The sequence below is a fragment of the Methylophilus sp. Q8 genome (genome assembly GCF_000800115.1).
In the GTDB taxonomy this organism is placed as follows: domain Bacteria; phylum Pseudomonadota; class Gammaproteobacteria; order Burkholderiales; family Methylophilaceae; genus Methylophilus.
The window spans coordinates 228,312-285,013 of the sequence record NZ_JUHE01000001.1 but is presented as its reverse complement, the minus strand read 5'-3'; the positions used below and the strand labels follow the sequence as shown (position 1 = coordinate 285,013).

General features: G+C 51.4%; 58 protein-coding genes (1 of these 58 only partly in view). 41 read left to right on the top strand and 17 right to left on the bottom strand.

Going from position 1 to position 56,702, the window contains the following annotated elements:
- A protein-coding gene (locus GQ52_RS01470) for a LysR family transcriptional regulator (protein ID WP_047514467.1) crosses the window boundary here: on the top strand, positions 1-207 show its final stretch. It extends 675 nt beyond the left edge of the window; 207 of the gene's 882 nt are visible here — the last part of the coding sequence; the start codon falls outside the window, past its left edge; the stop codon is at positions 205-207.
- Between the two features lie 513 nt (positions 208-720).
- Here the strand turns inward: GQ52_RS01470 and GQ52_RS01465 are convergent.
- Both GQ52_RS01465 and GQ52_RS01460 read right to left on the bottom strand, forming a co-directional pair.
- Positions 721-1,170: a hypothetical protein gene (locus GQ52_RS01465; RefSeq protein WP_019881607.1), complete on the bottom strand. Its 450-nt coding sequence runs from the start codon at positions 1,168-1,170 to the stop codon at positions 721-723.
- Between the two features lie 181 nt (positions 1,171-1,351).
- A complete protein-coding gene (locus tag GQ52_RS01460) occupies positions 1,352-1,966 on the bottom strand; it encodes a hypothetical protein (RefSeq protein ID WP_235272897.1) in 615 nt (204 codons plus the stop codon).
- 162 nt (positions 1,967-2,128) lie between these two features.
- On the opposite strand from GQ52_RS01460, the gene GQ52_RS01455 reads away from it, so the two are divergent.
- The 18 genes from GQ52_RS01455 to GQ52_RS01370 all read left to right on the top strand — a co-directional run bounded on the left by GQ52_RS01455 (position 2,129) and on the right by GQ52_RS01370 (position 20,729).
- Positions 2,129-3,304 (top strand): hypothetical protein, encoded by a 1,176-nt coding sequence (locus GQ52_RS01455; RefSeq protein WP_047514462.1) that lies wholly within the window; start codon positions 2,129-2,131, stop codon positions 3,302-3,304.
- 53 nt (positions 3,305-3,357) lie between these two features.
- On the top strand, positions 3,358-4,581 hold the full coding sequence (gene fmdA, locus GQ52_RS01450) for a formamidase (RefSeq protein ID WP_019881610.1): 1,224 nt from the start codon (positions 3,358-3,360) through the stop codon (positions 4,579-4,581).
- Between the two features lie 72 nt (positions 4,582-4,653).
- A complete protein-coding gene (locus tag GQ52_RS01445; RefSeq protein ID WP_019881611.1) occupies positions 4,654-4,992 on the top strand; it encodes an FmdB family zinc ribbon protein in 339 nt (112 codons plus the stop codon).
- A gap of 87 nt (positions 4,993-5,079) precedes the next feature.
- Positions 5,080-6,318: an urea ABC transporter substrate-binding protein gene (urtA, locus tag GQ52_RS01440; RefSeq protein ID WP_024929617.1), complete on the top strand. Its 1,239-nt coding sequence runs from the start codon at positions 5,080-5,082 to the stop codon at positions 6,316-6,318.
- A gap of 107 nt (positions 6,319-6,425) precedes the next feature.
- Positions 6,426-7,343: an urea ABC transporter permease subunit UrtB gene (gene urtB, locus GQ52_RS01435; protein WP_019881613.1), complete on the top strand. Its 918-nt coding sequence runs from the start codon at positions 6,426-6,428 to the stop codon at positions 7,341-7,343.
- Between the two features lie 115 nt (positions 7,344-7,458).
- Complete coding sequence (gene urtC / locus GQ52_RS01430; RefSeq protein ID WP_047514458.1) at positions 7,459-8,745, top strand: urea ABC transporter permease subunit UrtC; 1,287 nt, start codon at positions 7,459-7,461, stop codon at positions 8,743-8,745.
- Positions 8,742-9,485: an urea ABC transporter ATP-binding protein UrtD gene (gene urtD / locus GQ52_RS01425; RefSeq protein ID WP_047514455.1), complete on the top strand. Its 744-nt coding sequence runs from the start codon at positions 8,742-8,744 to the stop codon at positions 9,483-9,485. The genes urtC and urtD overlap by 4 nt, the downstream gene beginning before the upstream one ends.
- A 26-nt stretch (positions 9,486-9,511) precedes the next feature.
- Positions 9,512-10,201 carry an urea ABC transporter ATP-binding subunit UrtE gene (urtE, locus tag GQ52_RS01420; protein ID WP_024929619.1) on the top strand — a complete coding sequence of 230 codons (690 nt, stop codon included), beginning with the start codon at positions 9,512-9,514 and terminating at the stop codon, positions 10,199-10,201.
- 140 nt (positions 10,202-10,341) lie between these two features.
- Positions 10,342-11,211 carry an urease accessory protein UreD gene (locus GQ52_RS01415; RefSeq protein ID WP_047514452.1) on the top strand — a complete coding sequence of 290 codons (870 nt, stop codon included), beginning with the start codon at positions 10,342-10,344 and terminating at the stop codon, positions 11,209-11,211.
- 27 nt (positions 11,212-11,238) lie between these two features.
- Positions 11,239-11,541, top strand: coding sequence for an urease subunit gamma (gene ureA / locus GQ52_RS01410; RefSeq protein ID WP_019881618.1), 303 nt, complete (start codon positions 11,239-11,241; stop codon positions 11,539-11,541).
- Between the two features lie 160 nt (positions 11,542-11,701).
- Positions 11,702-12,025 (top strand): urease subunit beta, encoded by a 324-nt coding sequence (locus GQ52_RS01405; protein ID WP_047514449.1) that lies wholly within the window; start codon positions 11,702-11,704, stop codon positions 12,023-12,025.
- Positions 12,022-13,725, top strand: coding sequence for an urease subunit alpha (gene ureC, locus GQ52_RS01400; RefSeq protein WP_047514446.1), 1,704 nt, complete (start codon positions 12,022-12,024; stop codon positions 13,723-13,725). Before GQ52_RS01405 ends, ureC begins: the two co-directional genes overlap by 4 nt.
- A 2-nt stretch (positions 13,726-13,727) precedes the next feature.
- Positions 13,728-14,219, top strand: coding sequence for an urease accessory protein UreE (ureE, locus tag GQ52_RS01395; protein WP_019881621.1), 492 nt, complete (start codon positions 13,728-13,730; stop codon positions 14,217-14,219).
- Positions 14,212-14,895, top strand: a complete 684-nt coding sequence (locus GQ52_RS01390; RefSeq protein WP_047518454.1) for an urease accessory protein UreF — start codon at positions 14,212-14,214, stop codon at positions 14,893-14,895. Before ureE ends, GQ52_RS01390 begins: the two co-directional genes overlap by 8 nt.
- Positions 14,892-15,545, top strand: a complete 654-nt coding sequence (gene ureG, locus GQ52_RS01385; RefSeq protein ID WP_047514443.1) for an urease accessory protein UreG — start codon at positions 14,892-14,894, stop codon at positions 15,543-15,545. The genes GQ52_RS01390 and ureG overlap by 4 nt, the downstream gene beginning before the upstream one ends.
- 63 nt (positions 15,546-15,608) lie before the next feature.
- The gene (locus GQ52_RS01380) at positions 15,609-16,184 is read left to right on the top strand and encodes a HupE/UreJ family protein (protein ID WP_047514440.1); all 576 of its coding nucleotides are present in this window, start codon (positions 15,609-15,611) and stop codon (positions 16,182-16,184) included.
- A gap of 185 nt (positions 16,185-16,369) precedes the next feature.
- Entirely contained in the window at positions 16,370-19,810 is a 3,441-nt protein-coding gene (locus GQ52_RS01375) for an ATP-binding protein (RefSeq protein ID WP_019881625.1), read from the top strand.
- On the top strand, positions 19,797-20,729 hold the full coding sequence (locus tag GQ52_RS01370; protein ID WP_019881626.1) for a response regulator transcription factor: 933 nt from the start codon (positions 19,797-19,799) through the stop codon (positions 20,727-20,729). The genes GQ52_RS01375 and GQ52_RS01370 overlap by 14 nt, the downstream gene beginning before the upstream one ends.
- Positions 20,730-20,768: 39 nt before the next feature.
- Here the strand turns inward: GQ52_RS01370 and GQ52_RS01365 are convergent, their stop codons facing one another.
- Positions 20,769-21,323, bottom strand: coding sequence for an outer membrane protein (locus GQ52_RS01365; protein ID WP_047514438.1), 555 nt, complete (start codon positions 21,321-21,323; stop codon positions 20,769-20,771).
- A 27-nt stretch (positions 21,324-21,350) separates the two neighbouring features.
- On the bottom strand, positions 21,351-22,001 hold the full coding sequence (locus GQ52_RS01360) for a hypothetical protein (RefSeq protein WP_235272893.1): 651 nt from the start codon (positions 21,999-22,001) through the stop codon (positions 21,351-21,353).
- Positions 22,002-22,255: 254 nt separating this feature from the next.
- On the opposite strand from GQ52_RS01360, the gene GQ52_RS01355 reads away from it, so the two are divergent.
- Positions 22,256-23,677 carry a DHA2 family efflux MFS transporter permease subunit gene (locus GQ52_RS01355; protein ID WP_047514432.1) on the top strand — a complete coding sequence of 474 codons (1,422 nt, stop codon included), beginning with the start codon at positions 22,256-22,258 and terminating at the stop codon, positions 23,675-23,677.
- 53 nt (positions 23,678-23,730) lie between these two features.
- Here GQ52_RS01355 and GQ52_RS01350 read toward each other — a convergent pair whose 3' ends face one another.
- The 3 genes from GQ52_RS01350 to GQ52_RS01340 all read right to left on the bottom strand — a co-directional run bounded on the left by GQ52_RS01350 (position 23,731) and on the right by GQ52_RS01340 (position 26,258).
- Positions 23,731-24,513: a ferredoxin--NADP reductase gene (locus tag GQ52_RS01350; RefSeq protein ID WP_019881630.1), complete on the bottom strand. Its 783-nt coding sequence runs from the start codon at positions 24,511-24,513 to the stop codon at positions 23,731-23,733.
- Positions 24,514-24,579: 66 nt separating this feature from the next.
- The gene (locus GQ52_RS01345) at positions 24,580-25,509 is read right to left on the bottom strand and encodes an FAD-binding protein (protein WP_047514429.1); all 930 of its coding nucleotides are present in this window, start codon (positions 25,507-25,509) and stop codon (positions 24,580-24,582) included.
- Positions 25,506-26,258, bottom strand: a complete 753-nt coding sequence (locus GQ52_RS01340; RefSeq protein WP_047514428.1) for an electron transfer flavoprotein subunit beta/FixA family protein — start codon at positions 26,256-26,258, stop codon at positions 25,506-25,508. The genes GQ52_RS01345 and GQ52_RS01340 overlap by 4 nt, the downstream gene beginning before the upstream one ends.
- 150 nt (positions 26,259-26,408) lie before the next feature.
- Between GQ52_RS01340 and GQ52_RS01335 the strand changes: the two genes are divergently transcribed.
- On the top strand, positions 26,409-27,347 hold the full coding sequence (locus GQ52_RS01335) for a LysR family transcriptional regulator (protein ID WP_024929633.1): 939 nt from the start codon (positions 26,409-26,411) through the stop codon (positions 27,345-27,347).
- 14 nt (positions 27,348-27,361) lie between these two features.
- The gene (locus tag GQ52_RS01330; protein ID WP_047514425.1) at positions 27,362-29,008 is read left to right on the top strand and encodes an electron transfer flavoprotein-ubiquinone oxidoreductase; all 1,647 of its coding nucleotides are present in this window, start codon (positions 27,362-27,364) and stop codon (positions 29,006-29,008) included.
- A gap of 695 nt (positions 29,009-29,703) precedes the next feature.
- On the opposite strand, the gene ftsX is transcribed toward GQ52_RS01330, so the two are convergent.
- From ftsX to ftsY, 3 genes are read right to left on the bottom strand one after another with little or no spacing between them, the layout of a single operon-like run.
- A complete protein-coding gene (gene ftsX, locus GQ52_RS01320; protein ID WP_047514420.1) occupies positions 29,704-30,594 on the bottom strand; it encodes a permease-like cell division protein FtsX in 891 nt (296 codons plus the stop codon).
- A gap of 25 nt (positions 30,595-30,619) precedes the next feature.
- Positions 30,620-31,297, bottom strand: coding sequence for a cell division ATP-binding protein FtsE (ftsE, locus tag GQ52_RS01315; RefSeq protein WP_019881637.1), 678 nt, complete (start codon positions 31,295-31,297; stop codon positions 30,620-30,622).
- Positions 31,298-31,316: 19 nt separating this feature from the next.
- The gene (gene ftsY / locus GQ52_RS01310) at positions 31,317-32,303 is read right to left on the bottom strand and encodes a signal recognition particle-docking protein FtsY (RefSeq protein ID WP_047514418.1); all 987 of its coding nucleotides are present in this window, start codon (positions 32,301-32,303) and stop codon (positions 31,317-31,319) included.
- A gap of 189 nt (positions 32,304-32,492) precedes the next feature.
- On the opposite strand from ftsY, the gene GQ52_RS01305 reads away from it, so the two are divergent.
- A complete protein-coding gene (locus GQ52_RS01305) occupies positions 32,493-33,893 on the top strand; it encodes a pitrilysin family protein (protein ID WP_047514416.1) in 1,401 nt (466 codons plus the stop codon).
- A 64-nt stretch (positions 33,894-33,957) separates the two neighbouring features.
- Positions 33,958-35,268 (top strand): pitrilysin family protein, encoded by a 1,311-nt coding sequence (locus GQ52_RS01300; protein ID WP_047514413.1) that lies wholly within the window; start codon positions 33,958-33,960, stop codon positions 35,266-35,268.
- 48 nt (positions 35,269-35,316) lie between these two features.
- Here GQ52_RS01300 and GQ52_RS01295 read toward each other — a convergent pair whose 3' ends face one another.
- The gene (locus GQ52_RS01295; RefSeq protein ID WP_024929640.1) at positions 35,317-35,514 is read right to left on the bottom strand and encodes a PLDc N-terminal domain-containing protein; all 198 of its coding nucleotides are present in this window, start codon (positions 35,512-35,514) and stop codon (positions 35,317-35,319) included.
- Between the two features lie 131 nt (positions 35,515-35,645).
- On the opposite strand from GQ52_RS01295, the gene rsmD reads away from it, so the two are divergent.
- From rsmD to GQ52_RS01270, 5 genes are read left to right on the top strand one after another with little or no spacing between them, the layout of a single operon-like run.
- Positions 35,646-36,185 (top strand): 16S rRNA (guanine(966)-N(2))-methyltransferase RsmD, encoded by a 540-nt coding sequence (gene rsmD, locus GQ52_RS01290; protein ID WP_047514409.1) that lies wholly within the window; start codon positions 35,646-35,648, stop codon positions 36,183-36,185.
- A gap of 39 nt (positions 36,186-36,224) precedes the next feature.
- Entirely contained in the window at positions 36,225-36,713 is a 489-nt protein-coding gene (coaD, locus tag GQ52_RS01285) for a pantetheine-phosphate adenylyltransferase (protein ID WP_029512320.1), read from the top strand.
- 38 nt (positions 36,714-36,751) lie between these two features.
- Positions 36,752-37,006 (top strand): YfhL family 4Fe-4S dicluster ferredoxin, encoded by a 255-nt coding sequence (locus GQ52_RS01280; protein WP_019881644.1) that lies wholly within the window; start codon positions 36,752-36,754, stop codon positions 37,004-37,006.
- Between the two features lie 56 nt (positions 37,007-37,062).
- Entirely contained in the window at positions 37,063-37,470 is a 408-nt protein-coding gene (gene gloA, locus GQ52_RS01275) for a lactoylglutathione lyase (protein WP_047514407.1), read from the top strand.
- Positions 37,463-37,726 carry a hypothetical protein gene (locus tag GQ52_RS01270; RefSeq protein WP_047514404.1) on the top strand — a complete coding sequence of 88 codons (264 nt, stop codon included), beginning with the start codon at positions 37,463-37,465 and terminating at the stop codon, positions 37,724-37,726. Before gloA ends, GQ52_RS01270 begins: the two co-directional genes overlap by 8 nt.
- Positions 37,727-37,734: 8 nt before the next feature.
- On the opposite strand, the gene GQ52_RS01265 is transcribed toward GQ52_RS01270, so the two are convergent.
- Positions 37,735-37,956 carry a hypothetical protein gene (locus GQ52_RS01265; protein ID WP_019881647.1) on the bottom strand — a complete coding sequence of 74 codons (222 nt, stop codon included), beginning with the start codon at positions 37,954-37,956 and terminating at the stop codon, positions 37,735-37,737.
- 425 nt (positions 37,957-38,381) lie between these two features.
- Between GQ52_RS01265 and ppc the strand changes: the two genes are divergently transcribed.
- Both ppc and GQ52_RS14085 read left to right on the top strand, forming a co-directional pair.
- Entirely contained in the window at positions 38,382-41,177 is a 2,796-nt protein-coding gene (ppc, locus tag GQ52_RS01260) for a phosphoenolpyruvate carboxylase (RefSeq protein WP_047514401.1), read from the top strand.
- A gap of 661 nt (positions 41,178-41,838) precedes the next feature.
- Positions 41,839-42,084: a hypothetical protein gene (locus GQ52_RS14085; protein ID WP_152604407.1), complete on the top strand. Its 246-nt coding sequence runs from the start codon at positions 41,839-41,841 to the stop codon at positions 42,082-42,084.
- 39 nt (positions 42,085-42,123) lie between these two features.
- On the opposite strand, the gene GQ52_RS13730 is transcribed toward GQ52_RS14085, so the two are convergent.
- A complete protein-coding gene (locus GQ52_RS13730) occupies positions 42,124-43,392 on the bottom strand; it encodes a YiiX/YebB-like N1pC/P60 family cysteine hydrolase (protein WP_161792006.1) in 1,269 nt (422 codons plus the stop codon).
- Positions 43,393-43,569: 177 nt separating this feature from the next.
- On the opposite strand from GQ52_RS13730, the gene GQ52_RS01250 reads away from it, so the two are divergent.
- Entirely contained in the window at positions 43,570-45,039 is a 1,470-nt protein-coding gene (locus GQ52_RS01250; RefSeq protein WP_047514398.1) for an RES domain-containing protein, read from the top strand.
- A 295-nt stretch (positions 45,040-45,334) separates the two neighbouring features.
- Here GQ52_RS01250 and GQ52_RS01245 read toward each other — a convergent pair whose 3' ends face one another.
- Positions 45,335-45,538 (bottom strand): CsbD family protein, encoded by a 204-nt coding sequence (locus tag GQ52_RS01245; RefSeq protein ID WP_019881649.1) that lies wholly within the window; start codon positions 45,536-45,538, stop codon positions 45,335-45,337.
- Between the two features lie 204 nt (positions 45,539-45,742).
- Between GQ52_RS01245 and GQ52_RS01240 the strand changes: the two genes are divergently transcribed.
- The 9 genes from GQ52_RS01240 to kdsB all read left to right on the top strand — a co-directional run bounded on the left by GQ52_RS01240 (position 45,743) and on the right by kdsB (position 55,209).
- Positions 45,743-47,047: a lipoprotein-releasing ABC transporter permease subunit gene (locus GQ52_RS01240; protein WP_047514395.1), complete on the top strand. Its 1,305-nt coding sequence runs from the start codon at positions 45,743-45,745 to the stop codon at positions 47,045-47,047.
- The gene (gene lolD, locus GQ52_RS01235; RefSeq protein WP_019881651.1) at positions 47,040-47,744 is read left to right on the top strand and encodes a lipoprotein-releasing ABC transporter ATP-binding protein LolD; all 705 of its coding nucleotides are present in this window, start codon (positions 47,040-47,042) and stop codon (positions 47,742-47,744) included. Before GQ52_RS01240 ends, lolD begins: the two co-directional genes overlap by 8 nt.
- Before the next feature lie 9 nt (positions 47,745-47,753).
- On the top strand, positions 47,754-50,216 hold the full coding sequence (locus tag GQ52_RS01230) for a DNA internalization-related competence protein ComEC/Rec2 (protein ID WP_047514392.1): 2,463 nt from the start codon (positions 47,754-47,756) through the stop codon (positions 50,214-50,216).
- A gap of 84 nt (positions 50,217-50,300) precedes the next feature.
- On the top strand, positions 50,301-50,906 hold the full coding sequence (locus tag GQ52_RS01225; RefSeq protein WP_024929649.1) for a MotA/TolQ/ExbB proton channel family protein: 606 nt from the start codon (positions 50,301-50,303) through the stop codon (positions 50,904-50,906).
- 66 nt (positions 50,907-50,972) lie between these two features.
- Complete coding sequence (locus GQ52_RS01220; protein WP_024929650.1) at positions 50,973-51,401, top strand: biopolymer transporter ExbD; 429 nt, start codon at positions 50,973-50,975, stop codon at positions 51,399-51,401.
- An 89-nt stretch (positions 51,402-51,490) separates the two neighbouring features.
- Complete coding sequence (gene msbA / locus GQ52_RS01215) at positions 51,491-53,245, top strand: lipid A export permease/ATP-binding protein MsbA (RefSeq protein WP_047514389.1); 1,755 nt, start codon at positions 51,491-51,493, stop codon at positions 53,243-53,245.
- On the top strand, positions 53,245-54,288 hold the full coding sequence (gene lpxK, locus GQ52_RS01210; RefSeq protein ID WP_047514387.1) for a tetraacyldisaccharide 4'-kinase: 1,044 nt from the start codon (positions 53,245-53,247) through the stop codon (positions 54,286-54,288). The genes msbA and lpxK overlap by 1 nt, the downstream gene beginning before the upstream one ends.
- Complete coding sequence (locus GQ52_RS01205) at positions 54,278-54,460, top strand: Trm112 family protein (protein ID WP_047514384.1); 183 nt, start codon at positions 54,278-54,280, stop codon at positions 54,458-54,460. The genes lpxK and GQ52_RS01205 overlap by 11 nt, the downstream gene beginning before the upstream one ends.
- Positions 54,461-54,462: 2 nt before the next feature.
- The gene (kdsB, locus tag GQ52_RS01200) at positions 54,463-55,209 is read left to right on the top strand and encodes a 3-deoxy-manno-octulosonate cytidylyltransferase (RefSeq protein WP_047514381.1); all 747 of its coding nucleotides are present in this window, start codon (positions 54,463-54,465) and stop codon (positions 55,207-55,209) included.
- A gap of 71 nt (positions 55,210-55,280) precedes the next feature.
- Here the strand turns inward: kdsB and GQ52_RS01195 are convergent, their stop codons facing one another.
- From GQ52_RS01195 to GQ52_RS01185, 3 genes are all read right to left on the bottom strand, one after another.
- Positions 55,281-55,775: an FxDxF family PEP-CTERM protein gene (locus GQ52_RS01195; protein WP_019881659.1), complete on the bottom strand. Its 495-nt coding sequence runs from the start codon at positions 55,773-55,775 to the stop codon at positions 55,281-55,283.
- A 125-nt stretch (positions 55,776-55,900) separates the two neighbouring features.
- Positions 55,901-56,245, bottom strand: a complete 345-nt coding sequence (locus GQ52_RS01190; RefSeq protein WP_024929654.1) for a DMT family protein — start codon at positions 56,243-56,245, stop codon at positions 55,901-55,903.
- Positions 56,246-56,308: 63 nt separating this feature from the next.
- A complete protein-coding gene (locus GQ52_RS01185; RefSeq protein WP_047514378.1) occupies positions 56,309-56,647 on the bottom strand; it encodes a P-II family nitrogen regulator in 339 nt (112 codons plus the stop codon).
- Positions 56,648-56,702 lie beyond the last annotated feature (55 nt).

Genomic DNA, 56,702 nt, shown 5'->3' with positions numbered 1-56,702 from the left:
TTGAGGGAGGCGGCATTAAAGGGCATCGGCATTATCATGATGCCAAAGGTGCTGTTGGAAAACGATATACACACAGGGCAACTTGTAGAAGTGCTCAAAGCATTTACGCCACCCTCTCGGCCAGTGAATGCGGTTTATCCCAAAGAGCGGCAGACAACACCTAAACTGGCTTCGTTTGTGGATTATTTAGCCGAGCATTTAAAGTAATCAGCTTTTCCATTCCACAATTACTGTGGATAACACAGTGGATTGCTTCTTGGTAACGCGCCTAACTCTATGATTCGCTGAATTTTTGCGGCGTCGAGTAAACTTTGACCAATCTGCGTCTAAACTTAAAACGATTATTTCAGCGGTGGGGCAGGAAATGGATTGGGGAATACGGGCGGATATTCATAAGGCGGGCATGAAATATCGCTGACTGTCGTGGTCAATGATGGTTTCAATAAAAGATGCTGCAAAGTCCTTGTTCCTTGGTTAAACAACGTGCTGAACAAGGGGCAATTGCCTGTGCTACATGCTTTTTAAACATGTGGTTAACAAGCAATTGCTTTTCAATCAGTTGTGACGTTTAAATCTGGCAGAGCTGCACCAGCCTGTGAACTGGCGCAGCTCTGGATTTCATACCATAACAGCAATAGCTGACGGGCGCCTTACAATTTTAAAGAATCCGCTTGCTAGTAGTGCGACATGCCTGCCTGCGTGCAGACAGACAGGTGCTGTTTAGTCACGCCCACGGCCGCGACCATTGCCGTGTCCATTCCCATGCCCGTGTCCACGATCATCGTCATGCCAGTTACCGTGATCATGGTCATCATGTCTGCCGCCCGGCCCGCCATAGGCGTTATAGCGTGGCGCATAAACGTTCTGATACCAACTGTCCTGCACAAAGTAGACCTGGCGGCCACAGGCGCCATAATTACCACAATAACGGCCCCATTTTTTCATCTGGCCAGGTGGCACGCGCAAATACATGGGCTGTTGCACGACGGCCACTGGCGGCGGCTGAATAATCACTGGTTGGGCATAGACGAGTTGTGGCGCCGGATAGGCATTCCCCAGCACAATCTGCCCATAAAATCCTGGTTGACCTACGCTCACTGCCACGCCAACCTCTGCGAAGGCCGTGACTGCGCTAGCCATTAATACTGCACCCATCGCTAATTTTTTCATCATCGTTTATCCCTCTAAATAAGGCATTGTTGCCTGATACTTACGCATGAAATTTCACGCGTATGCGCATTCTAGAAAACTGGATAATTTGATGACAGTCTCATGATTCTGATAGTCATGTCAGAATCTGCTGACGACGCTAACAGTAAAAAGCGATAGATGAACATGTGTTGGTGGCTGCTTATTTCAGGTTGCGAATGGCCATCCACCCCAGGTCATGCATACACACGACAAACGCCCGTTTGTAGGTTTGTGTTTTGTAATCCGGCAAATAGTCCAGCCCCAGTTTTTTCTCGCAAGATAGCTGATCCTGTTTCAGCTGATTGGGGAAAGCCCCCATTTTCCACCACGAGTTGATGGCGTAGGTGACATCCGGCCCATCATTGGCAGTCGAGTGACTCGCCACATTTTTCGGCGCTTCATCAACTGCTGTCGTATTGCTGCTCATGGCTGGTTTGCTACTCTGCCCGGGCGGCGCGGCTTGTGGTGTTTTTGCAACAGCTGCGGTCACAGGTTTTTGCGGAGTATCCGCCGGTAACTCTATAAATGGGCTCGGTTTGGCCTGGCTGGCCTGCTTGTTATCTGTCACTTCTATGGTGGCAAATAACGGGTCCAGCGCATCCACTTGCGGTTTTTGCCAGCCGTGTTCGGCCAGGCAGGCAGCAAGCTGGTCACCGCTGCCGCGGCAAGCCTGGTGCGCGCGGTCTATGTCTTGTTGCGAGCCGCCTCGCTTATAAGATACTTCGCCGCATCCCGCCAATAAAGCAGTTAAAAGAAGGTAAGTTAAAAGACGCATTGCTTGTCCCGTTATCAATTTGTTATGTGCAGTCTAGCTGTGTTTCGCAGTCACTATCACTACGCAAATTGACGTATTTGTCCTACACCCCCCTCTCGTTAAGCTGAGCGCAAGTTTTGATCAACTGTGATTGTTTGAATTTAACGAGAAAGGGAGTTTTAAATGATGAACTTGAAAAAATGTGCCTTGCATACAGCAGTAGCAATGGCTTGTGGCTTGGGTGCACAAATGGCAAACGCGGGTGCCACGATTACTTTTGGTGAGGACAAGTATATCAGTGCTGGCTTTGGTTTTATCGGCGGTTATTCTTCAGTAGAAGACGGTGCCGCTAACGGTAAAGACCGTTCTAACGATTTTTCTTTAGACAGTGCCCGTATTTACTTATCTGGATCGTTCAACAAGTACATCAAAGGCATGTTGAACACAGAGAAAAACATTGCGGCACCAGGTGGTGGTAGCAGTGACACCATTCAAGTGATTGATGCCAACGTACAGTTCCAGTTAACACCAGAAGTGGCGATTTGGGCTGGTCGTTTCCTGTCTCCAAGTGATCGCGCCAACATGGCGGGTCCTTACTACTCCATGGGTGGCGGCTACTGGAGCGGCATCGCTTCACGTTATGGCTTCAACGGTGGTGTGATTGGCCGTGATGAAGGTGTGGCAGTGGTGACCAGCTTCCTGGAAGACCATCTGGCAGTGTCCTTCGGTGCTTTTGAAGGTGACAACATTTTCCGCCTGAGCGGTGTAGGTGCGCAATCAGAAACTGCGGGTACTAAAGACAAATTAATGTATGCAGGCCGTGTGCAATACAACTTCTGGGACGCAGAACCAGGTTATTACGGCACAGGCAGCTACTTTGGTGCCAAAGACATTCTGTCTGTTGGTGTGGCCGGTCGTGTGAAAAAAGACGGCGTGGTTAGCGGCTTAGGCGCGGTAGGTGACTACAGCTCTTACAGCGTTGACTTCTTGTTAGAGAAGAAAGATGTCGGTCCGGGCACATTCTCAGCTGAAGCTGCCTATTACTACTACGACACCGACAATGCCATTCTGGGTGAACAAGGTAAAGCTTACTCAGCGGCTGTTGCCTATTTGTTCCAGGACGAAATCGGCTGGGGCAAATTCAAACCTTTTGTCCGCTATCAAAAGTTTGACGCGGATGGTGTGACAACCGGTACATCAAACATCCGTACTGGCGCAGATACCAAGCGTGTAGAGATCGGTACCAGCTATGTCATCGCGCCATACAACGCCATGATTACTGCCAGCTACGGTAAGACTGACACTTCAACCACATCTGACACCAACGACTTCAAAGTCGCTTTGCAGATGCAATTCTAATCAAGACTGATAACCCTTTCTCACCTAACTTTTCTTATTAGGAGATGAGTGACATGAAAACAATAGTGAAGCTGGATTTGGATAAAAAGCCCTGGGAGCAGGACGGTCAGATTCATAACCGTTGGCATCCAGATCTGCCGATGATTGCCATGGTAAAACCTGGCGATGAGTTCCGCGTCGAGTGTATGGACTGGACCGGTGGCCAGATTGGCAACAATGACAGCGCCGATGATATCCGTGATGTGGACCTGACTCAGGTGCATTACCTGAGCGGCCCAATCGGCGTCGAAGGCGCTGAACCGGGTGACCTGATGGTAGTAGAAATTCTGGACGTAGGTACCTTTGACGACCAGCAATGGGGTTTTAACGGCCTGTTTGCCAAGGAGAATGGCGGTGGTTTCCTGACTGACCATTTCCCTAAAGCCAGCAAGTCGATCTGGGATTTCCACGGCGTATACACCACTTCCCGCCATGTGCCGAAAGTACGCTATGCCGGCATCATGCACCCGGGTTTGATTGGCTGCCTGCCATCACGTGAATTGCTGGAGACATGGAATGAGCGTGAAGCTGCGTTGATTGCCACGGATCCGGACCGCGTGCCGGCACTGGCACTGCCACCTGAGCCTAAATCTGCCGTCATGGGCCGTTTATCTGGTGAAGCTGCCACAAAGGCGGCGGCGGAGGGTGCGCGTACCGTGCCACCTCGTGACCACGGTGGTAACTGCGACATCAAGAACCTGACCAAAGGCTCGAAAATATTCTTCCCGGTCTATGTGAAGGATGGCGGTCTCTCCATGGGTGACCTGCACTTCTCACAAGGCGATGGTGAAATCACGTTCTGTGGTGCGATTGAGATGGCCGGTTATCTGGATATCAAAGTCAGCCTGATCAAAGACGGTGTGAAGAAATATGCGATCAAAAACCCGATTTTCCAGCCTAGCCCGATCACACCGACTTACCGTGATTACGTGATTTTTGAAGGTATTTCAGTGGATGAAGCGGGCAAGCAGCATTACCTGGATGTACATGTTGCTTATCGTCAGGCTTGCCTGAACGCGATCGAGTACCTGAAGAAGTTTGGTTACAGCGGCGAACAGGCGGTGGCGATTCTCGGCACGGCACCGGTAGAGGGACATATCAGCGGCATCGTCGATATTCCTAACGCTTGCGCCACCTTGTGGATCCCGACCGAAATCTTCGAGTTTGATATCCGGCCGAATGCCGATGGACCGAAAATTGAAGTGCCACCTGGTATTAACGTGGCGCCGAGTACGTAAGCCAGTACTTAAAAAGAAAACGTTTTCATCAGGCCAGGTTTGCCCAGGCAAGCCGGCAAAGAAAGGGTACAGATGCCTCTTTACGAATATGAGTGTGACAGTTGTGGCGTGTTTACCGCGCTACGCAAAATGAGTGAATCCAGTTTGCCAGCAGAGTGTGAGTGTTGCGGTGCCGAAAGTCCGCGCATCCTTTCTGTGCCCAAACTGGCCATTCTGGGCAAGCAGCAACGCTCCGCATATGAACGTAACGAGAAATCTGCGCATGAGCCTCGCAGCGGTCGCCGCTCCAGTTGTGGTTGTACCGGGTCACATACCTGTAAGACCACGACCAAGGTGAATCCGGATAACGGCAAACCTGCGATGCAAATGCAAACCAAGAAAACAGCAAGACCGTGGATGATCGGACATTAGTTCGATCGGACACTCGCCAGTATTCACATGTATGTAAGCAGAAATAGCAATTAACTTAATTGATTTATCCATAAAGGAGAAGATGTAATGAGTACCTTAAACAGACGAGGTTTTATGAAAGGCGCATTGCTGGGAGCTATGATGGCCGCAGGCCTCATCAGCGGTCATGCTTTTGCTGCAGATTTTCCAACGGCAAAAGTAAACACCACCGGCCTGGCAGTGACTGACACGACGGTAAAAGTAGGTATTCTGCATTCCGCCACCGGTACCATGGCGATTAGTGAAACAGGGTCTATCCAGGCTGAAAAGCTGGCCATCGAGCAGATTAACGCCATGGGCGGTATCCTGGGTCGCAAGATTGAAATCGTGCAGGAAGATGGTGCCTCTGACTGGCCAACCTTTGCTGAAAAAGCGAAGAAGTTGCTGGAAAAAGACAAAGTGGCTTCTGTGATGGGCTGCTGGACATCGGCTTCACGTAAAGCGGCTTTGCCAGTGTTTGAAAAAGACAATGGCTTGCTGTTCTACCCAACCTTCTATGAAGGCCTGGAACAATCCAAAAACGTGTTCTACACAGGCCAGGAAGCCACACAACAAATTCTGGCAGGTCTGGACTGGATTGCTAAAGAGAAAAAAGCCAAAACCTTCTACCTGATTGGTTCTGACTACATCTGGCCACGTACCTCGATGAAAATTGCCCGTAAACACATCGAGCAACATCTGGGCGGCAAAGTGGTAGGTGAAGAGTACATCGCGCTGGGCGACACGCAATTTGGTTCTGTGATCAACAAAATCAAACTGAAAAAACCTGACGTGATTTACGCAGCGGTTGTAGGCGGCAGTAACGTGGCCTGGTTCAAACAGTTGAACGCAGCTGGTTTGAACTCCAGCAAGCAAACCATGTTGACCATCTCCGTGACTGAAGATGAAGTGTTGGGTATTGGCGGTGAGAACCTGGCTGGTTTCTACTCAGCGATGAAGTACTTCCAGTCGCAAGACAATGATTCAAACAAGAAATTTGTTGAAGCATTCAAAAAACGCTGGGGTAAAGATGCTGTGATCGGCGACGTAACACAAGCGGCTTACCTGGGCCCATGGTTGTACAAAGCGGCAGTTGAGCGCGCAGGTAGCTTCGATGTCGATAAAGTACAAGCTGCATTGCCTGGCTATGAGTTCAAAGATGCACCTGAAGGTCCTGTGACTGTTGAGGCTAACCATCACCTGACGACCAAGCTGCGTATTGGTCAATGGGGTAAGGATGGCCAGGCCAAAGTGGTTTACACCTCTGACTACATCAAACCAGATCCATTTCCAAAAGGCTACCAATAAACCGGTAGTGGCTTAAAAGCTTGAGCGGTAGCCGGAGAATATCCGGCTACCGTTTGGCGCAAGTAGTAAACAATATTTTAGAGAAGTAGCATTTAAAGGAGACCGATATGTTTGGTTATTCAATGGCTGAGATAGGCAATATTGTGGTGATGCAGGGCTTTTCAGGTCTGAGCATGTTTACAGTGTTGCTACTGATGGCTCTGGGTCTCGCGATTATTTTCGGGCAGATGGGTGTGATTAACATGGCCCACGGTGAGTTTATGACGATAGGTGCCTATACCACGGTGCTGATTTCCAAAGTGGCTGCGACGTATGGCTTCACGAATTATTACTTCGTGTTTGCGATTGCAATTGCCTTTGTACTGGCCTTCGCCGTTGGTTACTTTATTGAATTTATTATGATCCGGCACCTCTACAAGCGGCCGCTGGATACCTTGCTGGCCACCTGGGGTTTGAGCCTGGTTATGCAGCAAATTTTCCGCTCTTCATTTGGTGCCAAAGAAGTGAGCGCCGAACTGCCAGAATGGATGCTGGGTTCTTTCCAGCCAACACCGGACATTGATATTCCCATTAACGGCGTGTTTGTGATGGTGCTGGCTGCGCTAGTGACCTTTGGCGTCTATATGTTCATGTTCAAGTCTCGCTGGGGCCTGCGCGTACGTGCCACGGTGCAAAACCGCACCATGGCGGGCGCAGTGGGGATTAACACCGCCAAAGTTGACCGTGTGACCTTTGCCCTGGGTTGCGGCATTGCCGGGATCGCCGGTGCGGCCTTTACCACCATTGCTTCTACCGGCCCGACCACAGGTACCTTGTACATCGTCGACAGCTTTATGGTGGTGGTATTTGGTGGTGCAGCCAGCATTGTCGGGACGATCGCCTCCGCCTTCGGTATCGCCCAGGCGCAATCTGTCCTGCAATTCTTTATGACCAGCTCTATGGGCAAAGTGTCTACCTTGCTCGTTATCGTCACTATCTTGATGATGAAACCAGAGGGCTTATTTGCCTCCAAACTGCGTAAATAACAGGGTGATGGCAGCGTGTGAACAGGTTTTTCACGCGTTGCCATAAGTAAATGAACGTATTAATTGTTTCTACCTGCCGCAATAGAATCAACGCATCAACAGAGGAGAAATCTTGATGACATTATGGGAAAAAATGAAAGCCAGTCCTGTACTGGGTGGTAAGGAGGGGGTGATCGGCCTGGCTGTGCTGGCGGCCATCATCTTCGTTGTATTGCCACTGGGCGTAGATATTTTCCGCCTCAATCTAATCGGTAAATACCTGACTTACGCGTTTGTTGCGGTGGGGCTGGTCATGTTGTGGGGGCACGGCGGTATCCTGAGTTTAGGCCAGGGCATTTTCTTCGGCCTCGGTGGTTACGCCATGGCGATGTTCCTGAAGCTGGAGGCTTCTGATCCGCTGAGCACCAAAATCCAGTCTACGCCAGGCATTCCTGACTTTATGGACTGGAACCAGCTCACGGCCTTGCCATGGTTCTGGGAGCCGTTCAAGAGCTTGCCGTTTACCATCTTTGCCGTACTGACCATTCCGGCATTATTCGCCTACATCATTGGTTACGCCATGTTCAAACGCCGTGTGGGCGGGGTGTATTTCTCCATCATCACCCAGGCTGTTGCCTTGATCCTGAGTATCCTGATTGTCGGCCAGCAAGGCTATACCGGTGGTGTCAACGGCATGACTGACTTGCGCACCATGCTGGGCTGGGATATCCGGACTGACTCTGCCAAATATATCCTGTACTTTGCGAATGGCCTGTTGTTGTTCGGTGCGATTTTCCTGTCCAAATACATCATGAGCAGCAAGTTCGGCATGTTGTTGCTGGCCATGCGTGATAAAGAAGAGCGCGTACGATTCTCCGGCTACGACGTCTCCAATTTCAAAATCTTTATCTTCTGCCTGGCTGCGATGATGTCTGCTGTCGGTGGTGCCATGTTTACCCTGCAAGTCGGCTTTATGTCACCTTCATTCGTCGGGATCGTGCCTTCGATTGAAATGGTGATCTTCTGTGCCGTCGGTGGTCGTGCGTCACTGATCGGTGCGGTCTACGGCACCTTACTGGTGAACTACGGTAAAACCGTATTCTCCGAGAATTACCCTGAAATGTGGTTATACCTGATGGGCGGCTTGTTTATTGCCGTGGTGATGTTCTTCCCGAGCGGTCTGGCGGGTATCTGGGATAAATATGCGACTAAATACGGCTGGTTTAAAGACAAAGCGCAGCCTGTAAAAAAGCCTGAGGTAAGTACTTCTGAGGTAGAAGCGCAAGCAGTCCTTACCGACACAGCCACTGAAACATCCCTGGCCACTGAATCTACCAGTGTGGTCAGCAAAAAAGTGACACGCAAGAAAGCAGACGCAAGCACTGCAATCGAAAGTAACAAATTGAGAGGAGCAGAAGCATGAGTAATACAGACTTCGTCTTGGCTGTAGAAGATTTAACCGTCTCCTTCGATGGCTTTAAAGCGGTGGATAGCCTCACCATGTATATCGACAAAAATGAGCTGCGCGTGCTGGTGGGCCCGAATGGTGCTGGCAAGACGACCGTGCTGGACCTGATCTGCGGTAAAACCAAATCGACCTCTGGTTCGATCAAGTTTAACAATACCGAGCTGACCAAGCTGTCAGAGCATGAAATCGTACGCTCCGGCGTTGGCCGCAAATTCCAGAACCCGTCGATTTACGAAAACCTGTCGGTGTACCAGAACCTGGAAGTGTCTTATCCCAAGGGCCGTGGCGTGTTTGGTAGCCTGACCTTCAAACGCACCAAAGAGGTTGAAGAGCGTGTGCGTAAAGTTGCAGAAGACATTATGTTGACCGAGTTTCTCGATATGGAATCTGCCTTGCTCAGCCACGGCCAGAAGCAATGGCTGGAAATCGGTATGCTGCTGATGCAAGAACCAGAGTTGTTGATGCTGGACGAACCGGTGGCGGGCATGAGTGCGAAAGAGCGTGACCAGACGGCTGATTTGCTCAACCGCATCTGCCAGAACCGTTCGGTGATTGTGATTGAGCATGACATGGAGTTTGTGAAAAAAATCGCACACAAAGTCACTGTATTGCACCAGGGCAAGATTCTGGCTGAAGGGCCGATGGAAAAGGTGCAGGCTGACGAAAAAGTCATTGAAGTTTACCTGGGTCATTAATTACTGGGCCATTAAAGGAGCACAGCATGTTTGAAATTGAGAATTTGCAGGTGAGTTATGGCCAAAGTCAGGTGATTCATGGCCTGAACTTCAAAGCCAACAAAAACGAGACCCTGGCGATTATGGGTCGCAACGGCATGGGTAAAACCACCTTGTTTAAATCGCTGATGGGCATTTTGCCAAGCAAAGCGACCAAGGCGACGGTTGACGGCGTTGACCTGCAAGGTGCTGCCACGCATGACCGTGTCATGAAAGGCCTGGCCTATGTGCCACAAGGGCGCTGGATTTTCCCGAATATGACCGTGCAGGAAAATATCGAAACGGGGCTGGAGAAGTCTTCCTCTGGCGAAATTCCGGAGGATATTTTTGCCCTGTTTCCTGTTTTGCATGAAATGCGCAAACGCAAGGGCGGTAACTTGTCTGGCGGCCAGCAACAGCAACTGGCCATCGCCCGTGCGCTGGTGACCAATCCTAAAGTATTATTGCTGGATGAACCGACCGAGGGTATTCAACCGTCGATTATTAAAGACATTGCTAAAGTGTTGAATGAAATCCGCAAAATGCGTGAGATCACTATCATTGTCTCTGAGCAGGTATTGAGTTTCACCATGGAGGTCGCTGACCGTATTATCGTGATTGATAAAGGCCGTTTTATTCACGAAGATACGCGTGATAATGTGGATGCGGCCAAGGTGAAAAGTTATCTGTCTGTTTAGATTCGGATAGTTTTAGCCACAGAGAGCACAGAGTTCACAGAGATGGCAAAAAGTTGGTTTTTCTCTGTGCTCTCTGTGTCCTCTGTGGCAAATATAAAAAAATAAACACTCTTGATTTGCCTGTGGCATGATGCGTCGGTATGGATGATATTAACTCGGCAACGCCTTTGCCTTCCCTGAGCAAGTTTCAACACAAGCGCTGGCAGGCGCGACTCGAATTAGGCTTCGCCTTGCGCGAGCAACGATCTTACCTGGCGCATCGCCTGCATAACGGGCCGCTGGTCGTGCAAAAATCATTGCATCCTGAGGGCGACGCCATTTGCCATGCGGTGATTGTGCACCCGCCTGGTGGCGTAGCGGGCGGTGACGCCTTACAGTTACAGGTCAATGTGGGTGAGGGTGCGCAAGCCTTGTTGACGACACCGGGTGCCGGTAAATGGTATAAAGCCAATGGCACACTGGCTTCGCAGGATTTAAAATTCACGTTGGCAGCAGGTAGCGGGCTGGAGTGGTTGCCGCAGGAAAATATCTTGTTCGACGCGGCTGAAGTGCGCTTCGGTGCCGAAATTGACCTGGCTGCCGATGCCAGATTTGCTGCCTGGGATATTGCCTGCCTGGGCCGTCAGGCGCAGCAAGAGGCCTGGCAAACCGGCGTTTACCAGTTAAAACAACAGATACGCCGCGATGGGCGGCTGATCTGGAACGAACGTGCACATATGCGTGCAGCCGATGTGCTGACGAGCAGTCGTATTGGTTTGGGTGGCGCGGTGGTGTTTGGGACATTCCTTATATGCGCGGGTGCTGTGCCTGCTGAAGTGGTGCAGGCGTGCAGGGAACTCGTGCCTGCCGATGCCAAGACCGGCATCACGGCCTTGCCGGAAGTGCTAGCGATCCGCTATGTCGGGCAGGCCTCACAGCAGGCCAGGCAATACTTCGAACAATGCTGGCAGCTGCTGCGGCCCTGGTATTACGGCCGCGCAGCGATCAGGCCGCGCATTTGGAACACTTAGAACAATAACGATTAAAGAGACGCAGCGATGGAACTTACTCCCCGAGAAAAAGACAAGTTACTGATATTTACCGCCGCACTTTTGGCAGAGCGGCGCAAGGCGCGTGGCTTAAAACTCAATTATCCCGAAGCGATCGCTTATATCACGGCAGCCATTATGGAAGGTGCGCGCGATGGTAATACGGTTGCTGAGCTGATGAGCTTTGGTACCACCTTGCTGACGCGTGATGACGTGATGGAAGGCGTGCCGGAAATGATTCCGGATATACAGGTGGAGGCTACTTTTCCGGATGGGACGAAATTAGTTACCGTCCATCACCCCATTCCATAGGGGCATGGCACTGTAAGCGCAGATGGCGGTGTTGCACATCCTTGCCGTACTCATTGTACTGTCTGCGGCTGTGCGCCTTGCCCTCTACGCTTGCAGTACCATGCCTATGTAATATTGAAGGTTGAAAGATGCGTATTTTGAGACTCTCAGGAGTATATAAATGATTCCCGGCGAAATGCAGGTCGCAGCAGGCGACATCGAACTAAACACAGGGCGCGAAACCGTGACGCTGGATGTGGCGAACAAGGGTGACCGGCCGATTCAGGTTGGTTCGCACTACCATTTTTATGAAACCAACGATGCCTTGTCATTTGACCGCGCACAGGCCTATGGCTGCCGCTTGAATATCGCCGCCGGTACTGCGGTGAGGTTTGAGCCTGGTCAGACGCGTACCGTGCAATTGGTGCAACTGGCTGGGGATAGAAAAGTATATGGCTTTGCTGCACGGGTGATGGGGAGCCTCAAGGATGGGAGTAAGCAATGACCATTAAGATGGATAAACGTGCCTATGCCGAAATGTTTGGCCCGACTGTGGGCGACAAAGTGCGTCTGGCGGATACCGAACTATGGGTAGAGGTGGAGAAAGACTTCACCATTTATGGTGAAGAGGTCAAGTTTGGTGGCGGCAAGGTCATTCGTGATGGTATGGGCCAAGGCCAGGGCCTGGCGGCGGAAGTAGCGGATACCGTGATTACCAATGCCTTGATTATCGACCATTGGGGCATTGTCAAAGCCGACATCGGTATCAAGGGCGGTTATATTTCTGCCATTGGCAAAGCCGGTAACCCGGATATCCAGCCCGGCGTCACCATTGCCATTGGTGCTGGCACCGAGGTAATTGCCGGTGAAGGCATGATTATCACCGCCGGCGGCATTGATACGCATATCCACTTTATTTGTCCGCAGCAAATTGAAGAAGCCTTGATGTCTGGCGTCACCACCATGATAGGTGGCGGTACTGGGCCAGCCACTGGCACATTTGCGACCACCTGTACGCCGGGGCCATGGCATATCCACCGTATGTTGCAATCTGCGGATGCGTTCCCTATGAATTTAGGCTTTCTTGGCAAGGGCAATGCCAGTTTGCCTGAGCCGCTGCGTGAGCAGGTGCGCGCAGGCGTGATCGGCCTTAAATTGCATGAAGATTGGGGCACGACGCCCGCAGCGATTGATAACTGCCTGAGTGTGGCCGACGAGATGGATATCCAGGTGGCGATTCATAGTGATACGCTCAATGAATCCGGCTTTGTTGAAACCACCATAGGTGCCTTTAAAGGCCGCACCATTCATACCTTCCATACCGAAGGCGCGGGCGGTGGTCATGCGCCGGATATTATCAAGGCAGCCAGCCATCCGAATGTGTTGCCGTCTTCGACCAATCCGACGCGGCCATTCACCGTCAATACGATTGACGAGCATCTGGATATGCTCATGGTCTGCCATCACCTGGATCCAGCCATTGCCGAGGATATCGCTTTTGCTGAGAGCCGTATCCGCCGCGAAACGATTGCGGCTGAAGATATCTTCCACGATCTCGGTGCGTTTTCTATGATGTCATCTGACTCACAGGCCATGGGTCGCGTCGGGGAAGTGATTATCCGTACCTGGCAGACCGCACATAAAATGAAGATACAGCGCGGCCCGTTGGCTGAGGATGTTCCTGGCAACGATAATTTCCGTATCAAGCGCTATATCGCCAAGTACACCATTAACCCGGCGCTGACACATGGTATTTCGCATGTAGTGGGTTCCGTGGAAGTTGGTAAACTGGCCGATTTAGTCGTCTGGAAACCCGCATTCTTTGGCGTGAAACCATTTACCATTATCAAAGGTGGCATGATTGCCGCAGCGGCGATGGGCGATCCGAATGCGTCTATTCCGACGCCGCAACCGGTGCATTACCGGCCGATGTTTGGCGCTTATGGCGGTGGCTTGAAAACCGCAGTGACCTTTATTTCGCAAGCCGGGTTGGATAATCCTGAAGTGCACGCATTAGGTCTGCAAAAGCCGCTTATCGTGGTGAAAGGCACACGCGAAGTGAAAAAGTCAGACATGATACATAACACCTGGATGCCCAAAATCGAGGTCGATCCTGAAACCTATGAAGTGCTGGCTGACGGCATGCCGCTGGTGTGTGAACCGGCGGAAGTGCTACCGATGGCGCAACGTTATTTCCTGTTTTAATCATGATTCATTTAACCGAACGTATTACTGTCAGTGGCCGTATCGACGATCAATTAGAGTTACCTTTTGATCAACGCCAGAAAAGTCGTCTGCGTGTGGCGCTGGTGTCTGGTCGTGAAGCTGCCCTGTTTCTAAGCCGTGGCATTATTTTACGCGGTGGCGATTTGATTCAATCAGAGGATGGCAGTCTGGTGGTGCAGATTGTGGCCGCCCAAGAGCCTGTCTATAACGTGATTGCGCCTACCCCAAGAGATTTAATGCGAGCCGCCTATCATTTAGGCAATCGCCATGTGCCCTTGCAGATTGGCGATGGTTGGCTGCGCCTGGAGCAGGATTATGTGCTCAGGGATATGCTGCTGGGTTTAGGTATGCAGGTGAGTGAAGTGCATGCACCATTTGAGCCGGAAGCCGGGGCTTATGGTGGCGGCCACCGGCATGGTGAGGATGCCTTACATTCGTTGCGCCCGCGGCAGGATGGTCATGCGCATGGCTAGTGCACTGGCACTGAGTCGGTTGCTACAACTGGCGAGTCCGCTGCTGCCGGTGGGGGCTTATGGCTATTCGCAAGGGTTGGAGTGGGCCATTGAGTCCGGCGAGGTGAAAGATGTCGCTTCGGCCCAAAGCTGGATAGGCGACAGTTTGCAGGTCTATCATGCGCGCTTTGAGTTGCCGGTGTTATACCGTTTGTATCAAGCCTGGCAGGCAGGCGACATGCAGCAAGCGCAAGCCTGGGACAGTTTTTACCAGGCCGGGCGCGATACCGCTGAAGGTTGGGCGGAAACCCGGCAAATGGGATATTCGTTGCGGCGGCTGTTGAATGATTTAAAGCCGATGTCTGCCGAACTGGTTGCGCAGGTGAATACGCTGGCGTCACCGGCTTTTCCAACATTGTACTCGGCCATTGCCCAGCACTGGCAGATTGCACCCGAGCAGATGTTGCACGGTTATGCCTGGGGCTGGCTGGAAAACCAGGCCAGTGCTGCCATGAAAGCCGTGCCATTAGGACAGGTTGCTGGCCAGACCATTTTGCTCGCCTTGGGCGAGCAATTGCCGCAAGTGATACAGGCTGCGATGCAACTGCCAGAGGATGAAATGAGCAATTTCAACCCGCTGCTCAGCATCGCTGGCTGTCAACATGAAACACAATACAGCAGGTTATTTAGATCATGAAAATACATACCCAATTCGACACCCCCACGCCCGCCGTCACCGACTACAAAGAGCCTTTGCGCGTAGGCATTGGCGGCCCGGTCGGCTCCGGTAAAACCGCTCTGACCCTGGCGTTGTGCCAACGTTTGCGTGAGGCATATAACATCGCCGTCGTCACCAACGATATTTACACCAAGGAGGATGCGGAGTTTCTAACCCGTAACGAAGCCCTGGTGCCAGAACGTATCATCGGTGTCGAAACTGGCGGTTGCCCACATACGGCGATTCGTGAAGATGCCTCTATGAATCTCGAAGCCGTCGATCAGCTTAGCAAGCGCTTTAAAACGTTGGATATCGTGTTTGTCGAAAGTGGTGGCGATAACCTGGCGGCGACGTTCAGCCCGGAGTTGTCTGACCTGACTATTTATGTGATCGACGTGGCTGCGGGTGAGAAAATTCCACGTAAAGGCGGCCCTGGTATTACCAAGTCAGATTTGCTAGTGATCAATAAGATCGACCTGGCACCTATGGTGGGCGCCTCGCTGGAAGTCATGGACCAGGATGCCAAACGTATGCGTGGCGAGAAGCCATTTGTGTTCAGCAACCTGAAAAGTGGGCAGGGGCTGGAGGAGATTGTGAAGTTTATAGAAAAGCAGGGCCTGATGTTATAGCGACATCGCTGTCTCTATGAATCCATCATATATGGCTAACTTAATTCTGTTGGAGAAGATTGAATGAAAAAAAGTATTGTTTGGGGTGTCGCAGCTAGCCTGGTATCTGGCGTAGCTTGGGCGCATCCGGGGCATGGCCTGACGACTGGGTTTGCGACGGGTTTCCTGCACCCGCTTACCGGTTGGGATCATTTGCTGGTGATGCTGTCACTTGGCGTCTGGGCCGCGCGTCGGCCACAAGGGCAAGGCTGGCAATTGCCAGTGTTATTTGTGCTGGCGATGGCGGTGGCTGCGCTCACGGCGATGACCTGGTTATCTGTCTCTATGGCCGAGTTGCTGGTGGCGTTGAGTGTGTTGGTGATGGGTGCTTTGTTGCTGGCAGAGATCAAGCTATCGCGTAGCATCCAGCTTGCTGGCATCGCGGTGATTGCGGCTGCACATGGGTATTTGCACGGTGTGGAGTTAGGCAATTACTGGGCTGCGTTGGCCGGTATGGTGGTGGCGACTGCGCTGTTGCATGGGGTTGGCTGGGCATTAGGGCGTCAGCCACGGTCGTGGGCAAGTTCGGTGTCCAGAGGGTTGGGCGGAGCCATGCTGGTCTTAGGTGCCTATTTGGGAGCCAGCTTGCTCTGGGCTTAAAATAACAGGCTGTAGCGAGACAGCAAACGTAAAATGCGGATAAGTTTGTTATCCGCATTTTTTATTTGTGGCATGCTTTAGTTATGCTACGTCAATTAACGTAGTGATTGATTTCATCTCACGCTCTAGCATACGCTGGGGCGCTTATTTTCCTCTTACGGTCCCGTCTTTTTAAGGATTGTTGATTGTCTAACCCTTCCGAGCTATCACAGGCACCGCATGCCGAGCCGATTCAGCGTATCGTCAAGATTCGTCGCGACTATAACAATTGGGTCGCCAACGAAACCATAGAAGATTACGCGCTGCGCTATACACCACGGGCGTTCCGTAAGTGGTCGATTTTGCGTGTCTCGAATACGGCGCTGGGGGCGATTTCTTTCCTGGTGCTGGAGGCGATTGGCGGCACGATTACCATTAACTATGGTTTTCCCAATGCCTTGTGGGCGATTCTGGCCGTCGGCCTGATTATTTTCCTGACCGGCTTGCCGATCAGCTACTACGCCGCCAAATATGGCCTGGATATGGATTTGCTGACACGAGGTGCCGGTTTTGGCTATATCGGCTCGACCATTTCCTCGTTTATTTACGCTTCGTTCACGTTTATCCTGTTTTCACTTGAAGCAGCGATTATGGGCTATGCGCTGGAGCTGTATTTTCATTTGCCGCTCTATCTCGGCTATCTGGTCAGTGCGCTGATTGTGATTCCGCTGGTGACGCACGGCGTGACCTTGATCAGCCGTATCCAGATGATCACGCAACCGCTCTGGATTGCGCTCATGTTTTTGCCGTTTTTTGCCATCTTGCAGATGGATCCAGATGTGTTGCATAGGCTCAGTAGCTTTGCCGGCGTGTCTACAGATGGTGGCCATTTTAACTGGGTCATGTTCGGCACCGCGACGGCGGTGGGTGTGGCGCTGATTCCACAAATCGGTGAGCAGGTCGACTTCTTGCGTTTTATGCCAGTGCGCAACAAGGAGAATTACTGGCGCTGGAATCTGGGCGTGCTGATGGCCGGGCCGGGCTGGGTCATTCTGGGCATGCTCAAAATGCTGGCAGGCGCCTTGCTCGCTTACCTGGTGTATAACCGCGATATGCCATTGAGCTCGGCGGTGAACCCTACCCATATGTACTGGGTCGGGTTTGAACATGTTTTCAGTAACCATCAGGTGGCACTAGCGGTGACAGCGCTGTTTGTCTGTGTGTCGCAAATCAAGGTCAATATGACCAATGCCTATGCCGGTTCACTGGCCTGGTCTAACTTTTTTGCCCGCCTCACGCATAGCCACCCCGGCCGTATTGTGTGGGTGGCGTTTAACGTCATGATTGCCATTGTGCTGATGGAGCTCAATGTATTTCAGGCGCTGGAAGAAATCTTGGGCCTGTATGCCAATATCGCCATCGCCTGGATCGCCGCCGTGGTGGCCGATCTGGTGATCAATAAGCCCTTAGGGTTAAGCCCTAAAGGCATTGAGTTCAGGCGCGCCTATTTATACGATATTAACCCGGTGGGTGTCGGGGCCATGTTTATTGCTTCGGCGGTGTCGATCGCAGCATATACCGGCATCATGGGCGTGCTGGCACAGTCATTCTCTACCTTTATTTCGCTGGTAACTGCGTTGTTAATGTCACCGCTGATTGCCTGGTATACCAAAGGTAAATACTACCTGGCCAGGCAACGTCCAACCTATTTGCAACCCTCGACCACCAAACAATGTGTGATCTGTGAGCGCGAATATGAGGTGAGTGACATGGCGCATTGCCCGGCTTATGGTGGCGCCATTTGTTCTTTGTGCTGTTGCCTGGATGCGCGTTGCCATGATGCTTGCAAACCGCAGGCCAGGCTCAGCGCGCAGTGGGAGGCGCTCAACAAGAAATTTTTACCACCGCGTTTGTGGCCGCATTTAAATGGTGGGGTGGCGCATTTCTTATTGCTCATGCTGATCGCCATGATTTTGTTTGGGGCCACCATTGGCCTGATTTACCTGCATGATGCCCTGACTGTTGGCCGGGAGTATCCTGGGCTGATGCAGCATTTCCGTTCTGGCTATTTAAAGGTATTTGTCGCCTTGCTGTTTTTGGGTGGCATTGTGGCCTGGTGGCTGGTGCTGACTTCGGCCAGCCGACGGGTGGCACAGGAAGAATCTAACCGGCAAACCGGCTTGTTGCTGGAAGAGATCGAGTCGCACAAAAAGACCGATACGCAGTTGCAGAAAGCACGCCGTTTGGCCGAAGAGGCGAACCAGGCCAAGAGCCGCTACATTACCGGCATCAGTCACGAATTGCGTACGCCGCTCAACAGTATTCTGGGCTATGCGCAACTGCTGACCAATGACGACAGCATCCCCGACCACCGCAAGCAGGCGATTAAAACCATTAGCCGCGGCGGTGAGCATTTGTTGTCACTGATTGAAAGTACGCTGGATATTGCGCGGATTGAAAGTGGAAAAATGACGTTTGATGTCAAGCCATTGCATTTCCCCGAGTTTATCAGCCAGATGGTTAGCATGTTTGAAATCCAGGCACAAAACAAAGGCCTGGCATTTTATTTCGAGCAGTCCGGCAATTTGCCAGAGTACGTGCGGGCCGACCATAAGCGACTCATGCAGATACTGGTGAATATCCTGGGCAATGCGGTCAAGTTCACCACCAAGGGTAGTGTGACTTTCCGTGTGAGCTACGCGCGGGAGATTGCACAGATCGATATTGAGGATACCGGCCCTGGCATTGCGCCGAATGAGGTGGAGAAGATTTTTGAGCCGTTTGAGCGCGGCAGTGCAGCCGATGTGGTTGGCATTGGTGGCACCGGTTTGGGCCTGACCATCAGCAAACTGCTGACGCAGCTAATGGGCGGCGAAATGCAGTTTGATAGTGTGCTGGGACGTGGTACGCGATTTGAAATTCGCTTATTCTTGCCGCAGATTCGTGAAACAGCACATTTATCGAAAAAGGCCGTGCGGCAGCGTATTGGTTACGAAGGGCCGATCAAGACCGTGCTGGTAGTGGATAATGAAGAGGTCGATCGTGAGTTATTGCGCGATGCCTTGCAGCCGCTGGGTTTTATTGTGCATGAAGCAGGTAACGGCCAGGCTTGTGTGAACCAGTACCAGATGGTGCATGCAGACTTGATCCTGATGGACTTGGCCATGCCGGTGATGGATGGCTGGGAGGCGGCTTATATCATCCGCCAGGTGCATCAATCCAAACTGCCGATTGCGATTATCTCCGCCAATGCCTATGACCGCAGCCTGGATAATCAGGCCAAGATTCCGGCACAAGACTTTTTTGTCAAACCGGTTAACCTGGACGAGGTGCTGGACTGGATAGGCAATCAGCTCGGCCTGACCTGGCGTTATGTCGATAGCGCGGCATCCCAGTCGGCACTTGCCCTTAAGCCTGTGGTGCCTGCGAGTGATGTTGACCCTGTACCAGCGATCTTGCTGGAAAATATGGCACAGTTCGCCCGTATGGGTTACGTCAAGGGTGTGCGCGAAGTATTAGCCACTCTGAATAGAGAACATTCGCAACATCAAACATTTATTCATGACCTGCAACAGGCCATGGAGCGCTTTGATTTTGCTAAACTGCAACGCTTGATTGAGGAGTACACCAAAAATGACCAGCCATAGCCATACCGTGTTAATTGTGGATGATGTGCCAGAAAACCTGGCCTATCTGCATGACGCACTGGATGAGTCCGGCTACCAGGTCTATGTCGCCAACTCCGGTGAGATGGCGTTGCAAGTGGCGCATCTGATGCAGCCGCATGTGATCTTAATGGATGCGATGATGCCTGGCCTGGATGGTTTTGCTACTTGTCGTCGCATTAAGGCTGCGGCAGAAACCCAGCATATCCCGGTGATTTTCATGACCGGCCTGACCGAGATCGAACATGTCACCATGGCATTCGATGCCGGCGGTGTGGACTATGTCACCAAGCCGGTACGCCCGGCAGAGGTGCTGGCGCGGCTCAAGGCACATGTGCAGAATGCCACCAAAATGCATCAGGCTACTTCAGCGCTGGATGCCTTTGGCCAGGCAACGATTGCTATTCTGCCTACGGATAAACGCCTGGTGTGGCAAACGCCGCTGGCCAAGCAATACCTGGAACAGTATTTTGCCGAGTGGGCAGCCAAAGAGGCTTACAGCGCTGTGCAAACCTTGCCGCCCATGATTTACCAGTGGCTGGAAAGCTGTATACAGCAATTCTCCAGCGGGCAGTCCATGCAAACGCTTAGTGTCAATCAGGGCAATGCACGCCTGAGCCTGACCGTGGCCAATACCAGTGAAGAGCAATGGGTGGTGGTGTTACGTGAGCATTCGGACGAGGCGCAGATTGAATCACTGGGTAAGTTGTTCCAGCTCACCAAGCGTGAGTCAGAGGTGTTGTACTGGACGGTAAAAGGCAAGACTAATAAAGATGTTGGTGAGATACTGGGCACCAGTCCACGCACCATCAATAAGCACCTTGAACATGTCTTCCAGAAACTGGGGGTTGAAACCAGGACCGCTGCTGCGTCACTGGTAGCATCCAAAATCAAGTTCTAATCGCTGGCTAAAGGCCGGGTGCTTTAGCCAGTTTTAGCGTTAAAAGTTGTAGATAAAGCCGACACTGGTGACGTTGGAATTAAAAGATTTGCTGCCACCGCCGTTAACGTCCACTTCCGCTTGGTAGTGATCCCAGCCCACACGCATGGCAATAGCCTTGTCGAAATGGTACTCTGCGCCCAGGCCATACGTGGCCCCCATGTGGGTTGCATCGTCATAAGCACTTAAGCCCGATACTTTGCTGCTGGTGGCAGCAACCCCTAATTTTCCATAGACATCAAAAGCGTCGTTCAGTGGCAATGTGCCTACTGCGGTCAGGCTGAGGGCATCGGCCTTGACGCTGCCATGCGCATTGTCAGTGACCTTGCCAATACCAGTATATTGGCCTTCTACAGCAAAATAAGGGTTGAATTTGTAGCCTGCTACAAGCCCGGCGACAGCTTGACTATCTTTGTCGACCCCGTTGGGTGTTTTTAAGTTTGGCGTGCCTATCCCCAGGTTCGCCCCGGCATAAAAGCCTTCTGCACTGGCCCACAACGGTGTTGCCAAGGTCAGGCTGCTGATTAAAAATAAGAGGGCGTGTTTACGCATCATGATTGCTCCAATGGATATTGATAAATCTTATTTAAGTTTGCTCTGTGCCAGTTTCAGGCCTTCTTCGATATCCTGCTTGCGGCCAGCATCCGCATCTTCCCGGCCCGGGCGGGCGGGTGCCTGCAAGGCTTTCTGGTAATACGTCACGGCCTGGCTGTAATCACCCTGCGCGCGCAGGTAGTCCGCATAAAAGTAATTGCTATCTATGCCTGTCGGATTCAGTTGCAGAGCCTTTTCCAAGTATTCATGGCCTTTTTTCTTGTCACCAAAACCAATCGGCCAGCCGGGTACGCGAAAGTACAATGAACCCAATGTGGTGTAGGCTGAGCCATTGAGTGCCTGTGGATTGGTTTTAATGCTGGCGAGTAACAAGTCGCGTGCCTGCTCGGCGGCTTTCAGGGCATTGACCGGATGGAGTGGCCCCATGCTTTTGGCGTAGCCACTGAGGACGATGGCTTCCCATATCTGCGCCTCATTGGCCTCCGGGTTTTTCGCCGTCAGCTGGTGTGCCTGTTCACTCAGGGTTTTAAAAGAGGCTTCTTGCTGGTCTTTGCTGGTGTGGTAGGTGGCTTTTGCCCAGGCATGTTGCAGGCCGGCCAATTCGTTATCCAGAGCTTCGTCGGCAAAAGCGGCACCGGTCAGCAAGGCCAGGCAGGTATACATGATCAAACGTTTCACAATGGCTCCCAGTTTAAATAAGCTTTTTTTGCAATAAGAATGCCAACCTGCAAGGCATAAGTGGGTTGGAACGTTATTCAAATAAATCATATGGTTACAACTTATTTCCAGCAGAAGATGAGGGCGTGATCGCTTCAAAGGCAAGCGAACCCTGCTTTTTTTGCAGGGTCTCAGCAGGTGACTCTGCAAAAAATGCATGCTATGGTCAGCGTGAGGTCAGATCACAATCATCCATCAATAAATCGTGAGTCATCATGTACGCTAATACACAAGTTCTTTCGTTTGAGGCGCTGTCGCAGCGCTATGGTGAGCGGTATAAATGGATGGTGCTGCTGATTGTCGGCGTTGGCACGATTGCGGGCGTCCTGTGTACGTCGAGCTTCAATGTGGCTGTGCCTGCGTTGACGCATACCTTCCACCTGGGGCAAGACCATGTGCAGTGGGCGATGACGGCATTTCTGGCGGCCATGACCATAGGCATGCTACCAGCAGCCTGGTGGCTGGAACGTTTCGGGTTGCGTCGCGTATTTATCACTACGTTGTGGCTACTGATTGCCGCCAGCGTCGGTGGTTTTTATGCGCATTCATTTGTACAGGTCGTGATTGCGCGCTTGTTGCAAGGCCTGGCCGCTGGTGTGTTACAGCCACTGGGTGTCATGGCGCTGATGCGCTTGTTTCCGCCTAATATCCAGGGGCGCGCCTCTGGCATTCTGATCGTTGGGATTGCGTTTACGCCAGCCGTTGCACCGTCTATCAGTGGCTGGTTACTCGACCAGTTTGGCTGGCATGCCATTTTTCTGCTTGGCGTACCGTTTGCGCTCATTGCATTATTATGCGCCTGGCGCTGGCTACCCGCGCCGCGCAAGAATCCCATCAAACCATTTGACTGGTCGGGTCTGGGCTGGCTGTCGGCCGCTACCATCGGCCTGGTGGAATTTGTCTCCAGTTTGCACCATAGCGGGCTGGCGTCGGCCTGGACCTGGGGGCAGGCGACACTGACTGTGGTGTCCATGATCTGTTACCTGCGCCATGCCCATCAGTTGCCACACGCCATTATCCAGCTGCATTTATTCAACCGGCCCACCTTCAGCCGCGGCACGCTGGTGGCATTTGCTTATGGTTTTGGCTTGTATGCGTCGACTTACCTGATTCCGGTGTTTTTACAAAATGCGATGGCTTATTCGGCGACGGATGCAGGCTTGTTATTGCTGCCTTCCGGCTTGGCGCTGGTGTTGACGATTCCATTTGCCGGGCGCATGGCTGACCGCTTTTCACCCAGACGCATCACGCTGGCAGGGCTGATGGTATTTGGTGCGTCATTCCTGGTGTTTGCGCTGGCGGCCAGGCAGGTGCAGTACTGGGATATTGTGGCTGCAACGGTGGTTGGCCGCATCGGCCTGGGCCTGATTTTACCTGCGCTCAACCTGGCGACCTTGCATGAAATGGAGCCGCACCAGTTAGGACAGTCTTCGGTGGTTGTCAGTTATGCCAGGCAGTTAGGTGGCGTGGTTGGTGTGACCATGATGGCGGTGTTTATGGAATGGCGCGAACGCGTGTTAGGCATGGTGACGCCAGGCATTTTTGAGGCTTATGCACAAGGCTTTTTACTGTTGTCGGCGGTGTTTGCGCTGGCGATGATTGCTGCGCTGGGGATGAAGGACGCGAAGCGCGAATAGTAATGGGAGGAGTTGCTGGCTGTTATCAAGGGATAACAGCCAGGTGAAGAACTTTACTTCTCTACAAAAGCCTTCTCAATTACGTAGTCGCCAAGTTCACCAATACGTGGTGAAACTTTGAAGCCGCGTTTGTCCAGCATCGCAGCCGTATCAACCAACATGGCCGGGCTACCGCAAATCATGGCGCGATCCGTTTCCGGGTTTAATGGCGGCAAGCCAATATCTTCAAACAGTTTGCCACTTTCCACCAGATCCGTCAGGCGGCCCTGGTTTCTGAACGGCTCACGCGTCACGGTTGGGTAGTAAATCAGTTTGTTACGCACTTCTTCACCAAAGAATTCATTATTCGGTAAATCTTTAGTGATGAACTCTTCGTAGGCCAGTTCGTTGACGTAACGTACGCCGTGAATCAGGATGACTTTTTCAAAACGGTCATACACTTCGATGTCCTGAATCAGGCTCATGAAAGGGGCGAGACCAGTACCAGTCGAGAAGAAGTACAGGTTTTTACCTGGTTTCAAATCGTGTGTCACCAGTGTGCCGGTTGGCTTGCGGCTGACCAACAGCGGATCGCCTACCTTCAAGTGTTGCAGGCGTGAAGTCAGCGGGCCGTTTGGCACCTTGATACTGAAAAACTCCAGATGTTCTTCATAGTTTGGGCTGGCAATACTGTAAGCACGTGTCAGTGGCAGGCCATCTACTTCCATGCCAATCATGACAAACTGGCCGTTTTCAAAACGCAGACCTGGGTCGCGAGTGGCCTTAAAGCTGAATAAGGTGTCGTTCCAGTGATGAACGCTCAATATCGTTTCGGTGGAATATTTTTTATTACTCATGTCTTTTCTTTTACTCGCGACTAGGCAAAGGGGTTGAATTTAAAAGGGTTTATTCTAAGGATTCTATTATAGCGCAGCTGTCAGTTGCGGTACGACTTCAAACAAATCAGCCACTAATCCGTAATCTGCAATCTTGAAAATCTGCGCTTCCGGATCCTGGTTAATTGCCACAACGACCTTGCTATCTTTCATGCCATAAGCATGCTGGATGGCACCGGAAATGCCGACGGCGATATACAGCTCAGGCGCCACCACGACACCGGTTTGGCCGACTTGCAGGTCATTCGGTGCATAACCGGCATCTACTGCGGCACGGCTGGCGCCAATGGCAGCATGCAGTTTGTCCGCCAAAGGCGCAATCACTTGTGCAAATGCGTCAGCACTGCCCAATGCACGGCCACCGGAAACCACGACTTTGGCTGCTGTCAGGGCGGGGCGCTCTGATTTATTAAAGGCTTCTGATACCCAACGGCTGCCTTGCGGTACAGCTGGCGTTGCAATGGCTTTCTGCTCTGCAGTCGCACCAGCCGCTGCGGCGGCAAATTTGCTGCCGCGCACGGTCAGCACTTGAATGGCATCGCTGCTTTGCACGGTGGCCAGTACGTTGCCTGCGTAAATGCCACGCACATAGGTATTGGTATTGACGATTTCCAGTACGTCGGACAGCATGTTGACATCCAGCAGCGCAGCCACACGTGGCAACACGTTTTTGCTGAATGCGCTGTGCGCAGCCAGCACCACGCTGTAATTAGCGGCCAGTGGCACAATCAGGTCAGCCAGGTGTTCAGCAGTCGGGTGTTGCAGGGCGGCATCTGTGGCAACCAGTACATTGCTCATGCCTTGCAAGGCGGCTGCCTGGGCGGCCAATGCATCGGTTTGTGCCGCGGCAATCAATACATCTACCGGTTGCTGCCACTGTTGTGCAGCTGTCACGGCACGCGCGACTTGCTCATTCAAATGTTGGCCGTCATGTTCGGCAATAATCAGTGTTCTCATGCAATGATCCCCTCATGCGTACGCAATTTGCTCAATAATTCATTTACGTCTTTCACCATGATGCCGGCCGGGCGCTCTGGCGGTGCCGCCACTTTCAGTTGCTGCACGCTGTTGGTGAGTGCAAGGTTGAGGGAATCCAGTGCAATGGTTTCAATCGGTTTTTTTCTGGCCATCATCAGGTTAGGCAATTTGACATAGCGTGGTTCGTTCAAACGCAAGTCTGCAGTAATCACGGCTGGCAGAGTCACGCTTAATGTTTGCGTGCCGCCATCAATCTCCCTGACCACGGTGGCCTGGTTGTCGGCAATCGTGATTTGTGAGGCGTAAGTGGCTTGTGGCAGTTTCAATAATGCGGCTAGCATCTGGCCGGTTTGGCCCGCATCATCATCAATCGCCTGTTTGCCTAGCAGAATCAGCGATGGTTGTTCACGTTCGACCACTGCTTTGAGTACCTTGGCAACGGCTAACGGTTGCAGGCTGTCCGTGGTTTCAATCAACGTAGCACGGTCAGCACCCATGGCCAACGCATGGCGCAGGATGTCCTGATTCACTGCGGCACCGATGGTGACGGCAACGATTTCAGTCACAATGCCTTTTTCCTTGAGGCGGATCGCCTCTTCAATCGCGTTCTCATCAAACGGATTGACGCCCATTTTGACGCCATCAATATCTACATTTGAGCCATCCGCTTTGACGCGGACTTGAATGTTATAATCAACGACCCGTTTGATCGCTACCAGTGCTTTCATAAAACGTTTGCCTTTGTTGGGGTTTTACTCGTAACCGCGTATTTTAAGCCAGCTTGTAATATTTATTAAATTGATTATTATAATAATATATATCTATTTTTTAGATTGATTTTGACGCGGCGCAAATGTCGTGCAATCCTTTATCCTTCAATGAAGTACACACTCAGACAGCTGGAAATTTTTGTTGCGATCAGTCGCGCGGGCAGTGTGTCGCGCGCCTGTGATCAGCTTGCCTTGTCGCAGTCGGCCGCCAGCACTGCCCTGATCGAGCTGGAAAAACAATTTGATATCCAGTTGTTTGACCGTGTCGGCAAGTCTTTGCGTATCAATGAGGCCGGTCAGCAACTGATGCCTAAAGCGGTCGAGTTGTTGGACAGGGCGCGCGAAATTGAGCGTATGTTGCAGGGACAGCAGGGCTATGGCCATCTCAAAATCGGCGCGACGCTGACCGTGGGAAATTACCTGGTCACCTTGCTGGTAGCTAAATTTTTGCAGCAATATCCGCAAAGCCACATCCAGTTGCAGGTCCAAAACACACGTACTATCGTCGAGCAGATTGCAAATCATACACTGGATTTGGGTATGATAGAGGGCGAGTGTAATCACCCGGATATTGCCGTCGCACCCTGGATTGCCGACGAACTGGTGATTTTTGCGGCGCCCACGCATCCGCTGGCGCAGGTTGCGCAAACAGGAAAAACCATCCACAAGTCAGATTTATTGTTGCAACCGTGGATCGTGCGTGAAAGAGGTTCGGGCACACGCGAGACGTTTGACCGTGCCTTCAAGCAGGATTATTCACGGCTCAATATTACGCTGGAGCTGGAGCACACCGAAGCGATCAAACGCGCGGTGGAGTCCGGGCTCGGCATTGGCTGTATTTCAAGGCTGGCACTCAAGGATGCGTTCAGGCGCGGTAGCCTGGTGCCGATTGAAAACCACAGTTTGCAGTTTCACCGCAATTTTTATTTTTTATGGCACAGGCAAAAATATCAGACCGGTGGCATCCGTCAGTTTTTGGCATTTTGCCAGGCGTTCACCCAAGGGGCGACGCGTAGCGACCTGATCGATATCCCGGCCATTGCCTGACAGAAGGAGCAGAGATGGAAAGAGATGTCATGGAATACGATGTGCTGATTGTCGGGGCAGGCCCGGCCGGCTTGTCCGCAGCCATTCGACTCAAACAATTGGCACAGGCGCAAGGCCAGGAGCTAGGCGTGTGCGTGCTGGAAAAAGGCGCCGAAGTCGGCAGCCATATTTTCTCGGGCGCCGTGCTGGATCCGAAAGCCTTGCAGGAGCTGTTTCCAGACTGGCAGGCCTTAGGTGCGCCGTTGAATACGCCCGTGAATAAAGACACCTTTGTCGTGCTGGGTGAAGAAAAAGCCTGGGACATGCCTGAGTGGGCCTTGCCGCCGCTCATGGGTAATCATGGTAATTACATTATCAGCCTGGGCGAAGTCTGCCGCTGGCTGGCTGGCCAGGCAGAAGCGCTGGGTGTGGAGATTTATACCGGTTTCTCTGCGCAATCGCCCAGCTATGACGAGCATGGCCGTATGGTAGGCGTGATTACTGGTGATATGGGTCTGGACAAACAAGGCGAGCCAACGGCGAATTACACGCCAGGTATCGAAATTCGCGCCAAATACACGCTGGTGGCTGAAGGTACACGTGGTTCATTGACCAAGCAGCTGGAAGCGCGTTACGGCTTGCGTGCCGCCTCCAGCCCGGCCAAATATGGCATTGGCTTCAAGGAAGTCTGGCGCGTGAAGCCTGAGTTGCACCAGAAAGGCCTGATTGAGCACACCTTGGGCTGGCCGCTGGATGCCAGTACCGGTGGCGGTGGTTTTATTTATCACCATGGTGAAAACCTGGTCTCCGTCGGTTACGTGGTGCATCTTGATTACCGTAATCCTTATTTGTCCCCGTTTGATGTGTTCCAGACCTATAAAACACATCCAAAACTCAAGGCCTTGTTACAAGATGGCAAGCGCCTGAGCTACGGCGCACGCGCCATTTCTGAAGGCGGTGTGCAGTCGTTACCAGAAATGGCCTTCCCGGGTGGTGCCTTACTGGGCTGCAGTGCAGGCCTGGTCAATGTGCCTAAAATCAAGGGCACGCATTACGCCATGAAATCCGGCATGCTGGCGGCGGAAGCTGTCTTTGAAGCTGTTGCGCAGGGCAGCCCGGAAGTGCTGACCAGTTATGTGCAAAAGCTGCGTGCGTCCTGGGTCTGGCAAGAGTTGTATGCGGTGCGCAATGTCAAACCGTATTTGTCCCGTTGGGGCACTTGGGCAGGCACCGTGTTGGGTGGTGCTGAGATGTGGCTGGCGAACTGGAATATCACTTTGCCGTGGACGCTCAAACACAATTACGCCGACCACGCCACGCTGGCTGATGCGTCACAAAGTCGCCAGCCAGTCTACGCTAAACCCGATGGCGTGCTGACGTTTGATAAGCTCAGTTCGGTCAGTTTGTGCAATATTGCCCATGATGATCATCAGCCCTGCCACTTGAAACTGGGCGTGGCCGATATGCCGGTACGTGTGAACTTGCCGCGTTACGCTGGGCCAGAGCAGCGCTATTGCCCGGCTGGGGTGTATGAATTTGTTGAGCAGGCTGGTGAAAAAGCCTTGCAGATCAATGCGCAGAACTGCATTCATTGTAAAACCTGCGATATTAAAGACCCGACACAAAATATTAACTGGGTGCCACCAGAGGGCGGTAGCGGACCGAATTACGTTTCGCAGTGATTGGAAAAGGCGTTGCTCCGGCGAATATGCTGAGGGGTAACGCCTTTATGTTGAGTTGTGTATGGTTTGTTTCGCCTCTCGGCGAGTCACTTTCTGATGCTTGCCCCTCAGAAAGTAACCAAAGAGGAGGGCACCCAGCCATCACGGCCTGACGGCTCCCTTGCGTTGCTCAACAAAATAAGCCGGTCACGAAACTCAACCTTGCAGCTCACACAAAACGTGAGCTGCTGCGGGATTCGGACAGTCGCTCCCTCTACTCTTATTTTGTCTCCGCTACTCAGCGTGATGGAATGGGACTTTTCTCGCCAAACGACCTTTAGTGAAAATTTAACGGAAGCATAATTCTTCAGCTTTGCTGATAACCACCAAGAATGGTTGCGCTCTCTTGGTGTTCGGGGTCCCCATCTGCCGCGCCGAGCAACGCAGGGTTGACGGGAGTCTTCGGCCATCGGCTGTTTGAGCTCCGCAACAAGCCACGTCTTGTGTGGCTTGTCAGGGCGAGTTTCGATGGACGCCCGGCAAGCCGAGTAGCGCAGGATAAAAGCGGAAGCTGGGGTGTCTTGTTCTTTGTCTTCTTTCTTATGGACAAGCATAAGAAAGAATGGTCGCCGAAAAGGCGAAAGAGAATTACTCATAGAACAACCTTCGCTTTGTGCAAGCAAAAAACAACTCACTTAAAGGCGAAAGAAAATCGTTCAGCGCTTCTGCGTCAGCGCAATAAAAGCAGCAATCCAGCCAATCGCAATGGTGGTGAGCAGCATCAGTCCGCCCACATTAAACAGGTGGAACACCAACTGAAAATTGCTTTGGTAATTGTTCGCCAGCAGTTGCACCGGTTGTCTCAGGTTCCACACAATCATAAACAATAGGGCGATGGCAATCAGTCCACCCCCCAGTCCATAAGCGCCACCCATATATAAAAACGGACGGCGGATAAAGCTATGCGTGGCACCAATCAGGCGGCTGACTTCGATTTCGGCTTCGTGCGTGAGCACTTGCATGCGCACGGTGTTGCTGATGACGGTAATCATGGCAATGCCGAGGAGGCTGGCAAAAATGATAGCGATGCGTTTGCCCAGCACCAGCATGGAGTGCAGACGCTCAATCCACACGCTGTCAATCACCAGTTCCTCGACCTCTCCGCGTTTCTGCAGCAAGTCCTGCACCGGTTTGACCGACGTGGGCTGCGTGTCGGTTAATGTGATAAACAGGGCGTCTGGCAATGGGTTTTGTGGCAAGTCCACCAGCAGGTCTTTTTGCAAAAACTGCGCACCGAGCTGCTTGATGGCATCTTCTTTGGGCACATAACGTACCTCTTTGACTTGCGGCAAGGCCTGGACGTCGTTAATCAGGCGCTGGATCAGGTTGGCATTTACTGCCGGTTTGAGAAAGGCGCTGATTTGTGCATCTTGTTTAATTGAGCGCGACATATCTTGCAGGTTATCCAGACCGACAAACAGCAGGCCGGGCAGGGTGGCGGTGATGCCGATCACCATGCAGATGGTAAGCGTATTCAGCCAGTGACTTTTTAAGCGCTGCAGGACCAGATCTATGGCCAGCGCGTGTTGATTGAGCCAGTTTTTCATGCGCTTATTCTCGTTAATGGGGCACTCATAACATTGCAGTTTGCGCAGGCATGGCGCTGATGGTTTGCTGGTCGATATGCAAGGTGCGATAGGCAATGGTGCTGACCTGGCTCACATCATGCATGGCAATCACCACGGTCACGCCGACATCGTTAAAGGCTTTGAGTAATTGCATGATTTCCAGTGAGGCGGCTTGATCCAGTCCGCCGGTGGGTTCGTCGGCAATGACAATCGAAGGGCGGCTGACGACGGCGCGCGCAATGGCCAGCCGTTGTTGCTCACCGCCGGAAAGTGTAATCGGCATGGCTTTTTCCTTATTCAGCAAGCCGACTTTATCCAGCGCAGCACGCACGCGGCGTGCGGCTTCTTCACCGGTAATGCCTTGTATGCTCAGCGGCAAAGCCACGTTTTCAAAACTGTTGCGGTCATACAGCAGCTTATGATCCTGAAACACCAGGCCAAAGCGGCGGCGCAGGTAAGGTACAGCGTTTGGGTGTAACTGGCTGATGTCCTGCTGGTTAATCAGGATATGGCCGCTGGAAGGTAATTCTATGCCCGCCATGAGTTTGAGTAAGGTACTTTTGCCTGCACCTGAGTGGCCGGTGACCAGTACAAAATCGCCTTTGTCTATGCTGAAGCTGACCTGGCGGAACAAGTGTGCGCTATTGGGATAGCGCATGCTGACATTATTAAAAACAATCATAGTTTAAACACTGTCATGGCTAGTCATCAATCAAGGCATCAATAAAGTCATTGGCACTAAACGGGCGCAAATCATCAATGCTTTCACCCACGCCAATAAAACGCACCGGGATCTTGCTGGCAGATTGCTGGCTGAGGTGGGCAATGGCGGCAATGACGCCGCCTTTGGCGGTGCCGTCCAGTTTAGTCAAGGCCAGGCCAGTGACGCCCAACGCCTCGTTGAACGCTTTGAGCTGGTTGACGGCGTTCTGGCCGGTGTTGGCATCCAGCACCAGCAAAATTTCGTGCGGTGCGCCAGGCAATGCCTTGTCGATGACGCGTTGTACTTTCTTGATTTCATCCATCAGGTGTAATTGCGTCGGCAGGCGACCGGCCGTGTCGGCAATCACCACGTCGATTTTTTTAGCGATCGCTGAATTCACTGCATCGTAAATCACAGCAGCCGGGTCGCCACTTTCAGACGCGACCACATGCACATCGTTACGCTCGCCCCAGACCTGCAACTGCTCACGCGCCGCGGCACGGAAGGTGTCGCCTGCTGCAATCAGCACGCTATGGCCTTGCGCTTGTAGGTATTTGGCCAGTTTGCCGATGGTGGTGGTTTTACCAGCGCCGTTAACGCCGACCATCATCATCACATATGGCTGGTGGCCACGCACCTCCAGAGGCGACTCTAAAGGTGACAGCAGATCAAGCAAGGTGTCTTTGAGCGCCTGTTTTAACGCAATGGTGTCTTGCAAGTCCTGTTTTTTGACCCGGTTGCGCAGTTGTTCCAGCAAGTGCTGGGTGGCGCTGACACCGACGTCAGAAGTGAGCAGGATGGTTTCCAGCTCTTCGTAAATGTCTTCATCAATTTTGCCGCCACCAAACAGCGCGCTTAGTTGCCCACCCAGCTGCTGGCGTGTTTTAGCCAGGCCGTTTTTTAAGCGCTGCGTCCAGCTCAGGCTAGTGGCTTCTGTTTCGGGTGGCGTGACGGGCTCGGTTTTTTTAGCAAATGGATTGAACATGGCGGCTGAAAACTCGGTAATATCGTCATTTTAAGCTGAATCGGCGTTTCCTGCCATGATTAGGCGCAGGCGATGGTTGTTCAGGCAGTGATTGTTTAAGCAGCGCTAGAACTAACCCAGGCGCTGGCTGGTCACAAACAAGACTTTTTGAATCCTTTTTATTCTCCTTCCATTTTGAATCTGGACAACATGAAAACCCCACTCAAATTAGCGCGGCATTTAACGCGTCCCTGTTTGCTGGCTGTGCTGATCAGCAGTTACGCGTTACCGGGCCATGCCGAGATTGTGCAAACCACCCTCAAAAACGGCTTGAAGGTTATTGTGCAGGAAGACCACAGGGCACCGGTAGTGGTGTCGCAAGTGTGGTATCGCGCAGGCTCGCTGGATGAGGTGAACGGCAAAACCGGTGTCGCCCATGTGTTGGAGCATATGATGTTCAAGGGCACCAAAAAAGTCCCGGCCGGGCAGTTTTCGCGCCAGGTAGCTGCGGCAGGCGGCAAGGAAAATGCATTTACCAGCAAAGACTACACCTGTTATTTCCAGCAACTGGAAAAGTCCCGACTGCCATTATCGTTTCAGCTCGAAGCTGACCGCATGGCCAATTTGCAAATTACTGACGCAGAGTTTGCCAAAGAGATTGAAGTGGTTAAAGAGGAGCGGCGCTGGCGCACTGAAGATAAGCCGCAGTCACGCGTGAACGAACAGTTTGAAGCCTCTGTGTACAGAGCGCATCCTTATGGGCGCCCGGTGGTTGGTTTTATGAATGACCTGGAAAACATGACCGCCGCAGATGCGCGTGAGTGGTACCGCACCTGGTATGCACCAAATAATGCGACGATCGTCGTGGTGGGTGATGTGAAGGCGCAGGAGGTGTTTGCACTGGCTGAAAAAAACTTTGGCAAACTGGTTGCAAAAACCTTGCCCGCGCGCAAACCACAAGTGGAGCCTGTGCAATTGGGCGAGCGTCGCGCCATAGTCAAAGCCCCGGCCAAACTGCCGTATTTTGTGATGGGCTTTCATGCGCCAGCGCTCAAAAATGGCGAGGCGTATAGCGAGCAAGACTGGGAGCCTTATGCGCTGGAAGTGTTGTCCAGCATTTTGAGTGGCAACGGTGCCTCGCGCCTCAACCAGAAGCTGGTGCGCGAGCAGGCCATTGCCCTGGAAATTGATACCGCCTATGACAGTACCAATCGTGGCCAGACGTCGACATTTGAAGTTGCGGCTTCACCGAGTGATGGCATCTCGCAGGAAGCCTTGATCAAGGCCATTTGGGCACAAATCGATGAGCTTAAGAATAATGGTGTGACGGCTGCTGAATTGCATCGCGTGAAAGCCGCAGTGATTGCGGCGGATGTGTATAAACGTGACTCTGTGTTCTATCAGGCCATGCAAATCGGGCAACTGGAAACCATGCGCTATCCGCTGTCATTGTTACAGAGCAATGCCGCCAGGGTGCAGGCGGTGACCTCGGAACAAGTACAGGCGGTGGCTAAAAAGTATTTATTGCCGGACCAATTAACCCTGGTCAGCCTGGATCCGCAACCGATGACCACCGATCAGAAACCAGCTGGTCGTCCGCATCAGCACTAATTTGATTTTATTTTTTACTGGTTTTATTTAATGCGCCTGCATCACAGGCGAATCAAGGAACAGCATGAACGTAATTGGTTTTTTGAAAGTGGCCCTATTGGCGCTGGTGTTGCAAGGGTATGCCGCCAATGTCCTGGCCGCCCTGAACATTCAGCATTGGACAACCGCGGAAGGTAGTGAGGTTTACTTTGTTGAAAATCACTCACTGCCGATGATGGATGTCAGCATTAATTTCCGTGCTGGCAGTGCCTATGATAAGCCTGAAACCGGCGGTACGGCGGCGGTAACGCACCATTTGATGGCGTTGGTTGCGGGCGGGCTTGAGGAGGAGGCACTCACCAATCGTTTTGCGGATATTGGTGCCGTGCTGGGCGGCAGTTTTGATGCTGACCGTGCCAGCTTCAAGTTGCGCACGTTGACCAGTGAACAGCAGGCAGCGCTGGATGCGTTTGCGTTGGTATTGCATCAGCCGGATTTTCCACCAGCAGTGCTTGCGCGCGAGCAGGCGCGTATCGTCGCTGCCCTGCAGGAGGCCGAAACCGAGCCTGACAGCATCGCACAAAAAGCGTTTATGCAGTCCGTGTATGGCATGCATCCTTACAGCCTGGATCAAAACGGTGAAATCTCCACCGTGCAGTCGCTGACGGTGGCGCAGTTACGCCAGTTTTATCAAACTTACTACACGGCCAAGTCGGCAGTGATTGCCATGATGGGAGATTTGACCACCGAGCAAGCCAGGCAGATTGCCGCACGGCTGAGTGCTGGTTTGCCGCAAAGCGCTGCGGTAGCGCCGGTGCCGCCAGTGACAGCGACTGCCTCGGCCAGCGTGAAAAAATTGCCGCATCCGGCGGTGCAGGCGCATATCCTGCTGGGGCAGCCTGGGAATAAACGGGGTGACGCGGACTTTTTCCCTTTGTATGTGGGTAACTATATTCTGGGTGGCGGCGGTTTTGTGTCGCGCCTGACTGAAGTAGTGCGTGAGAAGCGCGGCCTGGCTTACAGTGTGTATAGTTATTTTATGCCGATGAGCCAGTTAGGCCCGTTCCAGATCGGTCTGCAAACCAAGAAGGAGCCGGCTGATGAAGCACTCAAACTGGTGAAAGAGACGGTGCAGCAGTTTGTGGATAACGGCGTGACGGAAAAAGAACTGGCTGCGGCCAAGGATAACCTGATCGGCGGATTTCCGCTGCGCATAGACAGCAACAGCAAGATTCTGGAATACCTGAATATGATTGGTTTTTACCAGCTGCCTTTGGATTACCTGGATAGTTTTAATGATCATGTGGCCAAGGTGACGGTTCAGCAGGTGAATGATGCGTTTAAGCGACGTGTTCACCCGGAAAGTTTTGCCACCGTGATTGTCGGGGCCGAATAGTGAAAAAGCCGACCACATGGTCGGCTTTTTTATGGTGCTTAATATTCTTTAAACCAGCCGCTTTTTGCGTGCCAGCAGGTAGTATAGAAATGCACCCAGCAGGTTGAGGAAGAAAATCACCAAAAACCAGACCAGTTTGTCTTCACTTTGATTGGCCAGGCAATCGACCAGCATCCATACCCAAAATAATCCTAGTGCCAGTGCAATCAGGCTGCCTAATATGCCAAAGCCAAATAAGAATTCCATGCTGTTTTCCTTTGTTAATTGCCATGAATCATAGCACGATCCATTTGCATGGATGATCATGTAAATGTGGCTGCTAGCAAGAACGCCTTTATAATCATGCTTTGTCGTTGCTAACGAATAGAACAATATTCATGAATCAAGTTCGCCTGAATGCTGGCGTTTGGCGTAGCCGCATACTCAAATTTCCGGATGCAGAAGGCTTGCGTCCGACGTCTGACCGCGTGCGCCAGACTTTGTTTAACTGGTTAGGGCAGGAGATGACAGGCAAAGCCTGCCTGGATTTGTTTGCAGGCACGGGTGCCCTGGGCTTTGAAGCGCTATCGCGCAATGCCAGTCAAGTGACCATGCTGGAACTGGCCAAAGCGCCGTTTCAGGCATTGCTGCAAAACCAGCGCTTGCTGGGCGCGACGCAGGCTGAGATCCGGCAAATGGATGCCTTGCAGTTTTTGGCGCAAAACAAACAGCGCTATGATGTGGTTTTCTGCGACCCACCCTACCATAAACAGTGGCTGGATAAGTTGTTGCCACAGTTGGCCAGCCACCTGGCCGAAGATGGTTTGCTGTATGTAGAGGCAGAATATGCGTTAAAATCCGACTCGGGCTGGCAAGTGATCAAGTCCGGCAAGGCGGGGCAGGTGTTTTATCATCTGCTGCAGCCAGTAAACGCATAGGTCAGGGACACCTTAAAAAAATATTCGGGGTAAAGGTGAATGAGTAAAGTCAGAGTGGCAGTGTATCCGGGAACATTTGATCCGATTACATTGGGGCATGAAGATATTGTGCGCAGGGCCGCCAATCTGTTTGATGAGGTGATTGTGGCCGTGGCGGGCAGTACCAGCAAGCAGACCTTGTTCAGCCTGCAAGAGCGCGTGGCGTTGGCCGAGTCTGTGTTTAATGGCAGCAACATTCGCGTGGTGGGCTTTGATGGCCTGCTGATGCAGTTCGTGCAGGCGCAAGGCGGACAGATGGTGATTCGAGGTTTGCGTGCGGCCAGTGATTTTGAATACGAGTTTCAACTGGCAGGCATGAACCGCAAGCTGTATCCAAAACTTGAGACCCTGTTTATGACGCCCGCCGAAGAATTTATGTTTATCTCCTCCAGCCTGGTGCGCGAAGTCGCGCGACTGGGCGGTGATGTGAACCAGTTTGTGTCGCCAGGCGTCGAAACTGCAATCAAGCAAAAACTGGTCGCTGCTTAACGCTATACCAGATAGAGAATCCCTTATTTTAAAGAGTCATGGCGTTATTTATTACCGATGAATGTATTAACTGCGATGTTTGCGAGCCGGTGTGCCCGAATGAGGCCATTTCGCAAGGCGCGGAAATCTATGAAATCAACCCTGACCTGTGCACCGAATGTGTTGGGCATTACGATAAGCCACAATGTCAGCAGGTATGCCCCATCAGTTGTATTCCGCTAGACCCGGATCGACCTGAAACACAGGAACAGCTGATGGAAAAGTATGTGCGGATCACTGCACTCAATCATTAAAAAAATAATTAAAACCAACATTAAAACGAAGTTACACGGATCTCAAGGAGTCAATAATGCGAGTATTACATACCATGTTGCGCGTAGGCGATTTGCAACGTTCGATTGATTTTTATACGGGCGTGCTAGGCATGAAGCTGATCCGTACCCAGGATTACCCGGATGGCGAATTTACGCTGGCATTTGTCGGCTATGGCAATGAGTACGATAACACCGTGCTAGAGTTGACCTACAACTACGGCAAAACAGCCTATGACATGGGTGGCGCGTATGGCCATATGGCGATCGAGGTTGACGATGCTTACAAAGCCTGTGAATTGGTCAAAACCAAAGGCGGCAAAGTGGTGCGCGAAGCGGGGCCGATGAAGCACGGCACGATTGTCATTGCGTTTATCGAAGACCCGGACGGCTATAAAATCGAATTCATCCAGAAGGGGACGATTGAGTACCCCGTTAATGTCTAACCAGGCACAGTTATTAGAGGCTGTGACACAGGCGCAAGCTGGCAACTGGGATGCGGCCCACAATATCGCGCAGGACTATAGCGACTCCACAGCGAACTGGATTCACGCCGTGCTGCATAAGATTGAAGGCGATACCTGGAATAGCAAGTACTGGTATGCCAGAACGGGTGGTCACCAATATGAAGATTACGGCCCGGATGTGGCCGCAGAGCTGGTGGCCATTCAACAATGGTTGAACACTGCTGCTGCGCAATAATTGATTGCTTACTTATGATCTTCGTCAGCAGGGCGGCGGCTGGAAATAAAAATCCCCCATAGTGACTGCACAAACAGGCCAATCACGGTGCCGGTGATAAATAGCAACAGGCAGGCGAGCAAACACACCAACAGCAAGAAGGCATCTTGCTGCCACAGACCCAGCGCAGACAGCGACTGCCAGACAGTCAGTATTTGCTGTATCCAATGATCGAGGTTGATAAGCGCCATGTGTTTATTATGCCTTAGGAAACACGGAATTAAGCGGCTGCGCGAGCGAATTGCGGCGTTGCGCGGTACTCGAAATCCTCATGTACTATATGTACATTCCGGTTTCTGCGTGCCGTGCGCCTTGCACTTCATCTCGCTCACTTCTGCCGTATTTCCTTTTTAACAGTAATTGCTTCTGAAAACAATTTACTCGCAAGTAAATCATTGTGCATGGTGCGTATTGATCTCAATCTTGTTCACCACAATACTTTTTGCACTGCCTTGTTATAGAGCCAAATCAGTGCACTCTCTTGCCTGATGTCGGTGCGTGTGCGCTATTCTAATTATTTAACACCATGATTTTTAAGTGAAAAAAGATACCTTGAATATGGCCTGCTTGTTGCTAGTCTAGCATGGAGCTAGCACTGAGCTAGAGGAGAGGCACCATGATAAAAAAACTTGCGGCCAGCGCCACGATGTCAGCCGCCATGATTTCGGCAGACAGCCAATTGACCGACAATATTCAATTACTGGGCGAGTTGCTCGATAAAGCGATTCTGGAGGTTGAAGGTGACGAGGTTGCGCAGAAGATTGCGTCTATTCGCCAAGCCGCCCTGCGCTTTCACCAGACACATGACCAGCAAGCCTCGCTAGACCTGGAGCAGTTATTGGCCGGCCTGAGTCTGGAGCATACCGTGCGTGTGGTACGGGCATTGGCCTATTTCAAGCATTTGGTGAACCTGGCTGAGGATTTATACGGCCAGCAATTAGGGCATTGCCAGCAGAATACACCTGCGCCCGGCATGCTTTCATATACCTTGTTGCAAATCAAAGCGGCGGGGATCCCGGCAGATACGATTAAACATCTGTTACAGGATGCGCTGATTTCCCCTGTGCTCACCGCGCACCCCACCGAAGTGCAGCGCAAAAGCGTGCTGGATATTGAACGCCTGATTGCCGAACTGTTGGCAGATCGTGCGCAAATGGTCTCCGCACGCCAGCGCACCCGCAATAGCCTGCTGTTGCAAGGCGCGGTGTCGGCGTTGTGGCAAACCCGCATGATGCGTTACTCCAAACTCAGCGTGCTCAATGAAATTGAAAATGCACTGACCTATTACGAAAGTACGTTTTTGCATGTCATCCCTGAGATTCTGCAAGACGTTGAGCGCGACTTGTCTGACTTGCTGCCCAATGTAGCATTGCCCGGCTTTTTGCGTATGGGCAGCTGGATAGGCGGTGACCGGGATGGCAACCCGTTTGTGAACGGGGCGACGTTGCGCGAAAGCGTGCGCTTGCAGGCCATTACTTTATTCAGGTTTTATTTACAGGAACTGGCGGCATTAAAGCGCGAACTGGCAGTTTCAACGCGGGTGGTCGGCGTGGACGAGGCTGTGCTGCAAATGACCAAAGCGTCGCGTGACCAATCGCAACACCGTCTGGATGAACCTTATCGCCTGGCGCTAAACGGTATTCACGATGGTTTGCTGGCCACGGCCAATACGCTGCTGCCGCAAGGCGGTTGGGTGTTGCCTGAAGACATGGCGGCTGACCCTTACGATACGCCAGAGGCCTTGCTGGCGCCTTTGCAAACCATTGCCGACTCATTGCGCAACCATCATGGCGAAGCCCTGATTTATCCGCGGCTGGGCAAGCTGATCAAGGCGATTGGCACTTTTGGCTTTCATCTGGCCACGGTCGATATCCGCCAGTCTTCAGACGTGCATGAGGCGGTGATTACAGAGTTGTTGCAAAAGGCCGGCCATGACTTTGACTATGCGGGCTTTAATGAGGATGAAAAAATCGGCATTTTGCTGGAGGAACTGAAACAGCCGCGCTTGCTGTTTTCGCCTTTCCAGCAATATTCCGAATTGGTGCATAAAGAAATTGGTGTGCTGGTGGCGGTGCGTGAGATGCGCGAGCGCTTTGGTGAGTATGCGGTGCGGCAATATATTATTTCGCATACTGAAACGCTGTCTGACCTGTTGGAAGTGGCTTTGCTGCAACGTGAAGCCGGTTTGTTGCGCGGTGTGTGGGGTTCCGCCAATATTCAGGTCGATTTGAATATCGTGCCTTTGTTTGAAACCATTGCGGACTTGCGCGATGCGCCCATGATCATGGGCAAATGGCTGAGCCTGCTTGGCATCCGCCACGTGATTCGTTACCAGGGTAGCGAGCAGGAAGTCATGCTGGGATATTCTGACAGCAACAAGGACGGCGGCTTTTTAACCTCTAACTGGGAGTTATATAAAGCAGAAATTTCACTGGTGGAGCTGTTCAACCAGGCCAATGTCAAATTGCGCCTGTTCCATGGCCGCGGTGGTACGGTGGGGCGCGGTGGTGGCCCTACTTACCAGGCCATCATGGCACAACCTAAAGGCACGGTGGATGGCCAGATTCGCCTGACCGAACAGGGCGAGATTATTTCCACACGGTATGCGGATCCGGTAGTCGGTCGGCAGCATCTGGAAACCCTGATTGCCGCTACGCTGGATGCGACATTATTCCCGGCTGACCAACTGGAGTCCGGCAAGCGACGCGCTTTCGAAGGTGTGATGGAAACACTGTCTGCCACCGCCATGACCAGCTATCGCAGCCTGGTTTATGAAACACCTGGTTTTGCCGAGTACTTTTTTAATACCACGCCGATTAATGAAATTGCAGAACTCAATTTAGGTAGCCGTCCAGCTGCGCGCAAATCTACGCGACGCATTGAAGACCTGCGCGCGATTCCGTGGGGATTTTCCTGGGGGCAATGCCGCTTGCTCTTGCCTGGCTGGTATGGCCTCGGCAGTGCCATTCATCATTTCCTGCAGCAGGATCCTGCATTAAAAGAAGCGCGGCTGGCTATGTTGCATGAAATGCAGGCGCATTGGCCCTTGTTTAATACCTTGATTCAGAATGTGGATATGGTGCTGGCTAAAACTGACCTGATTGTGGCGCGCCATTATGCCCATTTACTCGAAGACCGCGACCTGCGCGAAGAGATTTTCAGCCGGATTGCGCAGGAGCACAAGCTGACTACGGATGCCGTCAATCTGTTACTGGGCACCACGCAACGCCTGGCCAGTCAGCCGGTGATTGCAAAATCCATCCGTGACCGTTTGCCCTACCTTGATCCCATGAATCATTTGCAGGTAGAAATGATTCAGCGTTACCGCAACGGCGAAACAGATGAAAAACTGAAGTGGGCGATACCACTGACGATTAACGGCATTGCCACCAGCTTGCGCAATACAGGGTAAGCATTGCTTCGACATGAAAAAAGGACAAGAATGAGTCTATATAGTAAATAATATGTAATTGATATACTGAAGTATTAATTGCCCCATAAATCAATCATTTATGGGGCAAATCTATTTTACATAGTGTGTAATTGAACATGTAAGAAGTAACTTTCACTCAAGCCGCAAACTTATCTATTGAATAATCTGCTATTGTGGATTTTGTCGGTTCCTAGTTATGAGCTTTTCTAAAAGTCTTTTGAGTCCCGTGCGAAATCCACGGGGCATAATCTCAGATCCATACTCATCTTTTACCTAGCCTAGATCATTCGTTTGATAACCAAATTTTTCAAGCCATGCATCTGAGCAAACAAACTCAAAACTAGAGATTTACTCATTATTGCTTGTACAGAAGTTGAAAGTTTGTGGACCCAGTTCATGCGATTGGCAAATGCAGCACCTGCCAGGCGCACATTCACTACAAGCGATTATGTGAAATTATCTGAACCCCTACATCTAGCTGAATACGTGATCGAATGTAGATTAATCAGAAATGGTTATTTCATTGCCCCATTTGCTCACTGGGATCCACAAAACCCTACACAATCGTTATCTTGGTACGATGCTTATAACAAAACATGACCGAGAGAGCCACTTTGAACTCGCTACCTTAGAGAATTGCTTGCAAGCTATTGCAGCTGCAATAGTTCTATTTTGTGTGAGGCACAGTCCATTTACCTTACTAGAAGGTGCCAGCACATTAACTGGCTTATTCACTCAAAATTTTTATATTTCTTTGGTCAATCCCGATCCAAAATCATTTTATATGCCTGCTTTCGATGTTCCGCCAAATATCAGAACAGATTTATTCATAGCCAGCATGACTGATCACATCCGTGGTTGGCTAGTCAGGCCTCTAGTGATTTGAGTTCAGGAAAAAGTCACTGCTATACAATATCAAATGAAATCATCGCCCACCCAGCACTGAAAATGATTCGCCTGTATTTTGACGTATAGTTAAACAGTCGTCACATAAACGGAGTGTATAGACAGCGCCTGGTACCTTATCGCCACTCAATACATAATCTTTTGCAGGATCATCGCCACATACAGAACATACGTCTGTAGTTCCCTGTAATTCTAATATTTGCCTAACATGTTCTGCCTGATCCGAATTCCACTCGGATAAAGCCACAAACCATTCAGCTGTATGGGGAGTTAAATCCCAAGTTCGTATGACTGGCGCAAGTTCAGGTGCATGAGTTAAAAGCCATGCTCTGGCAGTGTGTTTTCTAGTGCGGTGCAGTTCAAAAAGTTTTTTGTACAACTCTAATAATATAGCGAATGTTTTAAGTGGATATTGCGAATAGTAATCGTAATATCCGGCTAGATTAACTTTAAATCTATGCTCACCTTCGCCTCGATCATTGACTAAGGTCGAACAGTACTCAACTTTGGCTTCTTTAGGTATTGAAAGCTCCTCCATCAAAGTTAGGTCGTACTGCCATAGGTTTTTCTTATATTCAAACTCCCATACCTCCAAATATCCTGAGTCTTGATATAAAGCTGCAAAATATTCATCATCTGAGGGATTGGCAATTAAATGAGCATCAATGTCGTTAGAGTCTTGTAAGGAAGGATTTCGCTTTCTTGCACCCTCCATAAGTTTATTGGTGGCCTCCATCATCACTTTTGTCGTATCGGGAATGTTATTGACTGCCTTTTCAAATTCTTCTGAGACCGGCATGGTAATAGAATCAATTTCTTGCAGGAGATCGCTTTTTAGCAAATCTGCAGGCGAGCAATAATCAGGATTATCTACCAACTTAATTCCTGCAGCTGCATAAGCTTGAGCAACTAAGCGTGAGCAAAACTGTTTTTTGCTTGCCGTTTTTCTACCCCCTAAAATTGTTGATCCAGCTTCAAAAGTTGAATACTGAGTCCCAATCTTCTGTCTGGCAAAATTCGTTATCTGCCTCTTTTGCATATCTGATAAGGGCGCTTTTAGTCTTAGTACATGGACTCCGCACTTTTCAGGCCAAATCAGTCTTTGTGTGCTTTGAGCATGAACACCATTCCCTGTGGAGTCTATAATCGAATGCGATGTGACATAAATCATTGCATGAGAGATATCACTATCTGTGTACAAACGAATTTTCTTACTAACAAACGCATCTGCGGTTGTTAATACGACGTCACACATCTTCAATTTAGTAACATCAAGTGTTTTTTTCATTTTGCTCATCCACACTCTAAGAAAGTTATCTTTTAAGCTATCTTAGGTTATCCGAACAACAAATAACAAATAACAAATAGCATTAAAAAGCTCATGAATTTATGATAATTTGAGTTTGCCTGCTCTTGAACCAGCATTAGTATTCGATCTTAAATCTCTAACCCAAGAATGCAAAAAATGTCTGATACCCCTACTACAGATGAGGACTTGGAATCTAAAAGGCTATGTTGCGATTGTATTGGAGATGAGTATCTCTCAAGCATGGTGAAAAGCCAAGGCAAAACAGCCGTGTGCAGCTACTGTGAAGAAACTGCACAAGCATTTGCCCTAGAGGATATCGCTGACCTGGTTGAGGAAGCTTTTGACACTCACTTTATTCGCACTCCTACAGGACCAGATTCAATGCAATACCGGCTCCATGTGGATCCAGAATCATATTACGAATGGCACAGAGAGGGATTGCCAGTCGTCGATGTAATTGCAAGTTCGGCAGACATATCCACTGAAGTAGCTCAAGACCTTCAAGAAATTTTAGATTACCGCCATTCAGATCGGCGTAGTTATGAAATGGGGGAAGAGACCGAGTTTGCTAGTGAAAGTTATTATCAAGAAAACTCTATTTCCGACGAGTATTGGCAGCGCCAATGGGAAGAATTTGAGCACATGATTAAAACAGAGGCCAGATTTTTTAGCCGAGTTGGTGCCAAATTTTTAGGAGAAATTTTTAATGACATTGATAAGAAAGTCACCTATACCGGGAGGTCATTAATTGTTGCTGCAGGTCCAGATCAACCGTTGAGCTCTCTTTACAGAGCAAGAGTATTTCAATCGCTAGACACACTGGAAAAAGCACTGACCCAACCGGATGTGGAATTGGGCTCACCGCATCATTCAATCTCAAAATCTGGAAGGATGAATGCTGCAGGGATTTCTGTGTTTTATGGAGCAACAAACCCTGAAATAGCATTGGCTGAAGTGCGGCCACCAGTTGGAAGTTATGTTACTGTTGCTGAGTTTGACCTCATACGTCCGTTGCGATTACTTGATTTGACAGCTGTCCAAGAAATTGTGGTGTCAGGAAGTATTTTTGATCCTGAATACGCTGTCTCATTAGCCAAAGCAAAATTTCTTGGTAGTCTACAATCGCATATTACTCGCCCAGTAATGCCTGAAGATGAATCCATTGAGTACGTTTCGACGCAAGCAGTTGCAGATTTCTTAGCCACTGAAGGGAATGTGCCATTAGATGGAATCATTTATCCTTCGGTACAAGCGGAGGCAGAAGGAACGAATGTTGTACTTTTTAGGAAAGCGTCAATTGTCGAGGAGCATGCCTTTCCTAAGCACTCCAAAATAAAACTAACTGCGGGTTATTTTGATGGTGAAGAATGGGTAGACCACATTATGGTGACAATCACCACTGTTCCTGAAGTAACTGTGAAAGATGAAGTTCCACCTGTTACTTTTGAACTTCTTCTGCAGCAATCAAGCGATTTGATCGGCATACCTTCAGAGCTTCTTCCACCTACTTTGAGAATAGTGGTTGAATCGATTGAGGTTCATACCATTCAAAAAATTAAAGTTATATCTAATCCAAATAAAGTGCACTGGTACGAGTCGTCTGCCAATGATGCCGATACTTTCTAAAAGTCTTGTTTCGAATTCATCTTAAAACTGAGCCCCATGCTACCAATGTAAATACTGCACAGTAGCATGAGACTTTAGTTGTTTGACGGTTGAAAAAATTACCACTCAGCCAAGACTAACTCCACTGATCCAGTGACTTGATTGCAGTATCAATCTTCTTGACGATTCCCCTTAAGGGTTTGCAATCTGGCTTGAGATAGGCAAAAAAACACCCCGCAAAAGGGGGTGTTTTTTCAAATTACATGCGTTTAGGAACTATAAACAAGCTAGACTTGTCCTTTTTTGGCACATTAGCCTAGTGCTTATGCTTGCTTTCCCAGGTTTTGATTTGCTTTTCGGCTTCGTCTTTGGTAATGCCGTAACGTTCCTGGATTTTACCGGCGACTTGATCGCGCTTGCCTTCAATCACATCCAGGTCGTCATTGGTTAACTTGCCCCATTGTTCCTGGACTTTGCCTTTGAGTTGTTTCCAGTTGCCTTCGAAAATATCTTTATTCATGTCGAATCTCCTCAATTTAAGAATGGTGTTCAGGTCATTAACCTGTGTTGCATGTTAAAGATAAAACGACATGGATTCAGTCGGCGCCTGGACTAACTTGAGGTCAGAGGAGACTGACATGCATGGTCAGAAAACCTGTTTTTAAGCGTGACTTTACGCTTGAGTGGGTTCCGCTGCGCCATTGAAAGCTGTTAAGATTCGGGCATGAAGAACACACTTTCTGCGTTGGGCCAATCGCTGCTGCAACGTTTACCTTATGAATACTGGATAGGCTGGCGCTATACCCGTGCCAAGCGTAACAACCATTTCATTTCATTCATTTCGCTGACCAGTATGGTGGGTATTGCGCTGGGCGTGATGGCGCTGATTGTTGTCTTGTCAGTCATGAATGGCTTTCAGGATGAATTGCGCAAACGTATTCTGGGGGTTGCCTCGCATATAGAAGTGCGTGGTTTTGAGGCCGGCCTGGCGGGTTGGCAAAGCTTGCAGCAACAGATTCGGTCCATTCCGCCCAAGTCCGTCGCCAGCCCGATTGAAGGCGTCGCGCCTTATATCATGGCGCAAGGCATGCTGACCTATGACCAGGCGGTGCAGGGCGTGCTTATTCGCGGGGTATTGCCTGCGCAGGAAGCCAGTGTGTCAGAGCTTTCCAGCCAGATGAAAATTGGCCAGTTAAAAGATTTACAGGCCGGGCAATTCAATATCGTCCTTGGTTCAGATCTCGCCATGGCCCTCGGCGTGCGTGTCGGTGAAAAAGTGGTGCTGATGGCACCGCAAGGGCAGGTGACGCCTGCCGGGCTGGTGCCACGCATCAAGCAGTTCACTGTGGCCGGGATTTTCCAGGTGGGGATGTATGAGTATGACGCCGGGTTGGCATTGATCCACCTCGATGATGCCGCCAAATTGTACCGCCTGGGTGACCAGGTGTCTGGCCTGCGCTTGAAACTGGACGATTTGTTTATGGCCGACCGTGTCAGCCGTGAGCTGGTTCAGGCGCTGGGCCCTAACTACTATGTGACAGATTGGACGCAACAGCACGCCAATTTCTTTAAAGCAATTCAGCTGGAGAAGCGCGTGATGTTTATTATCCTGGCGCTGATTGTGGCGGTGGCGGCGTTCAATATTGTGTCTACGCTGGTGATGGCGGTGACAGATAAACGCGCGGATATTGCGATTTTGCGCACCATGGGTGCTACGCCGCAAGCCATCCGCAAGATGTTTGTGGTGCAGGGCGCGATGATAGGCATCATAGGCACTGTGTCTGGTGCGGTGCTGGGCGTGATACTGGCCTTGAATATTGAAACCGTGGTGCCATGGATAGAACGCACATTTAATGTACAGTTTTTGTCCAAAGATGTGTATTACATCAGTGATTTACCTTCCAAACTGATGTGGTCAGATGTGACGGCAATTGTCGGTTTGTCTATTTTGCTCAGCCTGGTCGCCACTTTGTATCCAAGTGCGCGTGCGGCCAGCATGAATCCGGCGGAGGCCTTGCGTTATGAGTGAGTTGATATTGCAATGCCAGGGCCTGGCGAAAACCTATCAAGGCCTGGATACTTCGGTGTTGACCGGCGTCAATCTGCAATTGGCGGCGGGCGACCATGTGGCGATTGTCGGTGCTTCGGGTAGCGGTAAAAGTACCCTGCTGCATTTGCTGGGCGGACTGGATGCGCCTACGCAAGGCGACGTACAGTGGCTGGGCAAACCGCTGACCAGTTTGTCCGAACGTGACAAGAGCGCCATGCGTAACCAGTATCTGGGATTTGTCTACCAGTTTCACCATTTACTGCCCGAGTTTAGCGCGCTGGAAAATGTGGCGATGCCATTGTTGATTCGCCGCATGCCAAGAGCAGATGCGTTGGCACAGGCAGCACATTACTTGTCGCTGGTTGGGTTGTCACACCGGCTGGAACATACGCCTGGTGAGCTCTCCGGGGGGGAGCGTCAGCGCGCAGCACTGGCACGTGCCCTGGTGACGCAGCCGCGTTGCATCCTGGCCGATGAGCCGACCGGTAACCTTGATCGGCAAACGGCAGAACAGGTGTTTGAGTTGTTGCTGCAAATACAGTCGCAACAAGGCACTGCGCTGGTGGTCGTCACGCATGACTTGGCACTGGCAGCGCGCATGCACCGGCAATATCGTTTGCAGGATGGCACACTGCAAGCCATGGCATCTTCGCCACAGGATGTGACTGCCAGTTAGCGCGACCGTATGCTGCCAGGCGCCACAGTCGGATTACTGTTTGGAGTTTGGCTATTTCAGCAACAACCCCAGCTGTGGTCGCTGACAGTCTGGGCCGGGTGGTTGGCCGCGCTCACTACGCTGAGTCTATGCCGATTCGGCCGGATACCGGCCCGTGTTCCAGGCGTTCCTTTTTCTTTTCCCGTTCAAACATTACTGCGCAGCTTGTGGCTGGTTGTACTGATTGCTGCATTGGCATTTGCCTATGCGCAGGCACGTGCCTGGTGGCGATTACAATCGGCTTTACCTGTTGCTTGCGAGCAGCAGGTGATCACCGTACAGGGTGATATTGTCAGCGTGCCCGAGCGTGATGCACGTGGCCAACATGTAGATGTGGCGATAGTGCGTAGTTTTAATCCCTCCTGCCCGCTACCGGCAAAAGTGCGCCTCAATTTATATGAGCAGTCTTACCGCGGTGACGCTGCAAAATCGGTCGCCGTCATGCCGCGTTTGCAAGCGGGTGAGCGATGGCAATTCAGCGTCCGGCTTAAACGGCCACACGCCACGCGTAATCCGCATGGATTTGATTATGCCGCCTGGTGCCTGGCTAACCAAATCGGGGCTAGCGGTTCGATTATCACCAAAGCGCCTATGCATAGATTGCAAGCGCTGGTCTGGCAGCCTGCCGCATTGATTGCACGCTGGCGCGCCAGTGTCGGCGACCGTATCGAACAGGTCTTGGGCACCACGCCAGCCAGTACAGTAGTGCGTGCGCTGGTGATCGGTGATGATAGCCAGATTGCACGCGCGGACTGGCAGTTATTCGTCGATACAGGCATTAATCACCTGGTCTCGATCTCAGGCCTACATATTACGATGCTGGCTTCGTTAGGGTATTTGTGTACCGGCTGGTTATGGCGTTTACGGCCGCAGTGGGCTCTGCGCTTACCCTCTACATTAGCCGCGAGTGCAGGCGGTGCGTTGGTGGCAGTCGCCTATTCTGCACTGGCCGGTTTCTCTATTCCGACCCAGCGCACGCTCTATATGCTGCTCACGGTGTTGGCGATGCTGAGCTTGAAGCATAGATTGCCTTTTTCATGGATACTTTGCGTTGCCATGTGGGTGGTGCTATTACTGGATCCTTGGGCGGTCATGGCGCCGGGGTTTTGGCTGTCTTTTAGTGCGGTGGCAATACTGGCGTTTGCCATGGGTGGGCGTTTGCGCCCGGCGCCCTGGTGGCGGGCAGCAATACACACGCAATGGATCATTACACTGGCATTTGTGCCGGTGCTGGTCATGCTATTCAATCAACTGTCTCTGGTCTCACCGCTGGCAAACGGGTTGGCAATCCCGCTGGTGAGTTTGGGCGTGGTGCCGTTGGCGATTGCCGGGGCGGTGTTGCCCTTCGATTTCTTGCTGCAGTGGGCGGCCGGATTGTGGCAGGTTTGTGCGCACGCATTAGTGTGGCTGCATCAATTGCCCTGGGCTGTGGCTTATTTAGCGACGCCCCCCATGTGGGCATGGCTGCTGGCGATGCTGGGCACATTGGTTTGGCTGATGCCGCGCGGCTGGCCCTTGCGCTGGGCCGGTTTGCTGTTGTGGTTGCCGCTCTGTTTGCCGGTTTCTTCAAGCTTGCAGCCCGGTCAGATGCGTGTCACCGTGCTGGATGTCGGCCAAGGCTTGAGTGTGCTGGTACAAACGGCACAACATGCCATGTTGTACGATGCCGGGCCTGCTTATAACGTACAAAGTGACGCTGGCCAACGCATCGTCTTGCCTTATCTCCGGCATTTAGGCCTCAGGCAGCTGGATCTGGCGGTAGTCTCACATGATGATAATGATCATGTCGGTGGCATGGCCTCTGTGTTGTCGGGCATCGCGGCTAAGCAAATAGTGAGCTCGCTGACATCTGACGCTGGTTTCTTTACGCAGTTGCAGCAGATTCACTCTGCGAGCGGCATCCCGGCAAGTGCTATCCCACGCATCGCGTGTCATGCTGGTCAGCAATGGCAATGGGACCAAGTCTCTTTTAATGTGCTTTATCCGACGCCGTCATTGGCCCCCGAGGTGAAAGACAATGACAAAAGCTGTGTGATTCAGGTGGTTTCAGCGCATGGCAGTGTGTTGTTGACGGGCGATATTGAGCAATATGCCGAGCATGTCTTGCTTGAGTCTTCGCCTGAGGCGCTGCGTTCCAATGTCATGACCATGCCGCATCATGGCAGTAAAACATCCTCCAGCCCCGCCTTTATCCGGCAGGTACAGCCCGAGATAGCGATTGCCACAGTTGGTTATCTGAATCGCTTTGGCCATCCCAAGCCTGAAGTGATGGCCAGGTATCAGGCATTGGGCAGCCAAACACTGCGCTCAGACCATGATGGCGCCATTGTGCTGGATTTTACGCAGGGCCAACGGCCACAAGTCATTCGCTGGCGCGCAGTCGAGCCGCATTATTGGGAGACTACTGATCAAACTGTAGCAGGCGTATTGTAACGGGGTAGATACCGGACAAAACTTGCCCTCTGGCCTGGTTAACGCTAAAGTAGCGAAAGTTTAAAAACAACTGGAGTGTTTGCTGTGTGGGAAATTATTTTAGCGGCCGGCTGGCCCATCTGGCCTCTGATTATTGCCTCCGTGATTGCCTTGGCTATTATCGTCGAGCGATTCTGGGCATTAAGAGCCTCGGTCGTCACCCCTGAGCAATTACTGCCAGAAGTGCAAAACTGGCTCAAGCAGGGTGGTGTGACGCGTGAAACGCTGAGCCGCCTGGAAGCGCACTCCTTGTTGGGTAAGGTGTTTGCCAGTGCTTTGGCCAATATGAATAACTCACGTGAAGTGACTAAAGAGGCGATTGAAGAAACCGGCCGTGCGGTGGCGCACAAACTGGAACAATACCTGCCAACACTGGGCACCATTGCAACTGTGGCGCCTTTGCTCGGTTTGCTGGGTACGGTGATCGGTATGGTGGAGTTGTTCGGTTCGTTTACCAACAGTGGCCATGATGTGGCGCAGTTTGCGCGCGGTATTTCTGTGGCGTTGTATAACACGGCAGCTGGTATCGTGGTGGCGGTGCCTTCCATGATTGCCTACCGTTATTTCCGCGGCAAGATTGATGGTTTCCTGGTCGATATGGAGCAGCAAGCGATTAAACTGGTAGAAATCATCCATGGTGACCGTGGCTAGGGTCATCGTGGATAAGGTGATCGCTGCTCGGCGGCTTCACCGCATATTGAACACAAAGGCAATTTCATGAATTTCAAACGTGGTGTCCGTAACGAAGAGTTGGAAATCAACTTTATTCCACTGATCGACGTGCTGCTGGTGATCATCATCTTTTTGATGGTGAGTGCTACTTTCTCACGTACCAGCGAATTGCAAATTAATTTGCCAACGGCTGATGCCAGTGCGCCGCAGGAAAAGCCATTGACCATTACGGTGGAGGTGGATGCGAATGGCCGCTACCTGGTGAATGGCAAAGAAGCCAATGGTGCAGTCGTCTCTGACCTGGCTGCGGTGCTGACGCAAGTGGGGTCCGAAGGGCCAACAGGTAAAGAGCCCACCATTATTATCAACGCCGATGCCAAGGCCACGCATCAGTCCGTGGTGAATATTATGGAAGCTTCACGCATGGCCAATTACACGCATATTACGTTTGCGACGCAGGTGAATTCCCGCTAATGTGTCACTGGGCTCACATGGTTGTGATCCCTCAACAAGCCCGTCAATCATGGCGGGCTGTTTGTTTTTAGTCTGCCCGAGAAAATCGCATGGCGCGTAAGCCCGCTTCTGAATCAGTCATCGTTACTAATCCTGTCTTGCTCTACAAGCGCTTGTTTGCTTATGCCTGGCACTACAAGATGCATTTTGCATTGTCCATGGTGTCTACCGGCATTCTCGCCTCCAGCAATACGCTATTCCTGGCCTTGATTAAAAAGGTCACCGATGAAGGCTTTGCCAAGTCTGTCGATCATGATGCCTATGTGCTGCCTTTGATGCTGTTTGGCCTGATGGCGATCAGGGCAGTGGCCGGATTTTTTTCTGTGTACAGTTTGCGCACAGTGGCCAGGCGGGTGGTGGAAGTATTGCGCAAGCAAATTTTTGCCAAATTGCTGATGTTGCCGGTGAGTTTTTTTGATGCCAACTCCAATGGCTTGCTGGTCTCCAAAATGACCTACGATATTGAACGCCTGTCTACGGTAGTTACACGCTCTGCGCTCAACGTGTTGCGCGATGTGTTGACGGTGGTCGGCCTGATTGGTTACATGCTGTATTTGGATTGGCGCCTGACGCTGATTTTTGCGTTGGTTGCCCCATTGATGGGTTTTTACCTGGCGCGCACCACGCCTAAGTTACGGGCGAATGCTAAAAAAGTACAACAGGCGGTTGGCGAGATTACCAAAACGGCAGAGGAGGCCATTGCTGCACAGCGTATCGTCAAGATTTTTGGCGCGCAGGCGTTCGAGAATGACCGCTTTGGTGAAGTGGTGAGCCGTAACCGCCAACTGGAATTACGTACCGCCAGAATCTCCGGCCTCAATAGCTTTGTCATTGAAATTCTGTCTGCTGTGGCCTTGGGCCTGGTGGTTTTTTATGCGCTGGCACAGTTTACCGTCGGCGAATTTGCTGCCTTTGTCGGTGCGTTAATGATGCTGATTGCACCAATCAAACACATCACCGCCGCCAATGAAGATTTGCAGATAGGCCTGGCGGCCGCGCAAAGTGTATTTGATGTGCTGGATATTGATAACGAAGTCGATCAAGGTCGCTACCAGGTGGCCCGCGCCCAGGGCGCATTGCGTTTTGATCAAGTCACCGTGCGTTACCCGCAAGCCAAAAAAGATGCCTTGTCCGCCTTGAGTTTTGAGATTGCCGCGGGTGAAAAGGTCGCATTGGTTGGGCGCTCCGGCAGCGGTAAAACCACGCTGGTGAATTTGTTGCCGCGGTTTTACGAGTCACAGCAGGGCACCGTGTTGCTGGATGGCCACGATGTGCGGGATTATCAGCTCGACAATTTGCGCGCGCAGTTTTCGCTGGTCAGCCAGGATATTGTGTTATTTAACGACACCATCTTTAATAATATTGCCTATGGTGCCTTGCGCGATGCCAGCGAACAGGAAGTCATAGATGCCGCTAAAGCGGCCAATGCCTGGGAGTTTATCCAGCAAATGCCACAAGGCCTGCAAAGCGAAATCGGTGACCGTGGTGTACGGCTCTCCGGCGGCCAGCGCCAGCGTTTGGCGATTGCACGTGCCATTTTGAAAAACGCACCGGTATTGCTGCTGGATGAAGCGACTTCTGCATTGGATAGTGAATCAGAACTGCATGTGCAAATGGCGCTGGACCGCCTGATGCGCGACCGCACGACGATTGTGATTGCGCATCGATTGAGTACGGTGGAGAACGCCGACAGAATCTTTGTCATGGATCATGGCGACATTATTGAAACCGGCTCACACCAAACCTTGCTGGCACAAAACGGTTATTACAGCAGGCTTTATCACAAGCAGTTTCAAGACGACTAATGTTGCGCACCTGGTTTGAGCGGCAATGGCAAACAAGCGGCTGGGCGCAATGCCTGCTGTTGCCGTTATCGTGGTTATTTGCCTTGTTGGCAGCGGGCAGGCGTTATGGTTACCGTGTCGGCTTATTTTCAAGCCAGGCTTTGCCGGTACCGGTGATCATTGTTGGCAACATCTCTGTGGGCGGTGTCGGTAAAACGCCGTTGGCGATTTACCTGGCGCAGCAATTACGTGATGCCGGCTATGCACCTGGAATCTTGAGCCGTGGTTATGGTGGTCAGCATAGAGGTGAGGTGAGGCCTGAAAGCGAGCCAGCACTGTGCGGCGATGAGCCGGTATTGATTGCCCGCCGTACGGGCTGTCCGGTGTGGGTAGACCCTACACGCGCTGCTGGTGGCCTGGCATTACTCAAGGCACATCCCGAGGTGAATATATTGATCTGTGATGATGGCTTGCAGCACTATGCTTTGCAGCGCGATATTGAAATTGCAGTAGTGCAGCGGCCATTGGGCATAGGCAATCGGCGATTATTGCCAGCTGGCCCCTTGCGTGAATCATTGCGTCGTTTGCGCTCGGTCGACCTGATGGTCGAAACCGGGCAATTGCCTGCCTCGCCCGCGCCTGTGAACACTTACCAGCTGCGCTTGCGCACGGGTACATGGACGTCGGTTGCTGATTTTTCCAGCGAGACCAGCACTGAGCGACTGCGTGTGCAGTCCGCTGAGCAGACCTTGGTGGCGATGGCTGGTATCGGGCATCCACAGCGCTTTTTTGACCTGCTGGCGCCCATGGGCCTGAACTGCGAACAACGTCCGCTCGCAGATCATTATGCCTATAGCCAGGCCGACTTTATAGCGTTGCGCGGAAAAACCATACTGATGACAGAGAAAGATGCCGTAAAATGTCAGCATCTGGGCTTGGAAAACGCCTGGTTTCTGCCCATGTCGGCTGAACTAAGTCCTGTTGGCCATGATCAATCACTGGCAGAGTCTGTCATTGGCCTGTTGAAACACAAGCATGCAAAGGAAGTCAAAAATGAATCCTAAATTACTGGAAATCCTGGTCTGTCCAGTGACCAAAGGGCCGTTGGTTTACGATAAGCAAAAGCAGGAGCTGGTCTCAAAAAATGCACGCCTGGCCTATCCGGTGCGTGATGGTATCCCGGTCATGCTCGAAGACGAAGCACGCCGCCTGGATGAGCACGAGTATAGCGAATAACGATGTTTAAGGTGGTTGTTCCTGCCCGTTTTGCCAGCACCCGTTTACCGGGTAAACCCTTACTGGATATTGCTGGCAAGCCGATGGTAATCCGGGTTGCTGCGCAGGCGGCAAAAAGCCTGGCGAATGAAGTCGTGATTGCGACAGACCATGTAGACATTATGCATTCTGCTCAGCAGCATGGCTTCAATGCTGTCATGACGCGTCAGGATCATCTGTCCGGCACCGATCGTATTGCTGAAGTGGTCGCAAAAATGGCTTGGCCGGACGATGTGATCGTGGTTAATGTGCAGGGCGATGAGCCGCTGATAGATCCGCTATTGATTAATGAGGTCGCACAAACCTTGGCGAATGACCCGCAAGCCGTGATGTCCACCGCCTGCCATCCTATCCATGAGGCAGAAGTTTTCGATAACTCAAACGTGGTCAAAGTGGTGTTAAATGCAAAACAACAAGCTTTGTATTTTAGCCGTGCTGCAATCCCGTTTCCGCGTGATGCGGAATACAGGCAAAGTCCTGCTGCCTATCGCCATATTGGTATCTATGCCTATCGTGTGGGCTTCTTAAAACAATATGCCAGCCTGCCAGTGACTACACTGGAGAAAATTGAAAGCCTGGAGCAATTACGCGTGTTGTATCACGGTTACCAGATTGCAGTGACGGTCACGGATCATGCTCCTGCGAGCGGAGTCGATACGCAAGATGATTTAGACTTGGTCAGGGAAGTATTTGCTGCGTCGCTTGCTTGATTGCCAGCTGACCAAAATAAAAAAGCCTGCATTAGCAGGCTTTTTTATTGGCGCTTTTTAAGCGCGCATTATTAGTTTTTTCTTTGGCGGCGTACAGCAATCGCACCCATCAAAGCCAAACCGGCGAACATCATGCCGTAAGTTTCTGGTTCTGGCACAGGCACAGTGATTGGATTGATGGTATAGCTACCTTCGTAGTGGCCACCGGCAATCAGGTTGAACTGCAGTGTATAGTTGCCTGCAGCCAGGTTAGACACGCTGAATGTGTATCTGGTCAAGTCCAGGTCTACCAATGGTGTCAGGATAGGCGCATAAGTAAATGTATCGTCTGCATCACTGATGATTGTCAGGCCTTGATACAAACCGGAGTTGTTTTCGTGCAGCAATCTCAGGCTTGGGTCTAACACGCCGGTCAGATCAAAGCTGCCGTCCAGGTAAGAAATGTTGATTTTTACAGTGTGGGATAAGCTGGTACCTGGGTGATCATTACCGCTGAATGTTGTAGTGGTGGCAAAAGCAGAGGTGCTGGCCAACAGTGATGCTGCGACTAACAGATTCTTAAACATAATTTTTCCCCGATTGATATTTTTAAAATGTTGCTGAGACGGATTATGACAATCTGGCGTCAGCAGGGAAATAGCCCGTTAGGGTCAGCACATGAGTGGGGTCTTTGGGATGGCGCTATCGAGCGTCAGGTTCTGAAGATAAAGTAGACTGCGCCCATCATGCACAGGCCTGCCCACAGATAGTCCCATTTAAGTGGTTGCTGCATATACATCACGGCAAAGGGGACAAAGATGACCAGCGTAATCACCTCTTGCAAGATCTTGAGCTGTGCCAGGTTGAGCTGGGTAAAGCCAATGCGGTTGGCAGGCACCTGAAAGCAGTATTCAATCAGGGCAATGCTCCAGCTGGCAATAATGGCAATCCACAGTGGTTTTTGGTGCAGGTCGCGCAAATGGCCATACCAGGCAAACAACATAAACAGGTTGGCTGCCGAGAGTAACAGTACGGTTTTAATCAGGGTGTAAGACATACCAGGCGCCATGCCACGTCACTGTGTGACGCATTGCGCTGCGTCACACGATTATTGATTGAATTAAATAGCAGCTTCGCCAGTTTCGCCGGTTCTGATGCGGATGACCTGTTCGACAGAGCTAACAAAAATCTTGCCATCGCCAATTTTGCCGGTGTGTGCAGCTTTGATAATCGCTTCGATCGCGCCATCTACCATGTCAGTGGCTAAAATGACTTCAATTTTGATTTTTGGCAGGAAATCCACCACATACTCTGCACCGCGATAAAGCTCGGTGTGGCCTTTTTGACGACCAAACCCTTTGACTTCTGTGACTGTCAGCCCATTGACGCCAATGGCAGACAAGGCTTCACGTACTTCATCCAGTTTAAAGGGTTTAATGACGGCTTCTACTTTTTTCATACGCGCTCCGTGGATAAAACTTTGTCTAGTATTCTACGCAAGCAGTGCTTTTTAT

Coding starts and splice junctions, on each gene's coding strand:
- coaD (WP_029512320.1), top strand. CDS start 36,225: ATGAGTAAAGTCAGAGTGGCAGTGTATCCGGGAACATTTGATCCGATT.
- ftsX (WP_047514420.1), bottom strand. CDS start 30,594: ATGAAAAACTGGCTCAATCAACACGCGCTGGCCATAGATCTGGTCCTG.
- rsmD (WP_047514409.1), top strand. CDS start 35,646: ATGAATCAAGTTCGCCTGAATGCTGGCGTTTGGCGTAGCCGCATACTC.
- ftsY (WP_047514418.1), bottom strand. CDS start 32,303: ATGTTCAATCCATTTGCTAAAAAAACCGAGCCCGTCACGCCACCCGAA.
- GQ52_RS01355 (WP_047514432.1), top strand. CDS start 22,256: ATGTACGCTAATACACAAGTTCTTTCGTTTGAGGCGCTGTCGCAGCGC.
- ftsE (WP_019881637.1), bottom strand. CDS start 31,297: ATGATTGTTTTTAATAATGTCAGCATGCGCTATCCCAATAGCGCACAC.
- GQ52_RS01455 (WP_047514462.1), top strand. CDS start 2,129: ATGATGAACTTGAAAAAATGTGCCTTGCATACAGCAGTAGCAATGGCT.
- ureA (WP_019881618.1), top strand. CDS start 11,239: ATGGAACTTACTCCCCGAGAAAAAGACAAGTTACTGATATTTACCGCC.
- GQ52_RS01305 (WP_047514416.1), top strand. CDS start 32,493: ATGAAAACCCCACTCAAATTAGCGCGGCATTTAACGCGTCCCTGTTTG.
- ureC (WP_047514446.1), top strand. CDS start 12,022: ATGACCATTAAGATGGATAAACGTGCCTATGCCGAAATGTTTGGCCCG.
- GQ52_RS13730 (WP_161792006.1), bottom strand. CDS start 43,392: ATGAAAAAAACACTTGATGTTACTAAATTGAAGATGTGTGACGTCGTA.
- GQ52_RS01405 (WP_047514449.1), top strand. CDS start 11,702: ATGATTCCCGGCGAAATGCAGGTCGCAGCAGGCGACATCGAACTAAAC.
- GQ52_RS01190 (WP_024929654.1), bottom strand. CDS start 56,245: ATGTCTTACACCCTGATTAAAACCGTACTGTTACTCTCGGCAGCCAAC.
- msbA (WP_047514389.1), top strand. CDS start 51,491: ATGGCGCGTAAGCCCGCTTCTGAATCAGTCATCGTTACTAATCCTGTC.
- GQ52_RS01240 (WP_047514395.1), top strand. CDS start 45,743: ATGAAGAACACACTTTCTGCGTTGGGCCAATCGCTGCTGCAACGTTTA.
- GQ52_RS01270 (WP_047514404.1), top strand. CDS start 37,463: ATGTCTAACCAGGCACAGTTATTAGAGGCTGTGACACAGGCGCAAGCT.
- urtD (WP_047514455.1), top strand. CDS start 8,742: ATGAGTAATACAGACTTCGTCTTGGCTGTAGAAGATTTAACCGTCTCC.
- GQ52_RS01390 (WP_047518454.1), top strand. CDS start 14,212: ATGGCTAGTGCACTGGCACTGAGTCGGTTGCTACAACTGGCGAGTCCG.
- GQ52_RS01295 (WP_024929640.1), bottom strand. CDS start 35,514: ATGGAATTCTTATTTGGCTTTGGCATATTAGGCAGCCTGATTGCACTG.
- urtE (WP_024929619.1), top strand. CDS start 9,512: ATGTTTGAAATTGAGAATTTGCAGGTGAGTTATGGCCAAAGTCAGGTG.
- GQ52_RS01370 (WP_019881626.1), top strand. CDS start 19,797: ATGACCAGCCATAGCCATACCGTGTTAATTGTGGATGATGTGCCAGAA.
- kdsB (WP_047514381.1), top strand. CDS start 54,463: ATGTTTAAGGTGGTTGTTCCTGCCCGTTTTGCCAGCACCCGTTTACCG.
- GQ52_RS01330 (WP_047514425.1), top strand. CDS start 27,362: ATGGAAAGAGATGTCATGGAATACGATGTGCTGATTGTCGGGGCAGGC.
- urtB (WP_019881613.1), top strand. CDS start 6,426: ATGTTTGGTTATTCAATGGCTGAGATAGGCAATATTGTGGTGATGCAG.
- fmdA (WP_019881610.1), top strand. CDS start 3,358: ATGAAAACAATAGTGAAGCTGGATTTGGATAAAAAGCCCTGGGAGCAG.
- lolD (WP_019881651.1), top strand. CDS start 47,040: ATGAGTGAGTTGATATTGCAATGCCAGGGCCTGGCGAAAACCTATCAA.
- GQ52_RS01415 (WP_047514452.1), top strand. CDS start 10,342: ATGGATGATATTAACTCGGCAACGCCTTTGCCTTCCCTGAGCAAGTTT.
- GQ52_RS01185 (WP_047514378.1), bottom strand. CDS start 56,647: ATGAAAAAAGTAGAAGCCGTCATTAAACCCTTTAAACTGGATGAAGTA.
- lpxK (WP_047514387.1), top strand. CDS start 53,245: ATGTTGCGCACCTGGTTTGAGCGGCAATGGCAAACAAGCGGCTGGGCG.
- GQ52_RS01365 (WP_047514438.1), bottom strand. CDS start 21,323: ATGATGCGTAAACACGCCCTCTTATTTTTAATCAGCAGCCTGACCTTG.
- gloA (WP_047514407.1), top strand. CDS start 37,063: ATGCGAGTATTACATACCATGTTGCGCGTAGGCGATTTGCAACGTTCG.
- GQ52_RS01265 (WP_019881647.1), bottom strand. CDS start 37,956: ATGGCGCTTATCAACCTCGATCATTGGATACAGCAAATACTGACTGTC.
- ppc (WP_047514401.1), top strand. CDS start 38,382: ATGATAAAAAAACTTGCGGCCAGCGCCACGATGTCAGCCGCCATGATT.
- GQ52_RS01335 (WP_024929633.1), top strand. CDS start 26,409: ATGAAGTACACACTCAGACAGCTGGAAATTTTTGTTGCGATCAGTCGC.
- GQ52_RS01300 (WP_047514413.1), top strand. CDS start 33,958: ATGAACGTAATTGGTTTTTTGAAAGTGGCCCTATTGGCGCTGGTGTTG.
- GQ52_RS01205 (WP_047514384.1), top strand. CDS start 54,278: ATGAATCCTAAATTACTGGAAATCCTGGTCTGTCCAGTGACCAAAGGG.
- GQ52_RS01460 (WP_235272897.1), bottom strand. CDS start 1,966: ATGCGTCTTTTAACTTACCTTCTTTTAACTGCTTTATTGGCGGGATGC.
- GQ52_RS01230 (WP_047514392.1), top strand. CDS start 47,754: ATGCTGCCAGGCGCCACAGTCGGATTACTGTTTGGAGTTTGGCTATTT.
- GQ52_RS01465 (WP_019881607.1), bottom strand. CDS start 1,170: ATGAAAAAATTAGCGATGGGTGCAGTATTAATGGCTAGCGCAGTCACG.
- urtC (WP_047514458.1), top strand. CDS start 7,459: ATGACATTATGGGAAAAAATGAAAGCCAGTCCTGTACTGGGTGGTAAG.
- GQ52_RS01380 (WP_047514440.1), top strand. CDS start 15,609: ATGAAAAAAAGTATTGTTTGGGGTGTCGCAGCTAGCCTGGTATCTGGC.
- GQ52_RS01220 (WP_024929650.1), top strand. CDS start 50,973: ATGAATTTCAAACGTGGTGTCCGTAACGAAGAGTTGGAAATCAACTTT.
- GQ52_RS01250 (WP_047514398.1), top strand. CDS start 43,570: ATGTCTGATACCCCTACTACAGATGAGGACTTGGAATCTAAAAGGCTA.
- GQ52_RS01195 (WP_019881659.1), bottom strand. CDS start 55,775: ATGTTTAAGAATCTGTTAGTCGCAGCATCACTGTTGGCCAGCACCTCT.
- urtA (WP_024929617.1), top strand. CDS start 5,080: ATGAGTACCTTAAACAGACGAGGTTTTATGAAAGGCGCATTGCTGGGA.
- GQ52_RS01340 (WP_047514428.1), bottom strand. CDS start 26,258: ATGAAAGCACTGGTAGCGATCAAACGGGTCGTTGATTATAACATTCAA.
- GQ52_RS01345 (WP_047514429.1), bottom strand. CDS start 25,509: ATGAGAACACTGATTATTGCCGAACATGACGGCCAACATTTGAATGAG.
- GQ52_RS01350 (WP_019881630.1), bottom strand. CDS start 24,513: ATGAGTAATAAAAAATATTCCACCGAAACGATATTGAGCGTTCATCAC.
- GQ52_RS01245 (WP_019881649.1), bottom strand. CDS start 45,538: ATGAATAAAGATATTTTCGAAGGCAACTGGAAACAACTCAAAGGCAAA.
- ureG (WP_047514443.1), top strand. CDS start 14,892: ATGAAAATACATACCCAATTCGACACCCCCACGCCCGCCGTCACCGAC.
- GQ52_RS01445 (WP_019881611.1), top strand. CDS start 4,654: ATGCCTCTTTACGAATATGAGTGTGACAGTTGTGGCGTGTTTACCGCG.
- ureE (WP_019881621.1), top strand. CDS start 13,728: ATGATTCATTTAACCGAACGTATTACTGTCAGTGGCCGTATCGACGAT.
- GQ52_RS01280 (WP_019881644.1), top strand. CDS start 36,752: ATGGCGTTATTTATTACCGATGAATGTATTAACTGCGATGTTTGCGAG.